51 protein-coding genes (1 of these 51 running past the window's edge) are annotated in these 57671 nt (G+C 44.5%); 46 read left to right on the top strand and 5 right to left on the bottom strand.

From position 1 onward, the window contains the following. The 9 genes from ERX55_RS07495 to ERX55_RS07455 form a co-directional block, all read left to right on the top strand. A protein-coding gene (locus ERX55_RS07495; protein ID WP_133451956.1) for a YhgE/Pip domain-containing protein crosses the window boundary here: on the top strand, positions 1–654 show its final stretch. Its footprint begins 2172 nt before the window's first position; 654 of the gene's 2826 nt are visible here — the last part of the coding sequence; its start codon lies beyond the left edge, outside the window; the stop codon is at positions 652–654. Between the two features lie 65 nt (positions 655–719). Further along, positions 720–1247, top strand: coding sequence for a tyrosine-type recombinase/integrase (locus ERX55_RS07490; RefSeq protein ID WP_133451955.1), 528 nt, complete (start codon positions 720–722; stop codon positions 1245–1247). Positions 1248–1258: 11 nt separating this feature from the next. Next, positions 1259–3604 (top strand): hydrogen gas-evolving membrane-bound hydrogenase subunit E, encoded by a 2346-nt coding sequence (gene mbhE, locus ERX55_RS07485; protein WP_133451954.1) that lies wholly within the window; start codon positions 1259–1261, stop codon positions 3602–3604. After that, positions 3591–4016: an MnhB domain-containing protein gene (locus ERX55_RS07480; RefSeq protein WP_133451953.1), complete on the top strand. Its 426-nt coding sequence runs from the start codon at positions 3591–3593 to the stop codon at positions 4014–4016. Before mbhE ends, ERX55_RS07480 begins: the two co-directional genes overlap by 14 nt. Beyond that, on the top strand, positions 4013–4342 hold the full coding sequence (locus ERX55_RS07475; RefSeq protein ID WP_133451952.1) for a Na(+)/H(+) antiporter subunit C: 330 nt from the start codon (positions 4013–4015) through the stop codon (positions 4340–4342). The genes ERX55_RS07480 and ERX55_RS07475 overlap by 4 nt, the downstream gene beginning before the upstream one ends. Further along, positions 4335–5780 (top strand): proton-conducting transporter transmembrane domain-containing protein, encoded by a 1446-nt coding sequence (locus ERX55_RS07470; protein ID WP_165983744.1) that lies wholly within the window; start codon positions 4335–4337, stop codon positions 5778–5780. Before ERX55_RS07475 ends, ERX55_RS07470 begins: the two co-directional genes overlap by 8 nt. Further along, positions 5780–6265, top strand: a complete 486-nt coding sequence (locus ERX55_RS07465) for a Na+/H+ antiporter subunit E (RefSeq protein ID WP_133451950.1) — start codon at positions 5780–5782, stop codon at positions 6263–6265. Before ERX55_RS07470 ends, ERX55_RS07465 begins: the two co-directional genes overlap by 1 nt. After that, the gene (locus tag ERX55_RS07460) at positions 6262–6546 is read left to right on the top strand and encodes a Na(+)/H(+) antiporter subunit F1 (protein WP_133451949.1); all 285 of its coding nucleotides are present in this window, start codon (positions 6262–6264) and stop codon (positions 6544–6546) included. Before ERX55_RS07465 ends, ERX55_RS07460 begins: the two co-directional genes overlap by 4 nt. Continuing rightward, positions 6524–6868, top strand: a complete 345-nt coding sequence (locus ERX55_RS07455) for a Na+/H+ antiporter subunit G (RefSeq protein WP_133451948.1) — start codon at positions 6524–6526, stop codon at positions 6866–6868. Before ERX55_RS07460 ends, ERX55_RS07455 begins: the two co-directional genes overlap by 23 nt. Positions 6869–6902: 34 nt before the next feature. On the opposite strand, the gene nagA is transcribed toward ERX55_RS07455, so the two are convergent. Continuing rightward, positions 6903–8042, bottom strand: coding sequence for an N-acetylglucosamine-6-phosphate deacetylase (gene nagA / locus ERX55_RS07450; protein WP_133451947.1), 1140 nt, complete (start codon positions 8040–8042; stop codon positions 6903–6905). Positions 8043–8160: 118 nt separating this feature from the next. Here nagA and nagE point away from each other — a divergent pair, with 118 nt between their 5' ends. From nagE to ERX55_RS07410, 8 genes are all read left to right on the top strand, one after another. Beyond that, positions 8161–9609 carry an N-acetylglucosamine-specific PTS transporter subunit IIBC gene (nagE, locus tag ERX55_RS07445; RefSeq protein WP_133451946.1) on the top strand — a complete coding sequence of 483 codons (1449 nt, stop codon included), beginning with the start codon at positions 8161–8163 and terminating at the stop codon, positions 9607–9609. A gap of 438 nt (positions 9610–10047) precedes the next feature. Continuing rightward, positions 10048–10323 carry a 30S ribosomal protein S16 gene (gene rpsP / locus ERX55_RS07440; RefSeq protein WP_133451945.1) on the top strand — a complete coding sequence of 92 codons (276 nt, stop codon included), beginning with the start codon at positions 10048–10050 and terminating at the stop codon, positions 10321–10323. 5 nt (positions 10324–10328) lie between these two features. Beyond that, entirely contained in the window at positions 10329–10556 is a 228-nt protein-coding gene (locus ERX55_RS07435; protein WP_133451944.1) for a KH domain-containing protein, read from the top strand. A 42-nt stretch (positions 10557–10598) separates the two neighbouring features. Then, positions 10599–11099 (top strand): ribosome maturation factor RimM, encoded by a 501-nt coding sequence (gene rimM, locus ERX55_RS07430; RefSeq protein WP_133451943.1) that lies wholly within the window; start codon positions 10599–10601, stop codon positions 11097–11099. After that, entirely contained in the window at positions 11096–11821 is a 726-nt protein-coding gene (gene trmD, locus ERX55_RS07425) for a tRNA (guanosine(37)-N1)-methyltransferase TrmD (protein ID WP_133451942.1), read from the top strand. Before rimM ends, trmD begins: the two co-directional genes overlap by 4 nt. A gap of 137 nt (positions 11822–11958) precedes the next feature. Further along, positions 11959–12306 (top strand): 50S ribosomal protein L19, encoded by a 348-nt coding sequence (rplS, locus tag ERX55_RS07420; RefSeq protein ID WP_133451941.1) that lies wholly within the window; start codon positions 11959–11961, stop codon positions 12304–12306. Between the two features lie 139 nt (positions 12307–12445). After that, complete coding sequence (locus ERX55_RS07415) at positions 12446–14638, top strand: ABC transporter ATP-binding protein (protein WP_133451940.1); 2193 nt, start codon at positions 12446–12448, stop codon at positions 14636–14638. Beyond that, a complete protein-coding gene (locus tag ERX55_RS07410) occupies positions 14635–16452 on the top strand; it encodes an ABC transporter ATP-binding protein (RefSeq protein ID WP_133451939.1) in 1818 nt (605 codons plus the stop codon). The genes ERX55_RS07415 and ERX55_RS07410 overlap by 4 nt, the downstream gene beginning before the upstream one ends. Before the next feature lie 39 nt (positions 16453–16491). Here the strand turns inward: ERX55_RS07410 and ERX55_RS07405 are convergent, their stop codons facing one another. From ERX55_RS07405 to ERX55_RS07390, 4 genes are read right to left on the bottom strand one after another with little or no spacing between them, the layout of a single operon-like run. Continuing rightward, positions 16492–19095 carry a YfhO family protein gene (locus ERX55_RS07405; RefSeq protein WP_133451938.1) on the bottom strand — a complete coding sequence of 868 codons (2604 nt, stop codon included), beginning with the start codon at positions 19093–19095 and terminating at the stop codon, positions 16492–16494. Then, complete coding sequence (locus ERX55_RS07400) at positions 19092–21668, bottom strand: YfhO family protein (RefSeq protein ID WP_243721478.1); 2577 nt, start codon at positions 21666–21668, stop codon at positions 19092–19094. The genes ERX55_RS07405 and ERX55_RS07400 overlap by 4 nt, the downstream gene beginning before the upstream one ends. After that, positions 21658–22041 (bottom strand): GtrA family protein, encoded by a 384-nt coding sequence (locus ERX55_RS07395; protein WP_133451936.1) that lies wholly within the window; start codon positions 22039–22041, stop codon positions 21658–21660. Before ERX55_RS07395 ends, ERX55_RS07400 begins: the two co-directional genes overlap by 11 nt. Next, the gene (locus ERX55_RS07390) at positions 22034–22969 is read right to left on the bottom strand and encodes a glycosyltransferase family 2 protein (RefSeq protein ID WP_133451935.1); all 936 of its coding nucleotides are present in this window, start codon (positions 22967–22969) and stop codon (positions 22034–22036) included. Before ERX55_RS07390 ends, ERX55_RS07395 begins: the two co-directional genes overlap by 8 nt. Before the next feature lie 88 nt (positions 22970–23057). Here ERX55_RS07390 and ylqF point away from each other — a divergent pair, with 88 nt between their 5' ends. From ylqF to ERX55_RS07250, 29 genes are all read left to right on the top strand, one after another. Further along, the gene (ylqF, locus tag ERX55_RS07385) at positions 23058–23933 is read left to right on the top strand and encodes a ribosome biogenesis GTPase YlqF (RefSeq protein ID WP_133451934.1); all 876 of its coding nucleotides are present in this window, start codon (positions 23058–23060) and stop codon (positions 23931–23933) included. Further along, the gene (locus ERX55_RS07380; protein WP_424960685.1) at positions 23914–24675 is read left to right on the top strand and encodes a ribonuclease HII; all 762 of its coding nucleotides are present in this window, start codon (positions 23914–23916) and stop codon (positions 24673–24675) included. The genes ylqF and ERX55_RS07380 overlap by 20 nt, the downstream gene beginning before the upstream one ends. A gap of 81 nt (positions 24676–24756) precedes the next feature. Continuing rightward, positions 24757–25926: an ADP-forming succinate--CoA ligase subunit beta gene (gene sucC, locus ERX55_RS07375; RefSeq protein WP_133451932.1), complete on the top strand. Its 1170-nt coding sequence runs from the start codon at positions 24757–24759 to the stop codon at positions 25924–25926. Between the two features lie 17 nt (positions 25927–25943). Continuing rightward, positions 25944–26852, top strand: a complete 909-nt coding sequence (gene sucD, locus ERX55_RS07370) for a succinate--CoA ligase subunit alpha (RefSeq protein ID WP_133451931.1) — start codon at positions 25944–25946, stop codon at positions 26850–26852. 157 nt (positions 26853–27009) lie between these two features. Next, positions 27010–27855, top strand: coding sequence for a DNA-processing protein DprA (gene dprA, locus ERX55_RS07365; protein WP_133451930.1), 846 nt, complete (start codon positions 27010–27012; stop codon positions 27853–27855). A gap of 76 nt (positions 27856–27931) precedes the next feature. Continuing rightward, entirely contained in the window at positions 27932–30001 is a 2070-nt protein-coding gene (gene topA, locus ERX55_RS07360) for a type I DNA topoisomerase (protein ID WP_133451929.1), read from the top strand. Between the two features lie 85 nt (positions 30002–30086). Continuing rightward, a complete protein-coding gene (trmFO, locus tag ERX55_RS07355; RefSeq protein WP_133451928.1) occupies positions 30087–31391 on the top strand; it encodes an FADH(2)-oxidizing methylenetetrahydrofolate--tRNA-(uracil(54)-C(5))-methyltransferase TrmFO in 1305 nt (434 codons plus the stop codon). A 60-nt stretch (positions 31392–31451) separates the two neighbouring features. Beyond that, positions 31452–32324 (top strand): site-specific tyrosine recombinase/integron integrase, encoded by an 873-nt coding sequence (gene xerA, locus ERX55_RS07350; RefSeq protein ID WP_133451927.1) that lies wholly within the window; start codon positions 31452–31454, stop codon positions 32322–32324. 14 nt (positions 32325–32338) lie between these two features. Further along, positions 32339–32863 (top strand): HslVU peptidase proteolytic subunit, encoded by a 525-nt coding sequence (gene hslV, locus ERX55_RS07345; protein WP_133451926.1) that lies wholly within the window; start codon positions 32339–32341, stop codon positions 32861–32863. A gap of 9 nt (positions 32864–32872) precedes the next feature. Next, positions 32873–34258, top strand: coding sequence for an ATP-dependent protease ATPase subunit HslU (gene hslU / locus ERX55_RS07340; protein ID WP_133451925.1), 1386 nt, complete (start codon positions 32873–32875; stop codon positions 34256–34258). 13 nt (positions 34259–34271) lie between these two features. Further along, positions 34272–35045 carry a GTP-sensing pleiotropic transcriptional regulator CodY gene (gene codY / locus ERX55_RS07335; protein ID WP_133451924.1) on the top strand — a complete coding sequence of 258 codons (774 nt, stop codon included), beginning with the start codon at positions 34272–34274 and terminating at the stop codon, positions 35043–35045. A 153-nt stretch (positions 35046–35198) separates the two neighbouring features. After that, the gene (gene rpsB, locus ERX55_RS07330) at positions 35199–35969 is read left to right on the top strand and encodes a 30S ribosomal protein S2 (RefSeq protein WP_133451923.1); all 771 of its coding nucleotides are present in this window, start codon (positions 35199–35201) and stop codon (positions 35967–35969) included. 126 nt (positions 35970–36095) lie between these two features. Further along, a complete protein-coding gene (gene tsf, locus ERX55_RS07325; protein ID WP_133451922.1) occupies positions 36096–36977 on the top strand; it encodes a translation elongation factor Ts in 882 nt (293 codons plus the stop codon). A gap of 150 nt (positions 36978–37127) precedes the next feature. After that, positions 37128–37847 carry a UMP kinase gene (gene pyrH / locus ERX55_RS07320; RefSeq protein ID WP_133451921.1) on the top strand — a complete coding sequence of 240 codons (720 nt, stop codon included), beginning with the start codon at positions 37128–37130 and terminating at the stop codon, positions 37845–37847. Between the two features lie 17 nt (positions 37848–37864). Continuing rightward, the gene (gene frr / locus ERX55_RS07315) at positions 37865–38422 is read left to right on the top strand and encodes a ribosome recycling factor (protein ID WP_133451920.1); all 558 of its coding nucleotides are present in this window, start codon (positions 37865–37867) and stop codon (positions 38420–38422) included. A 111-nt stretch (positions 38423–38533) separates the two neighbouring features. Then, the gene (locus tag ERX55_RS07310) at positions 38534–39283 is read left to right on the top strand and encodes an isoprenyl transferase (RefSeq protein WP_133451919.1); all 750 of its coding nucleotides are present in this window, start codon (positions 38534–38536) and stop codon (positions 39281–39283) included. Beyond that, positions 39280–40068, top strand: a complete 789-nt coding sequence (locus ERX55_RS07305) for a phosphatidate cytidylyltransferase (RefSeq protein ID WP_133451918.1) — start codon at positions 39280–39282, stop codon at positions 40066–40068. Before ERX55_RS07310 ends, ERX55_RS07305 begins: the two co-directional genes overlap by 4 nt. Positions 40069–40076: 8 nt before the next feature. After that, positions 40077–41207 carry a 1-deoxy-D-xylulose-5-phosphate reductoisomerase gene (dxr, locus tag ERX55_RS11485; RefSeq protein WP_133451917.1) on the top strand — a complete coding sequence of 377 codons (1131 nt, stop codon included), beginning with the start codon at positions 40077–40079 and terminating at the stop codon, positions 41205–41207. Positions 41208–41210: 3 nt separating this feature from the next. Next, on the top strand, positions 41211–42491 hold the full coding sequence (rseP, locus tag ERX55_RS11480) for an RIP metalloprotease RseP (RefSeq protein ID WP_133451916.1): 1281 nt from the start codon (positions 41211–41213) through the stop codon (positions 42489–42491). Positions 42492–42505: 14 nt separating this feature from the next. After that, positions 42506–44209, top strand: a complete 1704-nt coding sequence (locus ERX55_RS07290) for a proline--tRNA ligase (RefSeq protein WP_133451915.1) — start codon at positions 42506–42508, stop codon at positions 44207–44209. Between the two features lie 79 nt (positions 44210–44288). Further along, positions 44289–48590 carry a PolC-type DNA polymerase III gene (locus ERX55_RS07285; RefSeq protein ID WP_133451914.1) on the top strand — a complete coding sequence of 1434 codons (4302 nt, stop codon included), beginning with the start codon at positions 44289–44291 and terminating at the stop codon, positions 48588–48590. A 113-nt stretch (positions 48591–48703) separates the two neighbouring features. Further along, positions 48704–49171 carry a ribosome maturation factor RimP gene (rimP, locus tag ERX55_RS07280; protein WP_133451913.1) on the top strand — a complete coding sequence of 156 codons (468 nt, stop codon included), beginning with the start codon at positions 48704–48706 and terminating at the stop codon, positions 49169–49171. A gap of 15 nt (positions 49172–49186) precedes the next feature. Next, entirely contained in the window at positions 49187–50248 is a 1062-nt protein-coding gene (nusA, locus tag ERX55_RS07275; protein WP_133451912.1) for a transcription termination factor NusA, read from the top strand. A gap of 11 nt (positions 50249–50259) precedes the next feature. Then, positions 50260–50544: an RNase P modulator RnpM gene (rnpM, locus tag ERX55_RS07270; RefSeq protein ID WP_133451911.1), complete on the top strand. Its 285-nt coding sequence runs from the start codon at positions 50260–50262 to the stop codon at positions 50542–50544. Beyond that, positions 50541–50870, top strand: coding sequence for a YlxQ family RNA-binding protein (locus tag ERX55_RS07265; RefSeq protein ID WP_133451910.1), 330 nt, complete (start codon positions 50541–50543; stop codon positions 50868–50870). The genes rnpM and ERX55_RS07265 overlap by 4 nt, the downstream gene beginning before the upstream one ends. Next, the gene (gene infB / locus ERX55_RS07260) at positions 50867–53038 is read left to right on the top strand and encodes a translation initiation factor IF-2 (protein WP_133451909.1); all 2172 of its coding nucleotides are present in this window, start codon (positions 50867–50869) and stop codon (positions 53036–53038) included. The genes ERX55_RS07265 and infB overlap by 4 nt, the downstream gene beginning before the upstream one ends. Positions 53039–53240: 202 nt before the next feature. Beyond that, on the top strand, positions 53241–54254 hold the full coding sequence (locus ERX55_RS07255) for a tyrosine-type recombinase/integrase (RefSeq protein WP_133451908.1): 1014 nt from the start codon (positions 53241–53243) through the stop codon (positions 54252–54254). Between the two features lie 1255 nt (positions 54255–55509). Then, entirely contained in the window at positions 55510–55662 is a 153-nt protein-coding gene (locus ERX55_RS11440) for a hypothetical protein (protein WP_165983742.1), read from the top strand. A 290-nt stretch (positions 55663–55952) separates the two neighbouring features. After that, entirely contained in the window at positions 55953–57401 is a 1449-nt protein-coding gene (locus ERX55_RS07250) for a hypothetical protein (protein WP_133451907.1), read from the top strand. Positions 57402–57671: the final 270 nt, after the last annotated feature.

Genomic DNA, 57671 nt, shown 5'->3' with positions numbered 1-57671 from the left:
CAGCTAGACGAGAAACAGATGTTCCCGATACCGAACTACGGTTCTGCCAGTGCCCCGTTCTATACTGCACTTGCACTCTGGGTGGGCGCACTGTTATCAAGCAATCTGTTAACGACCGAACTGAAGGATCAGTCACTTAAAGGTGTCTATTCGCTGAGGGAGCTCTTTGCAGGCAGGCTGCTCCTATTCTTAAGTATCGGTATCATCCAGTCGATTATTGTTGTCCTCGGTAATTTCTTTATCCTGGATGCCTATGCCAAGCATCCTGTTATGAATCTCTTGTTTGCAGTACTGGTCTCTATAGTCTTTACCTCAATTGTCTACACGATGGTCAGTTTACTCGGTAACGTCGGTAAAGCACTGGCTATCATACTGATGGTGCTCCAGATTTCTGGTGGAGGCGGTACGTTCCCTGTGCAGGTGACGCCGCATTTCTTCCAGATGATCCATCCGTTTCTGCCGTTTACTTATGCAGTAGACCTTCTGAGGGAGGCAGTAGGCGGAATAGTGCCTGAACTGGTTCAAAAGAATATCAGCCGTCTGTTGATATTCTGCCTCGGCATTCTAGGCCTGGGCTACGGCTTTAAGCCGAAATTCGAACCTATCAAAAATCGGATGATTAAAACCTCACAGGAAAGTACCATTGTCGAATAGAGCATCGTGCTGGAATGTTTCTTAAGTATAATATATTATAAATATGTAATGCAAAGGAGGTCGTCATGCATAAAGTAGATCCTATTAAAGACATCAAAATGATTAAAGAGCTTGAAAATTACGTGCGGTATAAAAGTTTGGCCTATTATTTTATCTTTAAAATAGGCATCAATGCGCCTCTTAAAGCAGAGGAGCTGGTTCAGTTGACTGTCTCAGCTGTTAAGTCGCCGGTATTTCTTGAGATAAATGGCTACCAGATTCTCCTCTCTGAAGAACTGATGACTGAACTGGACGACTATATCGCTAATTATCAGCTGACGTCAGAAGACTGTCTGTTCTGTTCAAAGCGGACAGCCAGACCCTATACCCGTCAGCAGCTGCACCGCGTATTAGCTGAGGCAGCGGACACATTGTCTTTGGATTGTCATATCGGCGTACAGTCATTGAAAAAAACATTTGCGTATCACGCTTATCAGCAAGGTATGGAAATAGCTGACTTGCAACATCTGCTGGGTCATCAGTCCAAGAAGATGACCTTCAATTTTATTGATGTACCGCCTCAAGCTGCTGCTTCGATTCAATTAAATTTATAAGGATGTGAACTATGCTCATCTCATTTCTATTGTTCGGACTCATCATGATGGGTCTCATCTTTTTCCAGGATTCTTTCACCCGGCGGTTGCCACTGGGGATGACCGTTCTGCTTTATCCGCTGGCTGGCAGTGCTCTCACTTTATATGCACTGTTATCCCGCCGGAATTTCAGCCAGACTATTCCATGGATTCCCGCTTTTGATATCAGCTTCTCCTTCAGGCTTGATGCCTTAAGTCTCATCTTTTTTGCACTGATTTCATTTATAGGCGTTCTTGTTGTGCTCTATTCTATTTTCTACCTTGCGCCCTCTGAGAACTTACCGAAGTTTTACAGTTACCTGCTGCTCTTTATGATTGCGATGTACGGCGTGGTCCTAGCTGCCAATACAATCGTCCTCTATCTTTTCTGGGAACTGACCAGTATTGCGTCTTTCCTGCTGATCAGTTTCTGGTATCAGAAATCTGCTGCCCTGCAAGGGGCGCTGAAATCATTTCTGATCACTGTATTCGGCGGCATGATGATGCTGCTGGGCTTTATCGCACTCTATGTCATGACAGGAACTAATGATCTGAGTGCTTTGGCAGAACACATGAAAGACGCCGATAAAAATCTTCTCTACTACTTCGCTCTCGCTGCCATATTACTAGGTGCATTGACTAAATCAGCACAATTTCCGTTTCATATCTGGCTGCCGGATGCCATGGAAGCACCGACGCCAGTCAGTGCCTTCCTCCATTCAGCGACAATGGTGAAAGCAGGTATTTATCTGCTGCTGAGAATGCTGCCGGTCTTCAGCGGGGATGCTGTTTTTCAGTGGGTTCTTATAATTGATGGCTTGATTACCATGCTGGTCGGCAGCCTATTCGCAGTGCGGCAGTCCGACTTAAAAGGGCTGCTCGCCTATTCCACCATCAGTCAGCTGGGGATGATTGTGACACTGATCGGGCTCGCTGCCTTTGATCAGCTGAACCCGCTTTATCAGCCCTTTATCGTGACGGCCCTTATCGCGGCACTTCTGCACATCATTACGCACGGGATATTCAAGGCAACGCTCTTTATGGGTGCAGGAATCGTCGATCATGCAGCCCATACGCGTGATATGAATCGGTTAGGCGGCTTAAGAAAAGCCCTGCCCGTTACTTTTATCGTCATGTCTATTGCAGCATTGTCTATGGCAGGGATTCCGTTTCTCAGTGGCTTCTTGACGAAAGAAATGTTCCTGACAGCGTTAGTCGACTTAAAGGAATTTAAGATTAACGGTGTCTATCTGCTTGTCGCAGCAGGCGTGATTGCAAGTATCGGGACATTTGTCTACAGCGTAATCGCCATCGTCCGGACCTTCTTCGGACAGCAGACCGTTGAAATTGACCACGGTGAATCAGGCGGCATTTTAATTTCACCGGTGATTCTGGCAGCACTGGTCATTCTGCTCTTCTTTATACCGAATATGCTGCTTGGCTACTTGATTGAACCTGCACTCTCCGTCATACTCGGCTTCAATCCTGCCGGCTATGTGAAGCCGATTCATGCCTGGCATGGTTTTAATGAGCCGCTAGTGCTTACGATTGTGATTATTCTGAGCGGACTCGCCATTATTCTTTCAGGGGCCTATCGTCAGCTGTTCCCGCAATATAAGGAGATGCCTCTGAACAGATTATATAAAAAGACATTGAAGGGACTGGATGATATCAGTCATCAAGTCATCAAGCGTATAATGACCGATCGGCTGAATCATTATCTGATGTTCTTGTTTGGTGTTGTACTGGTGCTGACGCTGCCAGTCAGCCTGCAAGTGCTGCTTGACGTCTATCCTGCATTTGAACTGACCGCAGTCCATATTTATCCAGCTATTTTGGTGGGGGTGATCAGCGTGGCCTGTCTGACTCTATTAAGAGTGAAGTCGAGAATGACGGCCACCATTTTGACAGGCGTCGTCGGGTACGGGACTTCCATGATCTATGTGCTCATGTTTGCGCCTGACCTTGCCCTGACTCAGTTTGTAATAGAGACCATTACAACAGTCCTGTTTTTAAGCTGTTTCTATCACTTGCCTAATCTCGAAAAAGAAAATAAGAGTCGATTAAATCGAACTGTCAGCTTAACAATTGCGTTCAGTATGTCTCTTCTGATGATGGCGATGATGATCATTTCTCAGTCTACTGAAAGTTTTGACTCTATTTCTGTATATTATGAACAGGCCTATGAACTTGCAGGCGGTAAAAATATCGTGAATGCGATTCTAGGAGATTTCCGTGCTTTTGATACTTTACTTGAAGGTCTTGTGCTGTTAATTACAGGTTTAGGTATCTTTGCACTTATTAGAAGGAAAGGAGAAGTCAGACATGAGAGAAAATGATGTACTGCTGCTGACGATTTCAAAAATCGTAATCGTCATCATATTGACGTTCGGCTTTTATATTTTTTTTAATGGTCATAATGGACCTGGCGGTGGATTTATTGGTGGCCTTGTCTTTACATCCGCCTTTATCCTGATGTTCCTGGCTTTTGACGCTGAGAGAATACGTCAGTTACTTCCTTTTGACTTCAGATACCTGGTTGTTGGCGGAAATATCATTTCGTTGTCCACTTTGTTCCTGCCGCTCTTTCTGGGGGATGAATGGCTGACACAGTATGATGAATATTTCCAGCTGCCGGTAGTCGGTGAAATGCACATTACGACAGTGACAGTTTTCGAATTTGGCATCTTGCTGACAGTGCTGGGTGTAGTGATGACGATACTTCTGACGATTAGTGGTGATCAAACATGAATTTAATGATGATATTAATAACAGGTATCCTGACGTTCACAGGTGTTTATCTGGTTCTTTCCAAGAATTTAATCCGGATTGTTCTGGGTACGAGTATCCTGAGTCATGCCTCGAATATCTTCCTCTTGTCCATGAGTCAGGCAGGTAAAAATGTGCCGATCATCGGTAATGGAGAAGAGTATGTAGATGCTGTTCCGCAGGCGCTCATACTGACCGCTATTGTCATCAGTTTTGCGATTACGGCATTCCTTCTCGTCATTGTCTACCGCACATATCGCTATACCCAGCATAACCATATCGATGCGTTAGGAGGTCATGATGAATAATTTGATTCTACTGCCTCTGTTAATACCGCTATTAGCCGGTCTGGTTACAGTGTTATACAAGCCATATCGGCGTGAAATCGCCATAACAGCAAGTGCTGTTGCTGGTGTCCTTGCTTTAACGCTCTCTTATCATGCAGTTGACGACATGATGGTCATCAATTTTGGCGGCTGGCAGGCACCATATGGTATACAGTTTGCGGGCGATTTTATCAGCTTGGCGCTCTCAGGTATCAGTCTTGTGCTGACCTCGCTGATTCTGCTGTACGGCTTGAACCGGCCGGAGCATGAGAATGCTCAGCTGCCGTTTATCCTTTTCCTGCTGGTAGGTGTCAACGGTTCATTTCTGACGGCGGATATCTTTAATTTATTCGTGCAGTTTGAGGTCATGCTTCTGGCATCGTTCGTCCTGATGGCGATCGGTAATCGGGCGGTGCAGTTCAAAGCGAGCATTCCCTACGTTGTCATCAACATCATCGGCTCATGGCTCTTTCTTGCTGCTATAGCGATGACTTACCGCCTATATGGTACTCTGAATTATGCGCATCTATCAGTACGGGTGCAGGAGCACGGTATGTCGGAGCATGCTATCTTGATTGCACTGCTATATCTGCTGGTATTTGCCCTTAAGTCAGCCCTCATCCTCTTTATGTGGCTGCCAAAATCATATGCAGTGCTCTCTACTGAGAACTCGGCCATATTCAGTGCCTTGCTGACAAAAGTCGGAGTCTATGCCATGATCCGCTTCTTCACTGTTATATTCTCTGTGCATGCTGCTGTGACACACGAAGTATTACTGATCGGCAGCATCTTGACCATGGTCATCGGCTCGATCGGTGTGCTCGCCTATAGAAGTATCAAATATATGATCTGTTATCAGATTATCCTGTCCATCGGCATCATTTTATTTGGACTGTCAACCTATACCGATGCTGGACTGCAAGGTGCGCAGCTCTACCTGATGAACGATATGCTGACCAAAGGGCTGCTGTTCCTGATTACGGGCACTATTATCCGTGATCTTCATATCAGTACATTGCAAGGCCAGCATGGTCTCATTAAAAAGCATCCTCTACTGGGCGCCATCTTCCTGATGGTGACATTGACAATAGGAGGGGTCCCGCCGTTCGGTGGTTTTGCAGGAAAGCTGCTGATTATAGAGGGCGGCCTGCAGGACGAGTCTTATATAGGGACGCTCGTCGTGATTATAGCCAGTCTGATTGCACTATATGCGCTGATCAGAATGTTTCTTAAGGTCTTCTTCGGGGAGGACGGAAAGACGAGGGATTATGACATTCCTCAGCATCAGTACGGGGTGCTGATCACCCTTCTATGCTTATCAATTGGTATTACGCTGTTCGCGCAGCCGCTTATAGAGATGTTGAGTCACTTCGATGTCAGTCATTATAACCAGCTGTTATTGAAAGGAGGGGAGAAATAATGGCGCAGTTTCTGCTCAATATCCTCATTGCTATTTTATGGACGTTATTCGGCGACCAGGATCGCTTTTATTTCTCCACTTTCTTTAAAGGTTATCTTATAGGGCTGATTATCGTCTGGCTAATCCATCGGTTCTTCGGCGGCAAGTTTTATCTCTTTAAGTTCTGGGCTCTTTTCAAGTTGTTTATGGTTTTCAACTATGAGCTGCTGACATCCAGTCTCTCAACGAGTCGTTATATCTTATTTAAATCATCAGAGATAAATCCAGGGATGGTCCAGTATCAGACCAGACTCACGACCGACTGGCAGATCACTGTGCTGACGATGCTGATTATTCTGACCCCGGGCTCTGTTGTGCTTAGGATCTCCGATGATAATAGTACGCTGCTCATTCATGCCTTAAATCAGACGGACAGGGAAAATAAGAAGTTACTGAAATCGATCAAGAACTATGAACGGTTGATTAAGGAGGTCATTTATTCATGAGTGTGATCATCATAAAAGTGGCATTGATTATCTACGGCGCTGCGATGTGTCTGGCATTATTCAGGCTTACCAAAGGCCCGTCATTGCCGGATAGAGTCGTCGCCTTTGATACAATAGGGGTCATTGTGATGTCTTCTGTCGCTATCATCAGTGTGCTGTACAAGACACAAGTCTATTTAGAAGCGGTTCTTATCATCGGTGTACTTGCTTTCATCAGCACCATTGCGACGTCACGATTTATAGAAAGAGGTGTTATCTTTGAACGTAAACGACATAAGTAACCTGATTGCAGCGCTTATCATCCTGCTGGGCAGCATTATGACGTTGATCAGTACCATCGGTATCGTCAAGTTCAAGGATGTTTACACACGAAGTCATGCCGCTACCAAGAGTTCGACTTTAGGTGTCTTGCTGACGCTGTCAGGTGTCTTCATCTATTTCTGGGTGAATGATCATTACTTCAGTGTCAGGATTATTCTAGGCATCGTCTTTCTCTATATCACCAGCCCGGTAGCGGGCCACCTCATCACGCGTGCAGCATATCATTCTGGTGTTGAGATGTATACAGAGGAAAAAGGAAAAAAAGCAGAACGTCTGAACTGAAAAAGACATATAGAGCAGCTGCTCTATATGTCTTTTAATGTTGATGTCCCTTCTTGATTGTCATCTGCACCTGACAATCGTCGTCCAATATAACAAGATCTGCATCTTTACCTGGCGCGATACTGCCTTTATGGTCAGCTATACCCAGCGCCTTAGCCTGATTGAGACTCGTTACAGGCCAGAGCTCTGATAGAGGACGCCCAGTATATTCTTTTAACAGACGGAGTCCCTCATTCATCTTGAGGATGCTGCCGGCCAGTGTGCCGTCACTGAGACGCGCTGTCTGATTTTTGACGATCACATCCTGGCCGCCCAGGTCATAAGTGCCTTCAGACATTCCTTTTGCACGCATTGCATCCGTGATGAGATAAAAACGATCTCTGCCTTTCATGCGATACGCGATTGCTACAGCAGCAGGGTGAGAATGGACGCCGTCGACAATCACCTCAGCAGATAACTGGTCGTTCAGCCAGGCAGCACCGAAAGCACCTGGACTACGATGCTGAAACGGTGATGAAGCATTATAGAGATGGGTGATATGTTTTGCACCGTTATCTGCTGCTTGGTTTATCTGACCATAATCCGCTGTTGTGTGCCCCACTGAAAAAATGATGTCGTCCTTGAAATGTCTGAGGACTTCATCTGCACCTTCGATTTCAGGAGCGAATGTCATGATTTTAATGAGGCCGTCTGCTTTGTCCTGCAAGTCATTGATGGCTTGAATAGTCGGTCTTTGAACATAGGCCGGATTCTGAGCGCCTACTTTATCTGGAGAGATAAAGGGACCTTCAAGATGAATGCCCAGCATCTCTGCATCATGAGGGAGTTGTTGGGCATGATACGTTTTAAGCGTGTCAAGCGCAGTCCTAATGACTTCTGTGGACTGGGTCATCGTCGTCGCCAGATAACTTGTTGTACCTTCTGAAAGCAATGAGCGGGATAAGTGATGGAGTCCCAGTGCATTCGCATCCATGAAATCCTCTCCATATCCTCCGTGAATGTGAATATCAATGAAGCCGGGAAGGATATGTTTGCCTTCTAAATCAATCGTTTCAAGCGGACCTGAATAGGGGCCTTCCTGAACCGCTTTGATATGACTTTCTTCTATTATAATATGCCCATTTACGCTGCCTTTTTCTGTATGAATCGTGCCATTCGTCAGCACATAACTCATGTGATCACTTCCTTCTTAGATTGGTTACATTATAGCATAAATAGGCTATTGCTTTAGTTAATGAAAACGGTTAAAGTAATTAAGTGAAAAGTTTAACAAACGATAAAGGAGAAAAAACATGTTAAGTTTCTTTCAAAAGCTGGGACGCTCACTTATGCTCCCAGTCGCAATACTGCCGGCTGCGGCTATTATTATCGGCATTGCCAATACAATGATTGCCATTCAGGAAAAGCCGAATGCAGTATCTTCATTTATTCAGAATGCAGGTCTCAGCATACTGGGTCTGATGGGTGTTCTCTTTGCTGTAGGTACAGCCCTCGGGATGGCGAAGAAAAATGACGGGGCAGTCGCACTTGCTGCTGTTGTCGGATTTTTCATGGTTTCAACTATCCTTAAGCCTGTAAATGTAGCACTATATCTAGGCGTCGATGTCGCTAAAGTGAATCCAGGTTTCGAAAAACTTGATAATTCAAATGTCTTCGTCGGTATTATAGTCGGATTAATTGCTGCTTATATGTATAACCGATTTTCTGAAACCGAACTTCCTATGGCGCTCTCATTTTTCAGCGGTAAACGGCTTGTACCGATTATGACGGCATTCGCAAGTATGTTCCTCGCATTTATCCTGTTGTTTGTCTGGCCAGTTGTCTTTAGCGGACTCGTTAATTTTGGTGAGATGATCTTAGGTCTAGGACCAGTAGGGGCAGGTCTATATGGATTCTTCAACCGGCTGCTCATACCTGTAGGTCTTCATCATGCATTGAACTCAGTGTTCTGGTTTGATGTTGCCAATGTCAATGATATCGTCAACTTCCAGCAAGGCAAAGGGGTCGAAGGTATGACTGGCCGCTATATGGCGGGCTTCTTTCCGGTTATGATGTTCGGCATGCCGGCTGCTGCACTTGCAATGTATCATACAGCTAAAACTGAACAGAAAAAACGCGTTGCCGGCCTGTTACTTGCAGGTTCAGTCTCTGCGTTCTTTGTGGGTATTACAGAGCCGATTGAATTTGCATTTATGTTTGTTGCACCGGTCCTATTTGTTATTCATGCGATATTGACAGGACTGTCAATGTTTATAGCTGCATCGTTCCAGTGGACAGCAGGGTTTTCGTTCAGTGCGGGCTTAATTGATTTCTTACTGTCATTACTGAATCCGATGTCGAATCAACCATGGATGCTGATGATGCAAGGTATAGTATTCTTTGTTCTTTATTATGTTATTTTCAGAGCGGCTATTCAGTTCTTTGACTTGAAGACTTTAGGTCGTGAAGATGATATGGCTGAGCACATAGATGAGGGCGTTGCTGAAGGAGAAGGTAAGTATTCAGCAATGGCGCGTCATATTATCAAGGGATTAGGTGGAGAAGACAATATTGACACACTGACAAACTGCGCAACTCGCCTCAGATTAGAAGTGAAAGATAATTCAGTCATCAATGTGAATGAGATTAAGCAAGCAGGTGCAGCCGGTGTCATTAAGAGCGGACGCACACAAGCACAGATTATTATCGGCACACATGTTCAGCAAGTGGCCGATGAAGTAGAACGACAATTGGATCGTTAAGATGAATCTATCCAGGTGAGTACTGGGTAGATTTTTTGTTATGAGCGATATTTGGGATTTATCGCTCATAACGAGTAGGAAACGGATATGAATGCCGGGTTATGAGCGATATTTGGGATTTATCGCTCATAACGAGTAGGAAACGGATATGAGTGCCGGGTTATGAGCGATATTTGGGATTTATCGCTCATAACGAGTAGGAAACGGATATGAATGCCGGGTTATGAGCGATATTTGGGATTTATCGCTCATAACGAGTAGGAAACGGATATGAATGCCGGGTTATGAGCGATATTTAGTGTTTATCGCTCATAACCCTAAGAGCCCTTCAAACACTTCAAAAATTTTTTGAAACTGTAAAGAAAAAATACTTTACAGTAATTTTGTTATCTGTTATAGTAAGTACTTGAGAAAAGAACTAAAGGAGAGAATTAAATTATGGCAGTTAAAATTCGTTTAACACGTATGGGTTCTAAAAGAAACCCTTTCTACCGTATCGTTGTAGCTGACGCTCGTGCGCCACGTGACGGTCGTATCATCGAAGCAATCGGAACTTACAATCCAGTTGCTAAACCAGCAGCAGAAATCAAGGTTGACGAAGCGTTAGCTTTAAAATGGTTAGCTGATGGAGCGAAACCAACTGATACAGTACGTAATATCTTGTCTTCACAAGGTATCATGGAGAAATTCCATAACCAAAAAATCGCGAAGTAATTGCGATGGAACAATTATTACAAACGATTATTGAGCCACTCGTTGATTTTCCGGAAGATATTCAGATATCAAAAGAAGACCATCATTCAAGTGTCACTTATCATATAAGCGTCAACAAAGAAGATACTGGCAAAGTCATCGGTAAGCAGGGTCGTCTGATTAAGGCGATCCGTACACTGACGATGGCAGGTCAGCACGAGTCAGGTAAAAAAGTGTTTGTAGAAATTGATTAAGGGGTGCCTGTTGGTGCCCCTTTTTTTATAGGAGGCGATCACATGTCAGTCAATGTAGGTAAGATTGTGAATATGCACGGTATTAAAGGAGAGGTGCGTGTGCTGTCTGCTTCAGACTTTACACAGGAACGCTTCAAGCCGGGCAATGAAATCATCATCAGGCAGAATAATGAGGAGACACCTGTTAAGATTAAAAGTTACCGCACACACAAGAACTTTCATCTGCTGCAGTTCGAAGGCATGGAGAACATTAATGTTGTCGAGAAGTTCAAAGGTGCTGATATCTTTCAGGATATTGACGAGATTGATATCCCGCTGGCAGAAAATGAGTTCTATTATCATGATATCATCGGCTGTACGGTCTTTAATGCAGGTGAGGCGGTCGGCCGGGTGATTGATATCTTTGAAACGGGCGCAAATGATGTCTGGGTCGTCAAAGGTGACAAGGAGTATTTGATCCCTTATATCGAGGACGTCGTTAAAGAAGTGGATGTCGCGAATAAGACCATTGTCATAGAAGCGATGGACGGTCTGTTATCGTGAGAATTGACTATCTGACGCTCTTCCCCGAGATGTTTGAGACGCTCAATCACTCTATTATGAAGCGGTCACAGGATAAGGGCATCGTCACACTTAACCCGGTGAATTTCCGTGCGTTTTCGAATAATAAGCATCAGCAGGTCGATGACTATCCTTACGGCGGGGGTCAGGGAATGGTGCTGAAGCCTGAACCGGTCTTCAGTGCGGTCCAGTCGCTTGAAGTCACTGAGGAGACCCGGATCATTCTGATGTGCCCGCAAGGTGAACGTTTTGACCAGGCGAAAGCTGAAGAACTGGCACATGCTGAGCATCTGATTTTTATCTGCGGTCATTACGAAGGATATGATGAACGTATCCGCACCGAACTTGTGACTGATGAAATTTCACTTGGGGATTTCGTCCTGACAGGCGGTGAGCTGGCAGCTATGACGATGACAGATGCGATTGTGCGACTGATTCCCGATGTGCTCGGCAACGAAGTCTCACATGAAGATGATTCCTTTTCATCCGGCTTGCTGGAACACCCGCAGTATACGCGTCCTGCCGATTATAACGGCTTGCAGGTGCCTGCTGTCCTGCTCAGCGGCAATCATAAGCTGATAGAAGAATGGCGTCATCACGAAAGTCTGAAACGGACATATGAAAGACGGCCTGATCTCCTGGAAAGCTATCCGCTGACAGCAGCAGATATCCAGTATTTAGAGACCTTGGGCTATCAGGAATAAATTATTTTCAAACTGTCAAGATTTTTTCTTGTCAGAAGCGCTCAATTGTGATAATATTCTATGAGTGTGAAAACACATAATCACTATGGTCCGCTGAAATCCTTATTTTAAGAACATAGGAAGAAGGAGAAGGAAAAATGAACAACAAATTAATCGATGCAATTACTAAAGAACAACTCCGTACTGACATCCCGGCTTTCCGTCCTGGTGATACTTTAAAAGTACACGTACGTATCGTTGAGGGAACTCGCGAACGTATCCAGGTCTTTGAAGGTGTGGTAATCAAACGTCGTGGTGGCGGTATCTCTGAGACTTTCACGGTTCGTAAGATTTCTTACGGTGTGGGTGTAGAACGTACTTTCCCGTTACACACGCCAAAAATCGAGAAAATCGAAGTATTACGTCGTGGTAAAGTACGTCGTGCGAAACTTTACTACTTACGTAGCTTACGTGGTAAAGCTGCGCGTATTAAAGAAATTCGCTAATAAAAGCGTGAAGCATCCTGAGTATTCAGGATGCTTTTTTTGTTATCCGACATTTCCGGCAGGATTGTTCATTGACTCAACCAGACGTACACTATATGATTTACCAAGTAACGAAAAAGAAATGAAAAGGAGTGAAAAAATGCTATATATTTTCAGATATTTAAAAGCCTTCATGCTTCCGCTCTTACTGGCCGTCGTCCTTCTATTTGTACAGGCATTCAGTGATCTGAGTCTGCCGAACTATATGTCAGACATTGTTGATAATGGTATACAGCAGCATGGTGTGACGGATGAGGCACCAGAAGCCATCAGTCAGGCCGGCATGAAACTGATGCAGACCTTTATGACAGATAGTCAGAAAGAAAAGGTCAAAGCTTCGTACAAACTCGTCGACGCTGATCAGTACAAAGATACATACAAAAAAGCAGAAGGGCAGTTTTATCTCAGACAGGATGTATCAAGTAGTAAGCTGAAAGATTTAAATAGGACATTCCACAAATCAAGTCTTGGACTGTTCAATGCTCTCAGCGATGCTCCAAAATCCCAGAAACAATCTTCGCAACCGGCCGGGAAGAAGCTGGATGTGACTCAGCTCTACAAGATTCAGCCAGTTCTTGATCAATTGCCTGAAACGAAAAAAGAAGCATATCGCAACCAGCAAGCAGATAATGATATCATGACGAAACAGCTAGGTGTCAGTCTGACGCAGTCTTTTTATCATGAACTGGGTCTTGATCTTACCAAAATACAGACCGCTTACATCATTAAAATGGGTCTTGTAATGCTCGGGGTTGCGCTGATCGGGGGTCTCGCAACGATCCTTGTGAGCTTACTCTCGTCGCGAATTGCGGCCGGTCTTACGCGTGACCTGCGCCGTGACGTCTTCAGAAAAATCGAAAGTTTTTCATTCAAAGAGATTGATAACTTCTCAACGGCTTCGTTGATCACACGTTCTACAAATGATATGACACAGATTCAGCAGTTCTTTATGATAGGCATCCGTATGATCTGTTATGCACCGATCATGGGGGCAGGCGGTGTCATTATGGCGATCAACAAATCAAACGCTATGAGCTGGATTATCGTGATTGCCGTTGTCATTTTGCTGGCCTTTATCGGCATTATCATGGCGCTTGCCATTCCAAAGTTTAAAATCATTCAGCAACTGGTGGATAAGGTCAACCTCGTATCCCGTGAATTTTTAAGTGGTTTAATGGTGGTCCGGGCATTCGGGACAGGAGAGCACGAGAAAAAACGTTTTAATGTTGCCAACAAAGATCTGACAGACACTAACCTGTTTATCGGTAGAGTGATGTCACTTATGTCGCCTGTAATGACACTCATTATGAATGGTGTCTCGCTTGTTATTGTCTGGGTAGGTGCACACCGTATTGCCGATGCTTCTATGCAGGTCGGTGATATGATGGCTTTTATTCAGTATACGACACAGATCATCATGGCTTTTCTGATGTTATCATTTACCTTTATCCTGATTCCGCGTGCTGCTGTCTCAGCTGGTCGTATCAAGGAAATACTGGAGACAGATTTATCAATAGCAGACCACCAGAACACGAAAGAATTTATCAATCACTCTGGTCTGGTTGAATTCAGAAACGTCAGCTTTAAGCATGACGGCGCGAAGGAATATGCGCTGAAAGATATCGATATAGTGGCAAGACCAGGAGAGATGACTGCGGTCATCGGCTCAACAGGCGCTGGAAAATCGACCCTGATTAATCTGCTGCTCAGATTCTATGATACGACGCACGGGGAAGTGCTGTTAGACGGCGTCAATGTCAGGGATGTCAAGCTGCAGAGCCTGCGAGATCGTATTGCACTTGTTCCGCAGAAAGCAGCACTCCTGAAAGGCACTGTTCGTTCTAATCTACGGGTCGGTAAAGAAGACGCCACTGATGAAGAGATGCTTGAAGCGCTTGATATCGCTCAGGCAACGGAATTTATTGCACAGATGGACGGACTTGATACAGAAATCTCACAGAACGGCAGTAACTTATCCGGTGGTCAGAAGCAGCGTCTCGCCATCGCACGTGCCGTACTCCGTGATGCTGAAGTTCTGATCTTTGATGACAGTTTCAGCGCACTGGACGCAAGAACAGAGAAACAGCTCAGACTGGCCCTCTTTAATCAGCAGAAAAGGAAGACGATTATTGTGATCGGCCAGCGTGTCACATCTATCATGGGGGCTGAACAGATTATTGTTCTGGATAAAGGCGAAGTGGTTGGCAGAGGGACACACGATGAACTGCTGAGAACAAACGAGGAATATTTTGAGATTGCATCATCACAATTATCTGAGGAGGAGCTGGCATGAAACAGGACAAACCGACTAATATGAAGCAAGCGCTTATGCGACTCTTCAGCTATATCGCCACCTATCGTCTGATGATTCTGCTGGTGATTGTTTTAGCGATGGTCTCAACAGTCTTTATGATTTTTGGACCGAAGATTCTCGGTAACGGAATTGATGTCCTCTTTAAAGGCGTCATCGCTCAGACAAACGGCACCGGCAGGATTGATTTCGGTGAGATAGAGCGCGTCTTACTTTTACTGACAGTATTTTACCTGGTCAGTGCACTCTTCAATTATCTGCAAGGATATGTCATGTCTGGTGTCACCGCTAAAATAACCTATTCTTTAAGAGAGGATCTCAATAAGAAACTCCATAAGCTGCCGCTGAGATTCTATGATAAAACTTCACAAGGTGATGTCTTGAGTCGTATTACCAATGACATCGATACCATCAGCCAGACGTTAAATCAAAGTCTAGCGCAGATTATTACGTCCATCACGATGCTGGTCGGCATCTCTATTATGATGTTCACCATCAGCTGGCAGCTGACTCTGGTTGCCCTGTTGACACTGCCGCTGTCGATGATTGCAGTTGTCATGATTATGAAGAATTCACAGATTCATTTTAAGAATCAGCAGGAGTCACTCGGACTGGTCAATGGGCATGTTGAGGAAATGCTTGGCAATCATACCGTGATTAAAGCATTCAACCGCGAGACAGAATCAGGCAGCACATTTGAGGCATACAATGATACGCTTTACAAATCAGCCTGGAAAGCGAACTTCCTGTCCAGTCTGATCATGCCGATTACGATGTTTATCGGAAATATCACTTATGTCGTCATCTGTATACTCGGCGGCTACTTTGCGGTCAAAGGGACGATGACTGTCGGCGGTATCCAGGCCTTTATCCAGTATATCCGTCAGTTCAATCAGCCGATCTCTCAGATTGCGAGTATCAGTAATACGCTGCAGCTGACTGCAGCTGCGACAGAACGGGTCTTTGCGATTATCGATGAGCCAGAAGAAGTGAAAGATGATGAGCATGCATTATCAGTCGTTGATAGCCGGACAGATGTAGACAGAGATCATGTCTATATCGAAGGGGCAGTGGACTTTGAAGGCGTGAACTTCGGTTATAACGCAGATAAGACAATCATCAATGATTTTTCAGCACACGTGAAACCGGGGCAGAAAGTCGCCATTGTCGGGCCGACAGGTGCAGGTAAATCAACCATCGTCAAGCTCTTGATGCGTTTTTATGATGTGAACAGCGGTGCGATTAAAATAGATGGCATCAATATCCAGGACTTTAAACGAGATGAGCTGCGTAAACTGTTCGGCATTGTCCTGCAGGATACATGGCTATTCAACGGCACGATTCGTGAAAACATCCGCTACGGGAAACTGGACGCCACAGATTTAGAAGTAGAGCAGGCAGCACGTGACGCGCAGGTCGATCACTTCATCAGGACATGGCCGCATGCGTACGACATGATCTTAAATGAGGAGACGAGCAATGTCTCACAAGGTCAGAAACAATTATTGACCATTGCCCGAGCGATTCTCTCGGACCCTAAGATTCTGATTCTCGACGAGGCAACAAGTAACGTCGACACCCGGACGGAAGTCCTGATCCAGAAAGCGATGGATAAGCTGATGGAAGGACGGACCAGCTTTGTCATCGCGCACCGTCTCTCAACTATCCGGAATGCGGACCTGATTCTCGTCATGAAGAACGGGGACATCATCGAGCAGGGTACACATGATGAACTGCTGAAGCAGGACGGCTTCTATAAAGGCTTATATGACAGCCAGTTTGACGAGGCAGTTTAAAAAATCCCGTTATATCTTTTGAGATATAACGGGATTTTTCTATTCAGCAGGCGGTGCAATGGTGTCGATTTCTTCTTGATTAGTGACGGTACTGCGTTTTCCGCGACTCACTTTTTGTATATACCAGATAGCGGTGGCTAAACCGATAAGGCTGATGAGCTGCATCAGATGGAAGTAGGGCGGTGTGTAAGTGAGTTCTATTTTTCTGGCATTTTTGTCTACTTTGACAGCGGTCATTAAGTAGTTGCCTTCAGAAACTTCAGCTTTCCTGCCGTCCACTTTAGCAGACATCCCGTTTAAATAAGGCGTCGGGATTACAGCGTAACCTGTATCATGCGGACTCAGTGTCGCGACGAGTTTACCACCTGCCTGAGTCAGCTGATGCTTCTGCTGCTGTGTAGCTGATTCCAGTGTCGTATAATCTTCACCGTAGATGCCGTTGATGTGATACGTATAAGTACCCGACATAAGCTTCAGCTGAATCAAATCACTCGCTTTGATCCGCAACGTGATAGTCGGATTGAAACGGCGGTAGTCATCATCGAGCGGTTTCCGGGACTGATAGATCTCATTGATCCAGACGTAATGATAGCGGCTCGGCGTTTTCAGTTCGATACTTAGATCCACATATAAATCTTTATAGCGGTCAGCCAGACGTTTAGGGAGACGATAGGTGATGCCGCCCTGATCCTGACTGACGATGAGCTGTTGACCGTCATATGTCGCATTATTCAGTGACATCGTAGTCTGAGGCAGGAGATTTTCAGCTGGAGTCACTTTTGAGTTGGAGGGACTGTCCAGCACAACACCCTCAAGCATCGCGTGCTCGCGGTCAATCGGTGTTTTCAGCTCTTGTGGATTGAACACTTTATCCGTGACTCTGACCAGCGGCAGTTCATGGGTATTGCGGTAGACAGAGTAGCGTTTCTCCTTGCCCTGTCTCTGATCGGTCAGTTCAAAACCATAGGGCAGTGTCGCGATATTATCGGTCCGGATGGAATGGTTGACATTAAAGAGACTATAGAGATTCGCCCGTTCACCCAGCCGGTAGTAGATGCTGTTGCTGTCTGTGTCCATCGTGATATTCAGTTCCTCATCATAGAACTGATAGATATCTTTGTCAAAGATACTTGAATAAAGCTTGATGCCGTTGAAATGCTGATAAAGCGGTGTGTTATGTGTGGCCGAAGTCTGCCAGTCAATCCGGGCTGCAGGTGATTCTGTTGTGATATTCTTGATGATTGACCGCTGCGTCTCACTGTTATATTTATCCGACTGGACAAATGCCAGGTCATGTTCATAGAAGGGATGGAGTGTATCCATCTGTTCACGGATGTAGTCATAGACAAAATAGAGGTTCATGATGACAACCGTCACAGTGAGGAACTGAAAAGTGATCACTTGTGGTCTGTATACATAAAGCATGATGATAACAGCTACAACCGGAATGAAGATCAGCCAGGTGAGCGATTTGCCACTGCCGATAACCGACAGGCTATAGATGAGTGAGACAGGTAGCAAGGAAATGATGATATCCTTCAAGGTCAGGTTCTTCAGATGATGCAGGTAGACCGCGACCAGACCGGCCGCGGAGAATGCAAGCATATAGACCCAGCGTCTCTGGTCAATTGAAAAGCCGTTGAAGAAACTATCAAATAAGGGGGACAATGAACCCGCCATGAAGAGCCAGGTAATGACGGCGAACAGTCTGAAGGTATAGTTTCTGTATAGCTTGAACGTAAAAAGTGCCATCACCGCAACAAATGGTATAACGATATAGTAGCCGTCATAGAAGAGGTTATAATGGCTGATAAAATCAATGAACGGCTTCAGCTTGATCGGCGGGAGTGTCCGGTCATTCAGCAGATAGCTCGTGACGCCCGTATAGAAGCCGACAGCACTGATCATGAGCGCGATAAGTGACGAGATAACAATCGTGATGAGCTTCGTCCGTCTCGATACGCTATCGCTCGCCTTCCTGTAGAGTGTCCGGTAGATGAAATAAAAGAGCACAAAGATAAACTGATAGTAACTGAAATAAAAATTGGAATGGAGCGTCAGTGCGATGCCTAAAAGATAGAGGCCGATTTTACGCTCGGCAAAGTACCGTTCCATACCGAGTATCGTCAGCGGCAGATAGAACATCACATCGCTGAAGAAACTCCAGGTAAAAGTGAAGAAGAAATAGACGGTCGAATAGCCGTAGAGAAATGCACTGGCCATGCTCGCATATTGATTGATACCGAGATACTTGAAAAGGCGGTAAGTGACATAGAGAATCGCTGTCAGCTTAAAGATGGAGACGATGATCTGATTGACAAACCAGAAGTCAGGGCTGCCGGTGTTCAGCGGCAGAAAGAGATCCAGCAGATAGACGGCTCCGAAATTGAGATAGGCGATCGGTGAAGTCGAATAATAATAGGCAAGGCTGCGAAAGAAATCGCCGCCTATGCCGAAGCCCATATCATAGAAAAAATTAAACTTTGAGAACTGCTCATATAAATAGAGCTGAAAAGGGATCATCTGCGCGATACTGTCGCCTTTACCTGAGAACAGGATGCCCTCAGTGACAAATCTGTAAATGATGACACTATGAGCCAGAAGCGACAGGACAAGACAGGTGATGAACGTTTTGTATTTCATGGTTTACGCTTCCTTTGTACCGGTTTTAGATAAAACAGGGCAGCAATGAGTGACAGCAGCGAAATAAGGACAGTCAGATAGAAATAGGGCGGTATATATTTGAACTCGACCACTCGAGCATCAGCGGGCACTTTGACGACTGCCTGCAGATAATTGCCGCGTTCAACAGGTGCCTTCTTGCCATCGATGCGCGCAGTCAGACCGTCACGGTAAATAATCGGTGTGACGAGGTAGCCTGCACGATGCTCTTTGAGGACAGCCTGCATATGATGACCGTCTTCAGTGAACTTGATTTCATTCGTCCGCTCAGCCTTTTCAAGAGCCTGATAGTCTTCACCGTAGATCCCCTGGATGTTAAAGCGGTAGGTCCCTTGCGTCATCCCGATTAAAATCTTGCCGTTCTTCGGCTTGACCCGGTACAGCAGATCGTCCTGATGAGTCCGGTATTTACTGGACTTGAAGAGACGGTTATTCGCATAGCCGTTGACATTGATCTGGATATTGCTTTCAGCAGAAGTCAGTTCGGCATGAAGTTCCACATAGAAATCCTTATACTTTTTCAGTGCGTCCTTCGGCAGTGTGATGATCACACCCCCGCTCGGCGGATTGACGCTCAATGTTTGATTGTACGTCTGCCATGTAGCACCTGATGCCTGAATGGTACTTGAGCTGAGCAGATTTTCAGCTGGTGATATTGAAGCGGTGGATTCTCCGTTGAGCACCACACCTTTTAACATCGCATGCTCACGGTCGATCGGTGTCTTTAGGGTATCAGCGTCAAATATAGTGTCTGTTACTTTAGCGACAGGCAGCGGCAGGGTGTTCTCATAAATATTATACTTGCCTTTTGTCTCGATCAGCTTGAAATTCTCAGGAACATCAGTCTGGTAATCTTTTCTGACGAGATAGCGCACATTAAAGAGCGACTCCAGATTGCTGCGTGACTGGAAAGTGGAGTAGCGGCTGATAGATTCTTCCTTCAGATTGATCTTCAGCTGATGATAATAGAAGTCTATCAGTGAACCGTCAAAGATGCTGGAATATAGACTGACCCCCGGGAAACGCTGATAGAGCGGGGTATTATCCTGTTCAAGCACTCGCCAGTCGATACGTTCGCCTGGCTTCAGTCTGGCCTTTAAGTCATTGATGATCTCCTGCTGCAGTCCTGAGTTGTAGACGCTCGATTCAATGTAGGACATCTTCGCCCTGCTGTCGATGCCCGGATTATAGTTGTCATACACGTTATGTTCTTTCACGACATGCCAGTTGAAGAGCATCAGGGCAGCGATCTGTGCGATATAAAGCACTTGCTGGGCACGTTTATTTTTAACCAGCAGGATGCATAGGCCGATTAACGCGATGACCGGCAAATACCAGAGCCATTCCACTTTCTTGTCGATATAGATGTAGCTCAGACCCACAATGATGAAGCCGGGCAGCAGTGAATAGAGATAATTCTGGACCGAAATATGACGGAACCGGGCGATATACATGGCGATCAGCCCGCTGGAGAAGAAGGTCAGTAAATAGTGCCACCGCTTCTGCGGTGCTGAGAAACCGTTGAAGACAGAATCGATAAAGGGCATGAAACTCAAGTAAATCAGGGCGATGGTCATCAGTGCAAAGAAACGATAGAAATAAGAGCGGTAGAACTTAAAAGTGAAGAGTGCCTGCAAGGTAATGTAGAGAACGATGACCAGATAGTTATCATAGAAGATATTAGCGTGCTGATCGAATGTATTGAAGAGTGTCATCGGGTCGGTATACGGTGCGCGGTCATTCTGCAGAAAGCCTTTGACGCCGTAGAAAAAGCTGAACATCGAGATGCCCGTTCCCAGTAAAGTCATCATCAGGAAGGCTTTCCACTGGTCGAGTCGCGCGGCACGGTCTCTTTCAGAGCGGAAAATCATGCGGATGATAAAGTAGATCACCCCGAAAAGCATCTGATAATAGGCGAAATAGAAATTATTGATAAGAGACAAGGCGACAGCAGTGATAAACCAGATCTTCTTCTTGTCCTGAATATACTTCTCTATGCCGAGCAGAAGCAGCGGCAGGAAAATAAAGACATCTGAAAAGAATGACCAGTAAAGCGTAAAGCGGAAATAAATCGCTGACGTCAGAAAGAGAAAAGCACCGAGCAGCGCACTTATACGGTCCACCTTCAGATAGGTGAAATAAAGATAGGTGAAATACATGGCCACAGCAGACTTGAAGATGGAAATATAGAATGCATTGACCGCCCAGAACTGGATGCTCTCCGTCTTAAAATGAAAGACCAGGTTCAGCCACCAGATGGCGACCATATTCACATAAAAGACAATCGAAGTCGAATAATAGTAGGCCAGATCAGTATAATAATCGCCACCGAGACCAAAATCCATATCATAGAAAAACTGACCATGCGACCATTTATCATAGAGAAACAGCTGGAAAGGCAGCATCTGCTCCAGCCCGTCGTTAGGCCCCGTGAAGATCGTACCGTCCTTCAAGAACCGGTAGATATAGAAACTGTGTCCGAAAACTGCGAGCAGCAGAAAAAGAAAAGGGAATAGATACTTTTTATTTTTCATGATTATTCTCGACGAAAATATATTTTGCGATCACATAAGTGACAGGTACTGTGATGATGAGCGCCGGGAACGGTGCGAGTCGTTCATCGAGTCCCATCTTGACGAAAAGCATGAGCAGCAACGTCTGTAATCCCATATTGATGACCTGCGTCAGCGGGAACTTCAGGAAGGTCGACCATTTCGGTCTGACATGATAGACGATATAACAGTTCAAGTAGTAGGAACAAATAAACGACCAGAGGAACGCGGTGATGTGACTGACCATATAAGGTGCGATGTGGAGCAGCAGTAAGTACATCACATAATAATTGACGGTATTGATGACACCGACAGCTACAAAACGAATGAATGCAGAGCTGAATAGTCTAGTCATGTTTCAGCTCCTCAGCGTTCGTGCGCTCAACAATAAAATGAGGCCGTCTTTTGCTCTCTGAATAAATACGGCCGATATATTCACCGATGACACCCAGACTGAACAGCTGGACACCCCCTAGAAAGAGGATGGCTGAAATGATGGTGAAGTAGCCCGGTTCATCTATGCCGGTGAAAATAATCTGGATCAGCGTAGTCAGAATATAGAGCAGACAGATGATCAAGGTCACTGTGCCGAAATAAAAGCATACTCTGAGCGGTTTATTGTTATAGCTGAGCACGCCGTCAATCGCATAATCCAGAAGGGACACGAAATTGAAAGAGGACTGACCTGCTTCCCGTCTGACATTCTTAAAAGGAATGGTTTTCTTGCTGAAGCCGACCCACTCAAATATGCCTTTTGAGAAGCGGTTGTACTCATCAAGTGACAGAATAGAGTCAATCACGACCCGGGAGATCAGTCTGAAGTCTCCTTCACCGTCCACGAGATCAACATCAACATTGAAGTTGATCAGTTTATAGAACAGCTGACTCGGAATCTTTCGCAGGATATGTTCACCGTCCCGGTCACGCCGTGCGACCACCTGATCGTATCCTTCCTGGTAGGCGGCGACAAACTGCGGAATCAGTTCCGGTGGATGCTGGAGGTCAGCATCCAGTATGATGGCAGCATCTCCGGTCGAACATTTTAAACCGGCAAGCATCGCAGACTCCTTGCCGAAGTTGCGTGAGAATGAGACATATTTGATATGAGCGTCCTGCTGACTGAGGGCTTCAATCATTTCAATCGAACGGTCGCTTGAACCGTCGTTGATCATAATCAGCTCATAATTATATTCATTTGCTGTCATGGTTTGTGTGATAGAATGATGAAGTCGACTGATATTTTTTTCTTCATTATAGATAGGGACGATTAATGATAATTTCATGATGACTCCTTTGTTAATGCTGATTATTAATATCAGACTATATCATAACATGAATTAACTTAAAGACTCATGAAAGAAGGTAATGACATTGACAATACAATGGTTTCCCGGCCATATGGCCAAAGCACGACGTGAAGTAACGGAACAGCTGAAGATGGTGGACTGTGTCTTTGAACTGCTGGATGCCCGCATTCCGTACGCTTCCAGCAACCCGATGATCAGTGAGATCATCAAAGATAAACCGCGTGTAGTCCTGCTGAATAAAATGGATATGGCAGATCCGAGAGAAACAGCGAAATGGATGAAACATTTTGAAGCACAGGGGGTCTATCCTGTCGCCCTCGATGCGAAGAACGGCAAGAACTTGAATATGGTCATTAAGGCGGCAGAAGCGGTGACGAAGGAGAAGTTTGACAGACTGGCGGCTAAAGGACTACGTCCACGTGCCATCCGTGCCATGATTGTCGGTATTCCGAATGTAGGGAAATCCACGCTCATCAACCGTCTCGCCAAAAAATCACTGGCAAAGACCGGCAATATGCCTGGGGTCACCAAGAAACAGCAGTGGATCAAGGTCGGTAAAACACTCGAACTGCTGGACACACCGGGTATTCTGTGGCCGAAATTCGAAGACCAGATTGTCGGTAAAAAACTCAGTCTGACAGGCGCCATCAAAGATAGTATCGTCCATCTCGATGAAGTGGCGATCTATGGCCTCGAATATATGCAGTCCCACGACCTCGCAACCCTCAATCACCATTATCATATTACTATAGAAGAAAATGATCCGTATCTGGAAATCTTCGATCAGATCGGTAGAAGCCGTGGCATGAAGAACAAGGGGAACGAAATTGACTACGAGTCTGTCATCGAGCTTGTGGTCCGCGATATTCGTAATGCGAAGGTCGGACGTTACACTTTTGACCGAGTAGAGGACTTAGGACATTCAGATGAAGCTGAGTGAACTGAAGACAGCACTTCAGAGCTACCATACAGCTGCAGAGATACACAATGATTTCGGCCAGGATACGCGTGCCGGCGCCAGAAAGCTGGTGGCCCAGAGGCTGAAACAGCTGGAGCAGGCAGAGCAGGTCAGAAAAAATTATAGGCAGGCGATGGAGTTTGAAAACCGCTATCCAGGTGAAATCATCTGCGGTATAGATGAAGTGGGCCGTGGACCGCTGGCCGGTCCTGTTGTGGCATGTGCAGTGATACTGGAAGAGAATCATTTCTATCCGGGGATGACCGATTCGAAGAAACTGTCTGCAAAGAAAAGGCGAAGTATTGAGGCCCTTCTTCTCAGCCAGGTGCGCGACTATGCGATAGGGATAGCGACGGTTGAAGAGATTGACGCCATCAATATATACGAGGCCTCTAAGCTTGCGATGCGGCGAGCTGTTGAAAGCCTCAAGGTTAAACCGACTGTCCTGCTGATAGATGCCATGACGCTGAACACCGGCTTGATTGAAGAAGCGATTATTAAAGGGGATATGCGCAGTGTCTCGATCAGTGCGGCCAGTATACTGGCGAAAGAGTATCGTGACCGGCTGATGGCAGAATACGACAAACTATACCCGGGCTATGATTTCAGTCAGAATGCAGGTTACGGAACAGCGAGGCATTTAGCGGGTATTCAGGAGCGCGGCATTACACCGATCCACCGGCGGACATTCGAACCGATCAAGTCGATTATCAGCACCGACTGACAATTATCGTTTACAATAACGCTTACATTTCCTATAATTGTACCGTAAGCTGAATTTAACCCGTATTTAGGAGGATGGAAGATGAATATCCATGAGTATCAAGGGAAAGAAATTTTTCGCTCAATGGGTGTAGCTGTACCGAACGGTTCAGTTGCTTATACACCTGACGAAGCAGTTGAAGTAGCAAAAGGATTAAAAGAGGGCGTTTACGTCGTTAAAGCTCAAATCCACGCAGGGGGCCGCGGTAAAGCGGGTGGCGTTAAAATTGCGAAAAGCTTGGATGAAGTGAAAGATTATGCTGAAGAACTGTTAGGGAAAGTACTGGTCACTCACCAGACAGGTCCTGAAGGTAAAGAAGTTAAACGTTTACTGATTGAAGAAGGATGCGATATCCGGAAAGAATATTATCTCGGTTTCGTCTTAGACCGCGCGACTGACTCTGTTGTATTGATGGGTTCAGAAGAAGGCGGCACGGAAATCGAAGAAGTAGCTGAGTCAAATCCTGAGAAAATCTTCAAGGAAGTCATCGATCCTGTTACCGGTTTAATGCCGTTTCAGGCACGTCGTTTAGCTTTTAACATTAATATCCCTAAAGAATCTGTCAATAAAGCAGTGAAGATCATGATGGGACTCTATGATGTCTTCATTCAGAAAGATGCGTCAATCATCGAAATCAATCCGCTCGTCACAACAGGTTCCGGTGATGTGCTTGCGCTCGATGCTAAGATCAACTTCGACTCTAACGCTCTGTTCCGCCATAAAGATATCGTTGAACTCCGCGACCTGGAAGAAGAGGATCCAAAAGAGATCGAAGCGTCTAAATATGATCTGGCCTATATCGCACTGGATGGCAACATCGGCTGTATGGTCAATGGTGCGGGACTTGCGATGGCAACGATGGACACCATCAACCATTTCGGCGGCAATCCGGCGAACTTCCTTGATGTAGGGGGCGGCGCAACGAAGGAGAAGGTAACAGAAGCATTCAAGATCATCTTAGGTGATGACAAAGTAGAAGGTATTTTTGTCAATATCTTCGGTGGTATCATGAAATGTGATGTTATCGCTGAAGGTGTCGTTGCGGCAGCTAAAGAACTTGAACTGACGATTCCTCTTGTCGTGCGCTTAGAAGGGACCAATGTTGACCAGGGCAAAGAAATTCTGGAGAACTCTGGTCTTGCGATCACACCTGCCGGCACAATGGCAGAAGGGGCACAGAAAATCGTTGAATTAGTTAAACAAGCTAAATAGGAAGCGGGGAGAAATTCGTGGGAGTATTTATTGATAAAAATACGAAAGTATTAGTACAAGGGATTACAGGAGCAACAGCTCTTTTCCATACTAAACAAATGATTGAATATGGGACACAGATTGTAGCCGGCGTCACACCTGGTAAAGGCGGCATGGAAGTTGAAGGCGTACCGGTCTTCAATACAGTAGAAGAAGCGGTGAAAGCAACAGGCGCTACAGTTTCTGTTATCTATGTGCCGGCACCATTTGCAGCCGATGCGATTGTAGAATGTGTCGATGCAGAACTTGAGCTGGCTATCTGTATCACTGAACATATTCCGGTTCTTGACATGGTCAAAGTCAAGCGTTATATGAAGGGCAAGAAAACACGTCTCGTCGGTCCGAACTGTCCAGGTGTGATCACAGCTGATGAATGTAAGATCGGTATTATGCCGGGCTACATCCACAAAAAAGGGCATGTCGGCGTCGTATCACGTTCTGGGACTCTTACTTACGAAGCAGTTCATCAGCTGACACAGCTCGGTATCGGTCAGACAACAGCTGTCGGTATCGGCGGCGACCCTGTTAACGGTACCAACTTCATCGATGTTCTGGAAGCGTTCAACAATGACCCAGAAACATATGCAGTGGTCATGATCGGTGAGATCGGTGGAACGGCTGAGGAAGAAGCAGCTGAATGGGTCAAAGCGAACATGACGAAGCCGGTTGTCGGCTTCATCGGTGGTCAGACAGCACCTCCAGGTAAACGTATGGGTCACGCCGGCGCGATCATTTCAGGCGGTAAAGGGACAGCGGCTGAAAAAATCAAAGCGATGAACGCAGCAGGCATTAAAACAGCGGCTACACCGTCAGATATCGGTTCTACTTTAGTGGAACGGATTAAAGAAGAAGACGGCCTGTACGAGAAATGTCTGACTGTTAAATAATGCATTGAGAGGCAGACTGAAGTCTGCCTTTTTCTGTTATTTCGATCTGCAATCGCTGCTTTTTTCTCGTGAAATTTTACATAATCCATATAGAACATACATGTCTCTGACACTGAATCTTTAAGAAGAAGTCCTAAGATGAAGATGAGGTGAAGAGATGAATGATCTGATACTGAAATTAATCTATGCCGGTTTTACCACGAAGCAGCTCCACCAGTATTATCGCCAGTTCGGTTGTTTTGACTTCATTTCTGAGAAATACGAGATGCTGCTGAGAGAAGGGAAGGATGAACGCCTGTCAAGCAAGCTGCGTGCTCTGCGGACGCTTGATAGCGGGCAGATCAGACAGAAGCTGAGTCGTGATCGTATTCAGACTGTGTTCTATAATGAGCCTGATTATCCCGCTCTACTGAAAGAGATCTACGACTTTCCTTTTGTTCTTTTTTACAGAGGCGATATTAAACTTGCCCAGCAGCAGGCCCTTGCTATTGTCGGCGGGCGTGAACGGACAGATTATACCAAGCAGGTCCTTAAGCGTATGATGCCGGAACTAAAGCCCCTGACCATTGTCAGCGGCCTGGCAAAGGGCACTGACGCTGACGCCCATCTTTCAGCTCTGGAACATGGCGGCCGGACAATCGGTGTCCTCGGATTCGGTCATCTGCATCATTATCCGAGCGAAACTGCCCTGCTCAGACGGCATATGGAAGAGCATCAGCTGGTCGTCAGTGAGTATCCGCCTTTTGCGGGACCGAAGACCTGGCAGTTTCCGGAACGCAACCGGCTGATCAGCGGGCTTGCTGACGGGGTATTGGTCATTGAAAGTAAAAAACGCTCAGGTAGTCTCATCACACTTGATCAGGCGCTGGATCAGAACCGGAATGTCTACTGTATACCGGGACCGGTCACAAGTCCGTATTCAGAAGGCAGCAATCTGAGAATCTGTGAAGGGGCCAAGATGTGTCTTGAAGCACGTGATATACTTGAAGATTTTATCGTCTGAAAATTTAATAATTGACAGTACTATCCTTGACCGTTATCATTTACACTTGAAAACGAGTTAAGAAGGGGAGATACAATTGGCAGAGAATCTTGTCATTGTTGAATCGCCTGCAAAAGCAAAAACCATTGAAAAGTATTTAGGAAAAAAATTTAAAGTCATTGCTTCTATGGGCCACGTCAGAGATTTACCACGTAGTCAGATGGGCATTGATGTTGATAACAATTTTGAACCTCGATATATCACAATCCGCGGTAAAGGTCCTGTCGTGCAGGACTTGAAGAAACATGCGAAAAAAGCGAAACATGTCTATCTCGCAAGTGACCCGGACCGTGAAGGTGAAGCGATTGCCTGGCATTTGGCACATATACTGGATATCGATCAGAAGGCAAAATCACGTGTGGTCTTCAACGAGATAACGAAGGACGCCGTGAAGGAGAGTTTTAAATCTCCGCGAGAAATCAAACATGAACTAGTGGATGCACAGCAGGCACGTCGGGCACTCGATCGTCTTGTCGGCTATAACATCTCACCTGTATTATGGAAGAAAGTCAAAAAAGGTCTGTCGGCGGGGCGCGTGCAGTCTGTAGCGCTCAAGATGATTATAGACCGTGAGGAAGAGATCAATGCGTTCAAGCCTGAAGAATACTGGACCATTGATGGCACATTCAAACATAAAGGTATCACGTTCAAAGCGAAATTCCTGCATGAGAATGGCAAGCCGAAGAAACTGAAGACCAGTCAAGACGTCAAAGCGATTGTCAGTCAGCTCTCAGGCGACCAGTTTGATGTCACAGACGTAGCTAAGAAAGAAAAATTACGTTATCCGGCTCATCCATTTACAACATCCTCTCTTCAGCAGGAAGCGGCAAGAAAACTGAACTTTAAAGCGCGTAAGACAATGATGCTTGCTCAACAGCTGTATGAAGGGATCGATCTTAAGAAACAAGGGACAGTCGGTTTGATCACTTATATGAGAACAGACTCCACACGTATTTCTGAGACAGCAAAAAGTGAAGCAGCCGGTTACATTAAAGAGCAGTATGGTGACAACTATCTGTCACAGCGTAAAGCAGGAAAACAGAAGGAAGGTGCACAGGATGCGCATGAAGCGATCCGCCCGACTTCTGCCCTGCGGACGCCGAATGCGATGAAAGATTATTTATCACGTGATCAGCTCCGGCTGTATAAACTGATCTGGGAACGTTTTATGGCGAGCCAGATGGCACCTGCTGTCATCGATACGGTAGCCGTTGATTTAACACAAGGTGCTATCAAGTTCCGTGCCAATGGCCAGACGATTAAATTCAAAGGATTTATGAGCGTCTATATTGAAGGTCAGGACGATGTGGAAGAAGAAGGAGAGAACCGTCTGCCGGAACTCGTGGTCGGTGACAGTGTGCAGGCGACAGCTATCGCTGAGAACCAGCACTTTACTCAGCCGCCGCCGCGCTATACTGAAGCGCGTCTTGTCAAGACACTGGAAGAGAAAGGTATCGGCCGCCCATCGACCTATGCGCCGACACTTGATACAATCCAGAAACGTAACTATGTGAAAGTGGACCAGAAGAAGTTCTATCCGACTGAACTCGGGATCATTGTCAATGACAGTGTCAAAGAATACTTCCCGGAGATTGTTGAAGTTGATTTCACCGCTAACATGGAATCCCTGCTGGACCGCGTTGCGAACGGTGAAGTGGAATGGAAGAAAGTCATTTCTACTTTCTATGACAATTTTAAGATAGATTTAGAACGCGCAGAAGCAGAGATGGAGAAGATTGAGATCAAGGATGAGCCTGCAGGTGAAGACTGTGAGAAATGTGGCTCTCCGATGGTGATCAAGATGGGACGCTACGGCAAATTCATGGCCTGCTCTAATTTCCCGGACTGCCGCAATACGAAAGCCATCGTCAAGACAATCGGCGTTCCTTGCCCGCAATGTGAGAGTGGTGAGGTTGTCGAACGTAAATCCAAGAAGAACCGGATTTTCTACGGCTGTACCAACTATCCTGAATGTGAGTATATCTCATGGGATAAGCCGGTTCCGAGAAAATGCCCGAAATGTGAAGCGCAGCTTATTGAACGCAAAAAAGGCAAGAACATTCAGGTGGTCTGTACGAACTGTGAATATGAAGAAAAACCGCAATAATCCGACGATGTGCATCAGCACATCGTTCTTTTAGTTTATTTAATTATCAGAATATATTACAATCATTAAGGATTAAGGAGGAGTAATAATGACAACAGTAAATGTAATCGGGGCTGGACTTGCCGGCTCAGAAGCGGCTTATCAGCTTGCAGAACGTGATGTGAAAGTCAATCTATATGAAATGCGGCCGGTGAAACAGACACCTGCTCACCATACCGATAAATTTGCCGAGCTCGTCTGCTCAAATTCATTGAGAGGAAACGCACTGACAAATGGTGTCGGTGTCCTGAAGGAAGAGATGCGCAGACTGAACTCGCTTATCATGAAAGCAGCAGACGCAGCCAGTGTTCCTGCAGGGGGCGCTTTAGCTGTAGACCGTCATGAGTTCAGCGGCTATATCACAGAGACACTGAAAAATCATCCGAACATCACCGTATATAATGAGGAAATCCATTCGATTCCTGAAGGACCTACTATCGTGGCCACGGGTCCTCTGACGACTGAAACGCTCTCTAAAAGCATTCAGGCGCTGACGGGTCAGGATCATCTCTATTTTTATGATGCAGCAGCGCCGATTATCGAGAAAGATTCTATTGACATGAATAAAGTCTATCTGAAATCCCGTTATGATAAAGGAGAAGCCGCTTACCTCAACTGTCCGATGACAGAAGAGGAGTTCGACCGCTTCTATCAGGCTATTCTTGATGCAGAAGTCGTACCGCTTAAGGAATTTGAGAAAGAGATTTATTTCGAAGGCTGCATGCCGTTTGAAGAAATGGCGAAACGCGGACGTAAAACATTATTGTTCGGACCGATGAAGCCGGTCGGCCTGGAAGACCCGAAAACAGGCAAGCGTCCTTTTGCAGTCGTACAGCTCCGTCAAGATGATGCAGCTGGCACTTTATACAATATTGTCGGTTTCCAGACGCATCTTAAATGGGGGGCGCAAAAAGAGATTCTGCAGTTGATCCCAGGTCTTGAGAATGTGGAGATTGTCCGCTACGGTGTGATGCACCGTAACACCTTCATCAATTCACCGACTAATCTTGAGCCGACTTATCAGTTCAAAGGAAAAGACGATTTATTCCTGGCAGGTCAGATGACGGGTGTAGAAGGCTACGTCGAGAGTGCTGCAAGCGGCCTGATTGCCGGCATCAACGCTGCGAAGATAGCGGCGGGTCTAAAGCCTGTTGTCTTCCCGCAGTCGACGATGATCGGTGCCATGGCCCATTACATCACCCATACGAACGCCAAGAACTTCCAGCCGATGAATGCGAACTTCGGTCTCTTGCCAAGTCTTGACAAGCGTATCAAAGATAAGAAAGAACGCTACGAGACACTGGCGCATAAAGCACTTGACAGCCTCGATCAATTTAAAGTCACATTATAAAGCTATAAATTGATTATAATTTCTGAATTGTGATACAATTCGGATAAATGAGGTGCTATAATGGACAAGGCTATCGAAGATTTCAGCCGTTATCTGCTTTATGAAAAAGGATTCTCGCCTCATACGCAGACGGCATATATACAGGACGTGCTGCAGTTTGAACAGTATCTTAAAGCACAGCATCTGCAAATAGATACCTTTCAGTATCGTGATGCAAGAGGGTACCTGGTACATTTATATAATCAGCAGCTGACCCGTTCAACTGTTTCCAGGAAGATTTCCAGTCTGAAGACGTTTTATCGCTTTCTCAGACTGGACCAGGAAGAGATGAATCCTTTTGACAGTCTGATTCATCCGAAACAGGATAAATACCTGCCTCAGTTTTTCTACGAAGAGGAGATGGCGCGCTTGTTTGCTGAAGTCGATCAAGGCAAGCCGTTTCATAAAAGAGACCGCCTGATTCTTGAGCTGCTGTATGCGACCGGACTGCGAGTATCTGAACTGGTCAGCCTGAAGCTGACGGATATTGATGAAGAGATGATGGTGCTGAAAGTACTGGGTAAAGGGAATAAAGAGCGCATTGTACCTTTCGGTCAGTTTGCGCTTGAAAGTCTGAGGGATTACCTGCCACTTAGACGTCAATACGCCAAGGACCATGACGGACTGCTGATCAATCAGCAAGGCGGCATACTGACAGTTCGCGGGGTCCGCTATATTCTGACTGACATCATCAAGCGCACCGGCCAGGTGTCACATATCCATCCGCATATGCTGCGCCATACGTTTGCGACGCATCTGCTGAATGAAGGCGCCGACCTCAGAACAGTGCAGGATTTACTCGGTCATGTCAATTTATCAACGACAGGCCGCTATACCCATGTCACGAAAGAACATCTGAGACAAACCTATTTGAGTGCACATCCCCGTGCCTAAAGGAGAGAAACGAATTGACTACGATATTTGCAATCAGACACGATGGCCACACTGCGATGGCAGGTGATGGTCAGGTCACACTCGGTGAACAGGTCATCATGAAAGCAACCGCTAAAAAGGTCCGCCGATTATATGACGATAAAGTTGTGGCGGGCTTCGCCGGCAGTGTGGCAGATGCTTTCACTTTATTTGAGAAATTTGAAGCTAAACTTTATGAATATAACGGCAACTTATCACGTGCTGCTGTCGAACTGGCAAAAGAATGGCGTGGTGACAAGATGCTGCGCCAGCTTGAGGCCATGCTTATCGTGATGGACGAGAAGGAGCTGCTCCTTGTCAGCGGGACCGGTGAAGTCATTCAGCCTGATGATGATATCATTGCTATCGGTTCAGGCGGCAATTATGCACTGAGTGCCGGCCGCGCACTGAAAAAACATGCGCCGCATCTGTCTGCCAGTGCCATCGCACAGGCCAGTCTTGAGACGGCGGCCGATATTTGTGTATTTACCAATCATAATATTATTCTTGAGGAACTTTAGGGGGAGACCATGAATCAAAAACTGAAATTGACACCTAAGGAAATCGTGGCTGAACTGAATGCGCATATAGTTGGCCAGGAAGAGGCGAAGCGGAAAGTAGCCATCAGCCTGCGGAACCGTTATCGTCGCTCTCAGCTGGACGATCAGCTGCAGCAGGAAATCATTCCGAAAAACATACTGATGATAGGACCGACCGGTGTCGGTAAAACTGAGATTGCTCGGCGTATTGCCCGCCTGGTCGGTGCACCTTTCGTCAAAGTTGAGGCGACGAAGTACACCGAAGTGGGATACGTCGGCCGTGACGTTGAAAGCATGATCAGAGATTTAGTGGAAAACGGCATTCGTCTCGTCAAAGAGGAGAAAAAGAAAGAAGTGCTCGCTGAAGCATCTAAGCAGGCTGATGAACGGCTGGTTCAGTTACTGGTACCCGCTATCAAGAAGAAGAAACAGAATGGTTCGAATCCTTTTGAAGCGCTGTTCGGTGGTCATATGCCGATGATGGATCTGCCTGAAGAAGAAGAGGTGACACCTGAAGTTTCTACGAAGCGCCAGGATATCAGACGGCGTCTGTTAGCCGGGGAACTTGAAGATGAAGTCATCAAGATCAAGGTCGAACAGGAACAGAATCTGCCTTTCGGTATGGACATGCCCGGTAATCCGATGCAGGACATGCTCAGTCAGATGATGCCGAAGAAGAAAGTGGAACGCACACTTACCGTTGCGAAGGCACGCCCTATTCTGATTGATGAAGAAGCGGGCAAGCTGATCGACCAGGAGTCAGTCAATCAGGAAGCTGTACAGCTGACAGAACAGCTCGGTATCGTCTTTATTGATGAGATTGACAAGATCGCCGGCAGTTCTGAAAGAGGTCAGGATATTTCACGTCAAGGTGTGCAGCGGGACATCCTGCCGATTGTAGAGGGCAGTGTCGTGCAGACGAAATATGGTGCGGTCAATACAGAGCATATCCTCTTCATCGGTGCGGGTGCTTTCCATGTGTCAAAACCAAGCGACCTGATTCCGGAATTGCAGGGCCGTTTCCCGATCAGAGTCGAACTGAACAAATTATCAGTGGAAGACTTTGAAAAGATTCTTAGAGAACCTAAACTGTCGCTTCTACGTCAGTACGAAAGTCTTCTTGCCACTGAAGATGTAACGATATCGTTTACGGATGAGGCGATTACACGTCTTGCGGAGATTGCATTTGAAGTGAACCAGGAGACTGATAACATAGGTGCGAGAAGATTGCACACCATCATGGAAAAAATGCTTGAGGACTTATCATTCGAAGCACCGGACATGCCGAATGCCCATGTTGAAATAACAAAGCAGTATGTTGATTCGAAACTGGGTTCGATTGCCAAAAATAAAAATCTCAGCGAATTTATACTCTAAAGGAGAGCATAAAATGTCTTTATTAAAGAAAACACGTGATATCAATAAATTATTACAGGAACATGAAGGATTAGCAGTCGATTTCAAGGAAATGGCTGACCATCTGGGCAGCGTGATGCAGTCGAATGTGTTTATCATCTCGCGTCGGGGCAGAATCCTTGGCTTCGGTGTCAATGAGCTGCTGAAAAATGAGCGTATCATCAGAATGCTTGAGGAACGTCAGATTCCAAAAGAATATACCGACTATCTACTCAAAGTGGATGAGACGGAATCCAATATCCCGCTCACGAATAAACTGACGGTCTTCCCGCCGGAAAATGAAGAACTCTTCAAGGAGAGCATGACGACCATCATTCCGATTAAAGGGGGCGGCACTCGGCTGGGTACCCTTGTCCTCGGTCGCGTAGACAAGGACTTTGTCGAGAATGATCTCGTCTTAGGGGAATATGCAGCGACGGTGGTCGGCATGGAAATTCTGCGTGAGAAACATACAGAAATCGAACAAAAGGCACGTGACAAAGCGGCTATCACAATGGCCATCAATTCGCTTTCCTATTCAGAAAAAGAAGCGATTGAGCATATCTTTGAAGAACTGAATGCGAACGAAGGTCTATTAGTCGCATCAAAAGTCGCGGATAGAGTCGGGATCACCCGTTCCGTAATCGTCAATGCCCTGCGTAAACTTGAAAGTGCCGGTGTCATCGAATCCCGTTCACTCGGGATGAAAGGCACGTTCATCAAAATCAAGAAAGAGCAGTTTCTGAAAGAACTCGAAAACAGCCAGTAATATGGTTGTTTTTTTCTGTGCAATATGCTATATTAATAGACGGCTTTTGAAAAAGCTAATTCACACACTAGAGCTAAGTATTTCAGTGGTGCAGCATCAAGCTGTTCTGAAATTGCCTTTAGTGGCGGAATAAACCAATAGGAGGAAAATAAAATGGCAGTTATCTCAATGAAACAATTGTTAGAAGCTGGTGTACATTTCGGACACCAAACTCGTCGCTGGAACCCAAAAATGAAGAAATACATCTTCACAGAAAGAAACGGTATCTACATCATCGACCTTCAAAAAACAGTGAAGAAAGTTGAAGAAGCATACAACTTCATGAAATCTGTTGCTGAAGAAGGCGGTACTGTATTATTCGTAGGTACTAAAAAACAAGCACAGGAAGCGATCAAAGAAGAAGCTGAGCGTGCAGGTCAGTTCTACATCAACCAACGTTGGTTAGGTGGGACTTTAACAAACTACAAAACGATCAACAAACGTGTAAAACGTATTGCTGAAATCGAAAAAATGGAAGAAGACGGTACATTCGATGTTCTTCCTAAAAAAGAAGTTGTAGAACTTAAAAAAGAATACGATCGTCTGATCAAATTCTTAGGCGGTATCCGCGACATGAAATCAATGCCATCAGCGATCTTCGTTGTAGACCCTCGTAAAGAGCGTAACGCAATTGCTGAAGCGAAAAAATTACACATTCCAATCGTCGGTATCGTTGATACAAACTGTGACCCAGACGAAATCGATTACGTTATCCCTGCAAACGACGATGCGATCCGTGCCGTTAAACTTTTAACAGGTAAAATGGCAGATGCGATCCTTGAAGCGAAACAAGGCGTATCAGATGAGGAAGTTGCAGCTGAGCAGAACATCGACTTAACTGAAGCAGAAGCGCCGGCAACATCTGAAGAAACGACTGAAGCATAATAAACAAAGGTGATAAGTTTACTTATCACCTTTTTTAAAGAAATCATGTAAATATTTCGCCTTTTGGCTGACAATTTAGTATGATTAATCAGTGAAGAACATTACTTTTATCTGGAGGAATTATTCATGGCAATTACAGCACAATTAGTAAAACAACTTCGTGAAAGAACCGGCGCAGGTATGATGGACTGCAAAAAAGCATTGACTGAAACAAACGGTGACATTGATGCAGCAGTAGACTACTTACGTGAAAAAGGGATTGCTAAAGCAGCTAAAAAAGCGGATCGTATCGCAGCTGAAGGGACAACTTATGTCGCTTCTAAAGGTAACGACGCAGTTCTTTTAGAATTGAACTCTGAGACTGACTTCGTTGCACGTAATGAAGGTTTCCAAACATTAGTAAAAGAAATGGCAGATCACATCTTAACGGCTAAACCAGCAGACGTTGAAGCGTTAATGGCTTCAGAAATGTCAGATGGTAACACAGTTGAAAATAAAATGAATGAAGCAATCTCTACAATCGGTGAGAAATTAACGCTTCGTCGTTTCGTCTTAGCGACTAAAACAGATGCGGATACTTTCGGTGAGTACTTACACATGGGCGGCCGTATCGGCGTGCTTGCTGTAGTGGAAAACTCAACTGATGCTGAAGCAGCAAAAGACGTGGCAATGCATATCGCAGCCCTTAACCCTAAATTCGTTTCTCGTGAGCAGGTTTCACCAGAAGAACTTGAGCATGAAAAAGAAATCTTAAAGCAGCAGGCTTTAAACGAAGGTAAACCAGAAAATATCGTCGAGAAAATGGTTGAAGGTCGTCTTCGTAAATACCTTGAGGAAATCTGTGCAGTAGATCAGCCGTTCGTTAAGAACCCAGACCAGACTGTTGCTGAGTTCCTTAAATCAAAAGGTGGCTCTTTAAAATCATTCGTTCGTTATGAAGTGGGTGAAGGTATCGAGAAACGTCAAGATAACTTCGCTGATGAAGTAATGGGTCAAATCAATAAATAATAGAAGATAGACACGATGATTCATTAAGATGATTCGTGTCTTTTTCTAAGCATTAACAGATCAGTCATTAACTGATATAATACATATAGTTTGTGCGCTTCTTTCAAGAAAGAAGAGATAAAAATAAACGAGCGAAAGGGCGGAGTAACAATGGATACATCTAAATATAAACGAGTCGTACTGAAATTAAGTGGTGAAGCATTAGCAGGAGAGACGGGATTCGGTATCAACCCTGTCATCATCAAAAATATTGCGAAGCAAGTCGCTGAAGTGGCATCGATGGATTGTGAAGTCGCTGTTATTGTCGGTGGCGGTAACATCTGGCGAGGCAAGACGGGTAGTGACCTCGGTATGGACCGCGGGACTGCCGACTACATGGGGATGCTGGCGACAGTGATGAATTCGCTCGCGCTGCAGGATAGTCTGGAGCAGCTTGACTGTGACACGCGTGTCCTCACTTCAATCGCTATGCAGCAAGTAGCGGAACCGTATATCAGACGTCGCGCCATCCGCCACCTGGAAAAAGGACGTGTCGTTATTTTTGCGGCTGGCATCGGTAATCCTTACTTCTCAACTGATACTACTGCCGCTCTTCGCGCAGCAGAAATGGAAGCTGATGTCATTCTGATGGGTAAAAACAACGTGGACGGTGTCTACTCAGCAGATCCAAAACTGGATCCGACAGCGAAAAAATACGATAAGCTGACCTATATCCAGATGCTGCAGGAAGGTCTGCAGGTCATGGATTCTACAGCTAGCTCGTTCTGTATGGACAACGACATCCCGCTCGTGGTATTCTCAATTATGGAGGATGGCAATATTAAACGTGCCATCATGGGAGAAGAAATCGGTACAACGATTACTAAATAAGTGAGGAGTTATTTCTTATGACGAAAGAGATCATCAACGAAACAAAAGACAAAATGCAGAAGAGCATTGACAGCCTGACACGTGAGTTTGCAGGGATCCGTGCAGGCCATGCCAGCGCGAACTTACTTGACCGTGTGTCTGTCAACTACTACGGTGCAGACACTCCTGTCCAGCAGCTTGCAGGTATTTCAGTGCCTGAAGCAAGAATGCTTGTTGTGACACCTTATGATAAATCTTCTATTGATGACATCCTGAAGGCAATCAATATGGCTAACCTGGGTGTCAATCCGACGTCAGACGGTACGGTTATCCGTATTACGGTGCCGGCACTGACAGAAGAACGTCGTAAAGAGTTTGTGAAAGAAGCGAAGAAAGAAGCTGAAAACGCAAAAGTGGCTATCCGCAATATTCGCCGCGATGCCAACGATGACCTGAAAAAAGCTGAAAAATCTGGTGAACTGACTGAAGATGATCTTCGCAGCTACACTGAAGATGTTCAGGACTTGACGAATGACCACATCAAAAAAATTGATGATTTAACAGCAGCTAAAGAAAAGGACATTATGGCTGTTTAATCACGAGTTGCCGATGTTTCACTTATTGTGAGACATCGGCTCTTTTTTTGTGGTTAAATAGAGGAGTAGATATGTTAGAATGAAGTTTAGTATCAAAGTTGGAGGACCGCTATGTTTAATATATTTAAGAAGATCGCTTCTCAAACCATCGAACATGACGTTGTGCCGGAACATATCGCCATCATAATGGATGGAAACGGCAGATGGGCTAAAAATAGGAATATGCCTCGTGTCAAAGGTCATTATGAAGGGATGCAGACGGTCAAAAAAATTACGACGCATGCCAGTCAGATCGGGGTCAAATACTTGACGCTTTACGCGTTTTCGACTGAAAACTGGTCAAGACCGAAAGAAGAGGTCAATTACCTGATGAAATTACCGGTTGATTTTCTGGGCTCATTTCTGCCGGATCTGATGAAAAATAATGTCAAGGTCGAATCGATCGGCTTTACTGAGCAGCTGCCGGACCATACTAAAGAGGCACTCTATAAAGTGCAGAGAGAGACCGAGAACAACACAGGAATGAAGCTGATCTTCGCACTGAATTACGGCGGGCGAAAAGAAATAGTCGCCGCTGTCCAGCTCCTGGCAGCCGCCTATAAAAATAATGAGATCCAGCTGGACGATATTGATGAGGAGCGCGTCGGGCAGGCTCTCTTTACACATGATTATCCCGATCCGGAACTATTGATTCGGACATCTGGTGAAGAACGTCTCAGTAATTTTATGCTCTGGCAGACGTCATACAGTGAATTTGTCTTTGATGATAAACTGTGGCCGGACTATGCGCCTGCGGACCTCGATCGCGCGATTCATACATACTGCAAGAGACAGCGGAGATTCGGAGGGCTGAACGGATGAAGACAAGAACTATCACGGCCATCATCGCTATGGCTATCTTCCTGCCGATTGTTATCTACGGCGGCATACCTGTTCTGCTCCTTGCCTACTTGCTTGCTATCGTCGCGCTGAAGGAAGTGCTGAATATGCAGCACATTAAGCTCTATTCCTTGCCTGGTCTGATCAGTACAGCTGCACTCTGTCTAATCATGTCGCCCACGCGCAGTCGCATTGTAGAAAGTGACTATCAGGTCCCTTTTCTGATCATCATCAGCCTTATTCTACTCAGCTATACCGTGGTCTCTAAGAACCGATTCTCATTCGTCGATGCCGCATTCTGTATGCTGGCAGTCGCTTATGTCGGTATCGGGTTTATGTATTTCTACGAGACAAGGCATCAGGGGCTTCATTATCTCCTTTTTGCGTTGCTTGTGGTATGGTTAACAGATACCGGCGCATATATATTCGGTCGTCTGTTCGGCAGGCGTAAACTATGGCCGGAGATCAGCCCGAATAAGACGATAGAGGGCTTTATCGGCGGAATAGCGAGCAGCACGATTGTCGCTGTCATTTTTGCACTGAACTATGACATGCCGCTCGGACTCATACCGCTCATCCTCGTGACATGGTTGTTCAGTATTGCAGGCCAGTTAGGCGATTTGGTGGAGTCAGCATTGAAGCGTAACTTCGGCGTAAAGGACTCAGGGACACTGCTGCCTGGTCACGGCGGCATACTCGACCGTTTTGACAGCTTTATTTTTGTCCTGCCATTGATCAATATCTTTTTAATCAACTTTCAGAGTTAGGTGATGACATGAAAAAAATAGGAATTTTAGGTGCAAGTGGTTCGGTCGGCATGCAGGGACTGGATATCATCCGTCAGCATCCGGAAGAATACAAACTGGTTAGTTTTGCGGTAGGTCGCAGTATAGACCTCGCGAAGGAAATTATTGAGGAGTTCAGCCCGGCTATCGTCTCCGTCCAGAATGAAGCAGATAAGCGGGAACTGCAGGATTACGATATTGAAGTCGTGCATGGTGAGGCAGGTCTGATCGCAGTTGCCGGCTATCCTGACAATGATATGCTGCTGAACGCTATATTAGGGAGTGTGGGACTGCGACCCACACTGCATGCGATAGAGCAGGGCATTGATATTGCGCTCGCCAATAAAGAGACACTGGTGGTTGCAGGTGAGCTCGTGATGCAGCAGGCCAAGAAATACGGGGTCAATATTCTGCCGGTTGATTCTGAGCATTCAGCCATCTTCCAGTGCTTAAACGGTGAGAACCCGGACAATATTGAGAAAATCATCATTACGGCAAGCGGGGGTTCTTTCAGAGACAAGACCCGCAGCGAACTGGAGAATGTCACGCTCGAGGATGCGCTGAATCACCCGAACTGGTCGATGGGCCAGAAGATTACCATCGATTCAGCAACGATGATGAATAAAGGACTGGAAGTCATTGAAGCGAAATGGCTCTTTGACTTACCGATCGAGAAAATCGAGACCATCCTGCATCAAGAGAGTGTCATCCATTCGATGGTGGAATTTAATGATACAAGTGTCATCGCTCAGCTCGGGACACCGGACATGCGTATGCCGATACTGTACGCATTCAGCTATCCGGACAGACTGCCGCGTCAAGGCGAGCGCCTGGATCTGGCGAAGCTCGGGACGCTGAACTTCAAAGAGATGGACTTCGATCGCTTCAGATGCCTGAAGTTTGCCTATGAAGCCATCAAGATAGGCGGTACGATGCCTGTTGTCATGAATGCGGTCAACGAAGTCGCCGTCCAGATGTTCCTGAACGGAGAAATCAGCTTCCTCGATATTGAGCGGCTGATTGAGCGGGAGATGCAGCAGCATGAAGTCATCCAGCATCCCGACCTGGAAACAATATTGAAAGTCGATGCAGATTATAAATCGCGTCACTATGAGGTGTAAGATATGATAGGGATTATCGCATTTATATTTGTCTTCGGACTACTCGTGACCGTCCATGAGTTCGGACATTTATACTTCGCTAAAAGAGCGGGTATCATGTGTCCGGAGTTTGCGATTGGCATGGGACCTAAACTGTTTTCTTATAAACGGAACGAGACACTCTATACGATCAGAATGCTGCCGGTCGGCGGATACGTCCTGATGGCAGGAAGCGGCATGGAACCGAATCCGCTGACAGCGGGTCAGACGGTCAGCATTAAACGGAATGCTGCCGGTGAAGTGACCCATGTCATACTGGATGACCAGCATCAGTTCAGACAGATTGAACAGCTGGAAGTAGAGGACAGCGATTTTGAAGACGACCTGTTTATTGAAGGTATTGACAGTTATACGAATGAACGCGTGCATTATACACTAGCCGATGAAGCCTATTTCGTGCGCGAAGGCGATCTTGTGCAGATTGCACCGCGCCATCGCCAGTTCAAAAATAAGAAACCGTGGCCGAAATTTCTGACACTGTTTGCAGGACCACTCTTCAACTTCTTGCTGGCACTGGTCATCTTCATTGGTCTGACTTTTGTTTCAGGAACGCCGACTGATAAGGCCATCATCGGTACTATTATAAAAGACAGTCCGGCTGATGAGGCAGGGCTTGTCATGAAGGACAAGGTCCTGGAAATCGACGGCCATAAAATCGAGAAATTCGAAGACATGAGTCAGTATTTAAAAGACGGTAAAACACATCAATTTCTGATTGAACGTGAAGGTGAGAAGCTGACTAGAGCAGTCACACCTAAGCAGATGGAATTTCAGGATAAGACTAAGACGCTTAAGAAGTATGCCATCGGTGTTAACCCGATGATGACACATGATAATGTCCTTGCACCATTTAAATATGGTTTCCTCAAAACAATTGAGATGATGTCTCTGATCTTCATGCTGGTCGGTCAGCTCTTCTCGAGCATTTTTACCGGACATTTCAGCTTTGATATGCTGAACGGACCGGTCGGCATCTACAAGAACACAGAAAAAGTGGCATCGCTCGGCATCATCTCGCTCTTATCATGGGCAGGGATGTTGTCAGTCAATCTGGGTATCATGAATCTGCTGCCGATTCCGGCGCTTGATGGCGGGCGCATTCTTTTTGTGATCTATGAGGCGATTTTCAGAAAGCCTGTCAACAAAAAGGCAGAGGTCGTCATTATCGCAGCAGGTGCTGTCTTCTTATTCTTTGTCATGATTATGGTGACATGGAATGATATACAACGATATTTCTTTAATTAATAGGGGGCTAAGTTATGAAACAATCTAAAATGTTTATTCCGACATTACGGGAAGTGCCGAATGATGCGGAATCCAAGAGTCATCAGCTGTTACTGAAAGCAGGGATGATCAAGCAGATCGCAAGCGGTGTCTACAGCTACTTGCCGATCGCGAAACGGGTGCTGAATAATATTGAGGCGATTGTACGCGAGGAAATGGAGGCCATTGACGGCGTAGAGATTCTGATGCCGGCCCTGCAGCCGTCTGAGCTGTGGCAGGAAAGTGGTCGCTGGCCGAGTTACGGGGCTGAACTGATGCGCATGACTGACCGACATGGCCGTGAATTTGCACTCGGTCCGACACACGAAGAAATCATCACGTCTTTAGTCAGAGATGAGCTGAAATCATATAAGAAGCTGCCGGTGACATTGTTCCAGATCCAAAATAAATTCCGCGATGAAAAACGCCCTCGTTTCGGTCTGCTGCGCGGACGTGAGTTCATCATGAAGGATGCCTACAGCTTCCATGCGACAGAGGAATCATTGGATGCGACTTATCAGGATATGTATCAGGCCTACAGCAATATCTATAACCGCGTCGGTCTCAAGTTCCGTCCGGTCATTGCTGATAGCGGTGCAATCGGCGGCAGCCATACACATGAATTTATGGCGCTCGCTGAAATCGGTGAAGATACCATCGCTTATACGGACGGCAGTGACTACGCAGCGAACATTGAGAAGGCTGAAGTGCTCTATACGCCGAACGTCCAGCATACGGCGGAAGCGGCGCTTGAAAAAATTCATACACCAGGCGTCAAGACCGCGCAGCAGCTGGCAGACTTACTCGGTAAACGTCTGGATGAGATCGTCAAGTCGATGATTGTCAAGGTGGACGACCGATTTGTCATGTTCCTGATTCGGGGCCATCACGAATTGAACGACGTCAAAGTCAAATCCTTCTTCGGCACTGAAGTGGTAGAGATGGCGACTGAAGCAGAGATTGAAGGTATCATGAATGCAAAACCAGGCTCACTCGGTCCGGTCGGTGTCGATAAGATTGATATTTACGCCGATCATTCTGTGCAGGATATCAATAACCTTGCCGTCGGTGCCAATGAGACGGACTATCACTATATCAATGCGAACCTGGGTCGCGACTTCCAGATCAAGGCATTCGGTGATTTCCGTTTTATCCTGGAAGGGGAACAGGCGGCAGACGGCAGTGGTCCGGTCAAGTTCGCTGAAGGCATCGAAGTCGGTCAGGTCTTCAAGCTCGGCACCAAGTACTCTGAAGCCATGAAAGCGACATTCCTCGATGAACAAGGGAAAGCGCAGCCGATGATTATGGGCTGTTATGGTATTGGCGTCTCCCGTACGCTGAGTGCTGTCATCGAGCAGCATCATGATGACAACGGTATTATCTGGCCGAAAGCCATTACACCATTTGACATCCATATCATTTCTGTCAATCCGAAACAGGATGCACAGCGCACTCTGGCAGACCAGCTTTACACGGACTTCTCAAAGAACTATCAGGTTCTATATGACGACCGTCAGGAACGTGCCGGTGTTAAATTCAACGATGCAGACCTGATCGGTGTACCGCTTCGTATCGTCGTCGGCAAACAGGCGGCAGACGGTATTGTAGAAGTGAAACTGCGTGGGACGGGTGAATCATTTGAAGTCCCTGTCAATGAACTGACAGCTAAAATTGAAACATTATACCAGGACTTAGCTTAAAAATTTGCTATAATAGAACTAACTTAAGTAATGCGCTTTTTGGCGTATTACTTTTTCATTTTATAAAGGTGGTCTTGGCGTGAATAAAGAAGAAAAATTTAAGGTTCTGCTGTCGCAGCTGAAGATGACAGATGCCTTTCCAGCTGAACTGGAGGGATGCACGCTTGAACGTCTTGATATCTCTCAAAAAGAGCGCCAGTGGTTCTTTCATATCAAGAGTCCGGTGATATTCCCGGCAGACGTCTATATGCATTTTCAGAATGAGATGAAGCAAGCATTCGGTCATATTGCCACTGTTGACTTTCAGATTACAGCTGCTGACCAGTCGGACAAGCTGGACAAAGTGCAGGATTATCTGCATCACTGCGTCGAACAGACGGCACTGAGTCCCAATCTTAAAAGACAGCTTAAGCAGAAGAAATATACATTTTCAGGTGATGTCATCAGGTTTATCGTCAATAATGAAGTCGAACAGCAGCATCTTGAGAAATCCTGTAATGGTTCACTGCTGAAAGCCTTCAAGAAAGCGGGCTTTCATTTCGATAAAATCATCTTTGAGATAGATGACAGGGATCAGCAGCGTGAACTGGAATCACTGGAAGCGACGATACAGGCTGAAGATACAACCAGTGCTATCCAGACACGTGAACGGGTAGCAGAGATGCAGAAGCAACGTGAAGAGGAAAGTGACGAGGTAACAGAAGCGTCCATCGGCAAAGATATCCATATTGAATCCATCCGCCCGATCTCATCGATTATCGAGGAAGAGTATAAAGTGGCGATCGAAGGAGTCATCTTTGACGCTGAGATCAAGGAGCTGAAGAGCGGCCGCTATATTCTGCAGCTGAAGATCACGGATTACACGGATTCTCTGACGCTGAAGATGTTCAGCCGTAACCGCCAGACGAAAAATGACCTCGAGCATTTCAAAGCGCTGACGCCCGGGAAATGGGTTCGCGCGCAAGGTAAGATCGAAGAGGATACCTTTATCCGTGACCTGGTGATGATGATCAATGACATCCATGAAATCAAACGTTCTCCGCGCAAGGATAAATCTGAGGAGAAACGGGTGGAATTTCACCTCCATTCCAGTATGAGTCAGATGGATGGCATCACCCATATCGGCAAATACGTGGCCCAGGCTGCACAGTGGGGCCACAAGGCGATTGCAGTGACGGACCATAACGTGGTGCAGGCTTATCCGGATGCGCATGCTGCAGCCGAGAAAAATGGCATCAAAATGATCTATGGCCTGGAAGGCATGCTCGTCGATGAAGGCGTACCGATTACCTATCATCCGGCAGACAGGGACCTCAGTTCGAGCAGCTATGTCGTCTTTGACGTCGAGACGACGGGACTCAGCTCGCAGTACGATAAGATTATCGAACTCGCCGCAGTCAAAGTGCAGGACGGTGAGATCATCGATAAATTCGAAAGTTTCAGTAACCCCGGGGAACTGCTGAATGAAACCATTAAACAGCTGACAGGTATCACCGATGATATGCTCGCGGATGCACCGCCGATTGAAGAAGTGCTGCCCCGCTTTAAGGAGTGGGTGGGAGATGCGATTTATGTGGCCCATAATGCCAGCTTTGATATGGGATTCATTGACACAGGATATGAACGTCTCGGCCTGGGGGCCGGTGAGAATGGTGTGATTGACACGCTGGAACTGTCGCGGACCATCAACACAGAGCTCGGCAAGCACGGTCTGAATTTTCTCGCGAAGAAATACGGCGTCGAACTGACTCAGCATCATAGAGCCATCTATGACGCTGAGACGACCGCCCATATCTTCGTCAAAATGCTGAAGCAGATGGCTGAGCGCGGGGTGACGAATCACAGTGAAATTGACCAGAAACTGTCCAATCAGGACGCATATAAACGTGCACGGCCTGTCCACGTCACGCTGCTGGTCCAGAATCAGAAAGGCCTGAAAAATCTCTTCAAGATTGTGTCTGAGTCGCTGGTTCATTACTATTACCGGACACCGCGCATTACGCGCAGCTTGCTGGAGGAGAACCGCGAAGGCATTCTGGTCGGCAGTGCCTGCGACAACGGTGAGATCTTTACGGCGGTCATGAACAAGGACCAGTCAGAGGTTGAGAAAGTGGCTCAGTTCTATGACTATATCGAAGTTCAGCCGAAAGCGCTGTACCAGCACCTTCTAGCGCGTGACCTGATCCGTGACAATGAGACACTGGAGGAGATCTATCACCGCATTATTCAAGTCGCTGATAAATTAGGTAAACCGGTCATCGCGACGGGCAATGTCCATTATCTTCATCCCCATGACAAGATCGCACGTGAGATTCTCGTTGCGAGTATGCCGGGGAACCCGCTGAATAAGAGCGGTTTTCCGGATGCCCATTTCAGAACGACTGATGAAATGATGGATGACTTCATGTTCCTCGGTGAAGAGAAAGCATATGAGATTGTCATCAAGAATACGAATGAGCTTGCTGAACGTATTGAGCGGGTAGTGCCAATCCGTGATGAACTGTACACACCTTCTATTGAAGGGGCGAATGAAGAAATCCGCGAGATGTCCTATGCGAATGCGCGTAAACTATATGGTGACGATCTGCCTGAAATCGTGGTGGCACGACTTGAGAAGGAACTTGCCAGTATTATCGGCAACGGCTTCGCGGTCATCTATCTGATATCCCAGAAACTCGTTAAGAAGTCTCTCGATGACGGTTACCTGGTCGGCTCGCGGGGGTCGGTCGGCTCAAGTTTTGTCGCAACCATGACTGAAATCACGGAAGTCAATCCGCTGCCTCCGCATTATATCTGTCCGAAGTGTAAAGAAAGCCACTTCTTTGATGATGGTTCTGTATCGAGCGGTTATGACTTGCCCGATAAGAAATGTGAGAAATGTGATGTCCCTTTTATCAAGGAAGGACAGGATATCCCCTTCGAGACCTTCCTCGGCTTCAAGGGTGATAAAGTGCCTGATATCGACCTGAACTTCAGCGGAGAATATCAGCCTCAGGCCCATAATTACACGAAAGTATTATTCGGTGAGGATAAGGTTTTCCGCGCAGGTACAATCGGTACGGTTGCCGAGAAAACCGCATTCGGCTATGTCAAAGGCTATCTAAATGACAACAGCATGCACAAACGGGGCGCAGAAATTGACCGCCTGGTTCAGGCATGCACAGGTGTCAAGCGGACAACAGGACAGCACCCGGGCGGCATCATCGTCGTCCCTGAGAATATGGATATCTATGATTTCACGCCGATCCAGTTTCCGGCTGACGACCAGAACTCATCCTGGAAGACGACGCACTTCGACTTCCACTCCATTCATGATAATCTGCTGAAGCTTGATATACTGGGGCACGATGATCCGACGATGATCCGGATGCTGCAGGACCTGTCCGGCATAGATCCGAAGACCATTCCGATGGATGACAAAGAGACGATGAAGATCTTCTCCGGGCCGCAGAGTCTCGGCGTCACTGAGGAGGATATCATGTGCAAGACAGGTACATTCGGGGTACCGGAATTCGGGACCGGATTCGTACGCCAGATGCTGGAAGACACGAAGCCAAGCACGTTCTCCGAGCTCATTCAGATTTCAGGCCTGTCACACGGTACTGATGTCTGGCTCGGCAATGCACAGGAACTGATTCGTACAGGCACCTGTGACCTGTCTGGTGTCATTGGTTGTCGGGATGATATCATGGTCTACTTGATGTATGCCGGTCTGGAACCGTCACTTGCCTTCAAGATCATGGAATCGGTGCGTAAAGGTAAAGGACTGACCGAGGATTTTGAAGCGGCAATGAGGGAGAACAATGTGCCGGAATGGTATCTGGAGTCCTGCAAGAAAATCAAGTACATGTTCCCGAAAGCCCATGCCAGTGCCTACGTCATGATGGCGCTGCGCATCGCTTATTTCAAAGTGCATCATCCGCTGTATTACTACGCCGCCTATTTCACTGTCCGTGCCTCTGACTTTGATCTGCTCACGATGACAAAAGATAAGAACACGATCAAAGCGACAGTGAAGGATTACTACGCGCGCCACCACGACCTCTCGAAAAAAGAAAAGGATGTCCTCACCGTGCTGGAACTCTCCAATGAAATGGCGCAGCGAGGTTTTCGTATGCAGCCTGTCTCACTGGAGAAAAGTCAGGCATTCGATTTCATTATCGAGGGCGATACACTGATTCCGCCTTTCAATGCAGTACCCGGACTCGGTGATAACGTCGCTAACAGAATCGTTATGGCACGAGAAGAGGGGCCCTTCCTGTCCAAGGAAGAACTGAACAAAAAAGCAGGTGTCTCCCAGAAGATCATTGATTATCTGACGATGCTCGGCTCTCTTGATGATATGCCGGATAAAGCACAGCTCAGTATCTTTGACTTATAGAATTGAAGCATCTGACGACATGTGTTATAATAAGGATGCTTAACAAAATACTCTATTGACGAAAAGAGTGGGATATCCCGCTCTTTTCTTCTTGTCAGATTAAGGAGGCATATATGAGCAAAATAACAGAACGTGTTGAAGAGATTGTGACGCCCATCATTCAGGATTTAGGTTTTGAGCTTGTTGACGTTGAATACGTGAAAGAAGGCCCGGACTATTATCTCCGCATCGCCATTGATAAAGAAGGCGGCATTGATATTTCAGACTGTGCACTTGCCAGTGAGAAGATCAGTGAAGTGATGGATAAAGAAGACCCGATCACTGACGCCTATTTCATGGATGTATCATCACCAGGTGCTGAGCGTCCGCTGAAAAAAGAAGCGGATTACACAGCGGCAGTCGGTCATCCGGTCTATGTCAAGCTGTACGAGGAAATCGGCGGCGATAAGGAGTGGCTCGGTGAACTGGTGAAGTTTGATGCTGAAACGGTGACGATGTCTGTCAGAATTAAAACACGTACAAAGGAAATTGAACTGCCACGCAAAAAAATCGCAAAAATCAGACGTGCAGTCATTCTTTAAATAACGGAGGACAAAATGAAAAACAACGAATTATTAAACGCTATTGATTTTCTTGAAAAAGAAAAAAGTATCCCGCGTGAAGTACTGATCGAAACAATTGAAGCGGCACTTATCACGGCCTATAAAAAGAACTATAACTCTGCAAGCAATGTCCGTGTCGAGCTGAATATGGATAACGGCAGCTATGCGGTCTACTCCCGTAAAGATGTTGTGGAGGAAGTGGAAAATCCACGTGAACAGGTTTCACTTGAAAGAGCCCTTGAAACGAATCCGGCTTACGAGGTCGGTGATATTTTTGAAGAGAATGTCACACCTTCAGACTTCGGTCGCGTCAGTGCACAGGCAGCTAAACAGGCAGTGATGCAGCGCCTGCGCGATGCGGAGCGTGGCATCCTTTACAATGAATTCATCGACAAGGAAGATGACATTATGACAGGGATCATCGACCGTGTCGATCATCGTTATGTCTATGTCACGCTGGGTAAGACAGAAGCTGTGTTATCAGAAGCAGAACGTAGCCCGAATGATGTCTATCGTCCGACTGAACGCATCAAGGTCTATGTCAATAAAGTGGAACAGACGACGAAAGGACCGCAGATTTTCGTCTCAAGAAGTCATCCGGGCCTGTTGAAACGCCTCTTTGAACAAGAAGTACCGGAGATCTTTGATGGCACTGTCGTCGTGAAATCGGTGGCACGTGAAGCAGGCGACCGCTCCAAGATCAGTGTCCATTCTGAAAATCCTGATATCGATGCAGTCGGCGCTTGCGTCGGTGCCAAAGGGGCACGTGTCGGCGCTGTAGTGGATGAACTGGGCGGCGAGAAAATTGATATCGTTGAATGGAGTGCGGATCCGAAGACATTTGTCAAAAATGCACTCAGTCCGTCACAAGTCGTGGACGTACTGGTCAATGAAGAAAATCAGTCGACGACGGTTATCGTGCCGGATTATCAGCTGTCACTTGCAATCGGTAAGCGGGGTCAGAATGCACGGTTAGCAGCTAAACTGACAGGCTGGAAGATCGATATCAAGAGTGAGACAGATGCTAAAGAAGCGGGTATCTACCCAGTCGAATAAGGGGGAAGATGATGAAACAGAAGAAAATTCCCATGCGTAAATGCATTTTAAGCCAGGAGATGAAACCGAAGCGTGAGATGCTGCGGGTGGTCCGCTCTAAAGAGGGCGCTATCGCGGTAGATCCGACCGGTAAGGCGAATGGTCGCGGTGCATACGTATCTATGGACCTGTCAATAATCGAAGAAGCGCGCAAAAAGAAAAGGCTCGAACAATTCTTTGAGGCAGATACAGAAAGTCTGAATCCGATATACGATGAACTGATTCGTCTCGTCTATCGCTCAATGATACCGAAATGAGCCTGAAGGACAGAATACTGAACCTGCTCGGACTTGCCATGCGTGCGCGCAAACTCGTGACAGGGGAGGAACTGGTTATAAATGAAGTGAGAAGGGGTAAAGTCAGATTAGTGATTTTATCAGAAGACGCTTCACTCAACACAAAAAAAAATATCATGAATAAATGTCAGTCATACCAGGTGAAATGTCTGCAGTTCGGCTCGCGACATGAACTCGGATGGGCGATCGGTAAGGATGAACGTGTCATCATCGGTGTCCTTGACTCAGGTTTTGCGAAAAAGCTGAAAGATATGATTCATGAAAGTGATGAAGGAGAGAACCTATGAGTAAACAAAGAATATATGAATATGCCAAAGAAGTAGGTAAAAGAAGTAAGGATATTATCGACGAACTTCAGAAAATGGGTGTAGAAGTCACGACGCATATGAAGACGCTGGAAGATAAAGAAATCAGTGATTTAGATAAAATCTTCAAAAAAGATGCGCCGAAAGCGGAGCCTAAAAAAGAGCAGCCAAAAAAAGCGGAAACAACTCAAAGTAAACCGCAAACTCAGAATAAACCTGCTCAAAACAACCAGAACCGTAATCATAAACCGGGTCAGAACAAACAGGGTCAAAATCGTCCAGGACAGAATAGTAAACCGAATAACCGTCCAGGTCAAAAAAACAATAAAGGCAAAAAAGGAAAAAATCAAAAACCTCAGACGCCTCCACCGGCTCCAGTCGTGAAAGAAACGCCTTCTAAAATCACTTATACTGAAGGCATCACGGTCGGTGAACTTGCTGAAAAATTAAACAAGGATGCTTCAGAGATCGTGAAAAACTTATTCATGGTTGGAATCATGGCGAACATCAACCAACCACTGACTGAAGAAGCAATTGAACTGATCTGTGACGAATATGGTGTTGAAGCAGAACTTGAAGTCATCATTGACGCTACAGATCTTGAGACTTACTTTGAAGATGTTGATGCAGATGATGCAGATAAAGAAGAACGACCACCTGTTGTGACAATTATGGGACACGTTGACCATGGTAAAACGACTCTTCTTGACTCTATCCGTAATACACGTGTCACTGCTGGAGAAGCAGGCGGTATCACGCAACATATCGGTGCATACCAGATTGTCAATGAAGGCAAAAAAATCACCTTCCTGGATACACCAGGTCACGCGGCCTTCACTACAATGCGTGCGCGTGGTGCTCAAGTTACAGATATCACTATTTTAGTCGTAGCAGCAGATGATGGTGTAATGCCTCAGACGATTGAAGCAATCAACCACGCGAAGGCAGCTGAAGTACCTATTATCGTAGCTGTTAATAAAGTGGATAAACCGACAGCAAATCCAGACCGGGTGATGCAGGAGCTCGGTGAACATGGTCTTTATCCAGAAGACTGGGGCGGTGACACAATCTTCGTTCAACTGTCGGCTTTAACAGGCGACGGTATCGATGATTTACTTGAAATGATTCAGCTTGTAACTGAAGTTGAGGAACTGAAAGCTAATCCAAAACGTACTGCTTTAGGGACTGTTATTGAAGCAGAACTTGATAAATCTCGTGGACCAGCTGCATCTCTGTTAGTTCAGGATGGTACACTTGAAATTGGTGATTCTATCGTCGTTGGTAACACGTATGGTCGTGTGCGTGCGATGGTCAATGACTTAGGTAAACGAATCAAAACTGCTGGCCCATCAACTCCGATTGAAATCACAGGTCTACAGGACGTACCGCTTGCGGGTGACCGTTTTGTCGTCTTTAAAGATGAGAAAAAAGCACGTCGTATCGGTGAAGCCCGTCAACAGCAGAACATCATGGCTCAACGTCAGGAAAGCCAGAAGGTTTCACTTGATAATCTCTTTGAACAGATGAAGCAAGGTGAAATGAAAGACTTAAATGTGATCATTAAAGGTGATGTACAAGGTTCTGTTGAAGCACTTGCCGCATCACTTATGAAAATTGATGTAGAAGGTGTAAATGTTCGTATCATCCATACAGCAGTAGGGGCGATTAATGAGTCAGACGTTACATTAGCATCTGCTTCAAACGGTATCATCATCGGTTTCAATGTTCGTCCGGATGTCAATGCGAAACGTGCAGCTGAAGCTGAGAAAGTAGATATGCGTCTCCACCGCATCATCTATAAAGTAATCGAAGAAATCGAATTCGCGATGAAAGGTATGCTGGATCCTGAATTTGAAGAGAAAGTGATTGGTCAGGCGGAAGTACGTCAGACAATCAACATCTCTAAAGTAGGTACTGTAGCCGGTTCATACGTGACAGACGGTAAAATCACGCGTGATGCAAGCGTACGTATCATCCGTGATGGCATTGTGGTATACGAAGGCGCTGTCGATGCACTGCGTCGTTTCAAAGACGATGTCAAAGAAGTGACAGCGGGCTACGAATGTGGTATCACAATCGAGAACTTCAACGACATCAAAGAAGGCGACATCTTTGAGGCATTTGTCATGGAAGAGATTAAGAGAGTATAGAACCGCTTCATTAAGCCATTCTTGACTTGTGTAAGAAGCGGAAACTTAACCAACTAATATTTTCCAATTAATCATTTTAGCTACTTTTAACATTGCAGGAATCACAAGTCATTAAGTAATGAAAGAAAGCTAGAATGGTAAACTTCAAAAGCTGATATATTAACCCTCAATGTTTATTAAATTAAATGTTGGGGGTTTTATTATGTCTAGAATTAAAACAAAAAGGAATAAGGAAGTTCATTTAAACAATGATTTTGAGAAGTTTAAGGAGATTGTAGTCAATGAGAAGCAACTATTAAATTTGAGTAGGAATACTTTAAAGAACTATAACAAAGTATTTAACGCATTAAATGATTACTTTAATGATAAGGTCAGTCCCTTTGATTTAACAGATCGGCATGCTAAAGAATTTGTTATGTATCTTCAAAATGATAAAGTTCATTATCGTGATAAATTAAGAAATACTGGGGAAGTAAGAGGGTTAAAACCATCAACTATTAATACTTATATAAAGTTATGCAAAACATTTTATCAAACGTTATATGAATTGAATTATATTGAAAACAATCCTTTTAGAAATATTCGATGTGTTAAGCGTCAGAATGAAAGAATAAAAGTTATTGCTAAAGAAGATTTAACCAAACTTTTAAATAGTTTTGATACTCAATACTTTACCGATTATAGAATGTATGTAGCTATAAATGTTTTACTTGATACTTTTGGTAGAATAGGAGAAGTATTAAATATTAAAATAAGTGATATCGATTTTGAAAATAGAACAATATTCTTTCCGATTACAAAGAATAATGATTTTAGATATGTCCCTTTTAGCAAACAAACAAAACAATTAATTGCTAATTTTATTGATGAATGTAGAGAAATGAATTCAGAATATTTATTTGTAGATGTCAATGGAAATAGATGGCAAGAAGAAGCATTTAGAAATTCATTAAAGAAATATTGTAGAGAATTTAATATAACTACTCATATAACACCGCATATGTTTCGTCATACCGCTTCTATGTTGTTTCTTGAAAGTGGTGGCAATATTAGAGTGCTTCAAAAGATATTAGGACATCGAAAACTTGCAACAACAGAAATATATGCCCATGTATCAGATGATCTTATTAGATTGCAAAAAGAAAATTACAGCACAATAGAACAGCTGAATGACAGCAAGAAGTATCAACGGCCAAGAAGCAAACGATATAGATAAAAACAATAGCTATTCACGTTTAATTGTGAGTAGCTTCTTTATTATTTACATTATGAAATAAAGTATTAATTATGATTCTGACAAATAGAATTTTCATTTCTTTGAAATACGCTGATTTAATTCTATCAAAAATAGATGGTTTTATCGATTTAATGATTAACTATCAGATTAATTTAATTGTTCAAGATCATTGTATTCTATCAATGAAATTTAGTTTAGAATTGATTGTTAAAAACCATATATAAAAGTTAGATTTTATTATTTATTGCTTATAGATTAAACAATTAAGAGAATTACAGCTGTTATAATTCAATCTAAAATATTTGAATTTTCTGATATTTTGACGAATATTGAGTACTAGATATTCTAATGTTTTCTAATCATAATAAAACGTTGATTGATTAGTTCAATAATCAATTTTTTATAGTATTTATCTGATCTGCTAGACTAATTCAACTATTTAAATATCTTAGAATCAATTTTAAGACCATTCAGAGCCGTTTATAGAAACTTTATCACATTATATATAGAAAGAAATACTTATAAGACAATACTGCTTCTATGATAACTTATATGTAGTCTAGAAAAGTTAGGATAAGCTTATCTGTTTTGTCTGACGGAGGGGGGTTAGATAAAGATTAAGTACAAACAGTTAATTTTATATTGCTGACGTCTGATGAGTGCATACGTAAAGCATCTTCATTAAGAATACATCTCATAAAAAATTTTTTTATGGTTAGAAAACTCTAAACATACTAGCAAAAAATTGCGGATTTCACCACTAATAAAATATCAAGTCAATAAAAAATGTTGAGATTTTTCTTAAAACATTATATACTTTTGTTACAGCTAAAGAAGAACATATGTTCGTTAGACTGTAAGGCTCACGCCATCTACATATTAGCATTAGTTATCTCACGCACTAATGCACCCTTTAAGTTCTCAGCACCTTGACAATTGAATAGCTTCAAATCATTTCCGATAACTTAGCATACTATTATAGACGTGCTGATAATCTTAAAAGTGATTCATATTGTTTAGTAATGCTATTAGGCGATTATAGCAACATTTAGCCAATCAGTAGTATTTAATTCTCATACTATTAAATGTTTGTTGTACATTGTCTGACAGCTTTATAGATATACATATTTTTTAATAAAACTGTATAGGACATCCTATATTATTCTTATGAAAGGTATTAAGTTAAGTGAAAAAATCAGATGATGAGTTTAATTAGGTGGTAAGACAGAAGTTTATGAAATGGCATAAAGATAACTTTAAGCCTAATTTCTATCTTATTGCTAAAAGAGTTGGAATTAGTGAAAATTACTTTTTAGATTGGAAAGCTGAAAGGAGAATTGTATCAGATGAAATATTAAATAGAATCATAGAGATAATAGAAAAGTAGTTACACAAGTTTTTGAGGATTTTATACATATTAGAATTATAATTCATAATAATACATATTGAAATCTATCCATAGTATAACAAAGTATCGTTGAAGAAAACCGCTTCAACTCTTAAAGGTCAACAAGTTGACCCTTAGAAAGAATGCAAGTTTAAGTTGAGAATTATATAGTATGCCTGCTTACTAAGAATAGAGTATAGTATTTTTATTCTTAGTAAATAGGCGTACTATAATTACATTTTGAATCTACTATTAACAATAAAATTAATTATTATGAGGAGATTTACAAATTGAACAATAATGATTTAGTACATATCCAGTTGCAATCTAATAAAAAGGGTCATAGTGGTCGTAAAATACCCCTTAGCAGACAGCAAATAATTGAGAATGAGCATAATCAATTAGAACCACATGAATATTTTTTTCTTCTCGATCCAGAGTTAGCTGAAAAATATAATGGTAAAATTCCAAGTGGTAGCACACCTAAAACATTATTAAAGACAGCTAAACAATTTTACAAAGAAGTTACAAAGATTCAAAATGAAAATGACAAACGGAAAAATTATTATCTCTTAGGCTCTCTTCATAATTCAGATGGTAGCCCAGTAACTAGAGAAGATAATCGCCTGCCAGATGAAATAACATTCATATTTAGAGCCTTGTTATTAATAGGTCTGAAACATAGAACACTTGATAGAAAACCAAGAGCATATAATAGTTGGTTATCTTATTTTGGATTTATCAATTATCAATTATTAAAAGACCAGATTTTATATTATGATGATAAAAAAATTAAGATAAAGCAAGATGATAATAAAGAGATATTTGTTAATGAAATAAACTATATTCTTAATAAACTATTTAATTACAAAGTGACTAAACGGGATATTGCTTATAATCAAGAAGTTGAAACAGTTTTAACAAGTTCTGAATTGGTAAATAATTTTAATATATATATTAGTAGGATTCTAGATTTATTAAATTATCAGTTAAAGCAATCTCTTTTTAGACTTGAAAAGGATAAGATGATTGAGGTTAATGCTGTTAAAATAGGAATTGAAGTAAAGCCGTTTACTGTTAAGAATAAAGCTGGAATTGAAGTTACAAAATATAGAGAAGTTGGACATGTTGAATTATCTAATGATGAATGGCATGCACTTGCTGAATTGCAAATCAGACTTAAAGATGAATTAAATCTTCATGACTATAACAATTATCAGCTTTTTAAGAATAAGAGATACCGTAAACATTTAAAAAAAGTATTACAAAAAGAAGGTTTAAAGACTGATGCAACTCATAGATACTTTGATAAGGTTTATACAGCTTACAGTATAATCAGAATGTTTACCAATAAGGAATTGGAAAATTATTTAGATAACAATATTAAACTTAAAGAGTATTACTTGTTAGAACTTCATGAATTAATTTACAAGTTTAGAATTGAGCAAGATAGAAGCTTAGATAATAAATTGAGTAATTATAAAAAAAATAATATTAAACGCTTAGAAAATGAGTATCAAGAAATGATTAATGCACCTAAAGGAGAAGAACGTAGAATAGGTAAACCAATTGATATGAAAGCTTTTTATACTAATCAATATGAAGCCAAGATTTTTAATTCTAAATTGTATTCTGATTATATTTTTAAAATGAAAGATATTTTATTAACCGATAGACACAAAGATGAATTAGAACAAAAACTTATTCACGACCCTCAACATGTTAAGAAGCTTAAATAATAAATATCTATTCTTTTAAAATTTAGAAGTTGTTAATCAACAACAAAATATAATGCACATGCACGTTACTAATCAGCTAGATATGAAAGATCAGTCTATTAGTGCCTTTGATTTAATTGAGTATCTAAAGCATTACAATATAGTGTCAATAACGCCTTAAAAATCCTCAAAAACAACGGAATAAAATTCCTCATTTATTGCTAAAGTTGAACCGGGATAATACCCGCCTGTTTCTTCTCTTTCATTCTGAAAGATTCCCCCTTGATGTTG

The sequence above is a fragment of the Macrococcus bovicus genome (assembly GCF_004359575.1).
Taxonomy (GTDB): domain Bacteria; phylum Bacillota; class Bacilli; order Staphylococcales; family Staphylococcaceae; genus Macrococcus; species Macrococcus bovicus.
The sequence above is the reverse complement of the archived record's forward strand: the minus strand, read 5'-3'. Positions and strand labels throughout refer to the sequence as shown.

Excerpts from the sequence above, each read along its gene's own strand:
- ERX55_RS07410 (WP_133451939.1), top strand. The coding sequence starts at position 14,635 with ATGAAACAGGACAAACCGACTAATATGAAGCAAGCGCTTATGCGACTC.
- ERX55_RS07395 (WP_133451936.1), bottom strand. The coding sequence starts at position 22,041 with ATGACTAGACTATTCAGCTCTGCATTCATTCGTTTTGTAGCTGTCGGT.
- ERX55_RS07290 (WP_133451915.1), top strand. The coding sequence starts at position 42,506 with ATGAAACAATCTAAAATGTTTATTCCGACATTACGGGAAGTGCCGAAT.
- dprA (WP_133451930.1), top strand. The coding sequence starts at position 27,010 with ATGAATGATCTGATACTGAAATTAATCTATGCCGGTTTTACCACGAAG.
- dxr (WP_133451917.1), top strand. The coding sequence starts at position 40,077 with ATGAAAAAAATAGGAATTTTAGGTGCAAGTGGTTCGGTCGGCATGCAG.
- ERX55_RS07470 (WP_165983744.1), top strand. The coding sequence starts at position 4,335 with ATGAATAATTTGATTCTACTGCCTCTGTTAATACCGCTATTAGCCGGT.
- rpsP (WP_133451945.1), top strand. The coding sequence starts at position 10,048 with ATGGCAGTTAAAATTCGTTTAACACGTATGGGTTCTAAAAGAAACCCT.
- frr (WP_133451920.1), top strand. The coding sequence starts at position 37,865 with ATGACGAAAGAGATCATCAACGAAACAAAAGACAAAATGCAGAAGAGC.
- pyrH (WP_133451921.1), top strand. The coding sequence starts at position 37,128 with ATGGATACATCTAAATATAAACGAGTCGTACTGAAATTAAGTGGTGAA.
- ERX55_RS11440 (WP_165983742.1), top strand. The coding sequence starts at position 55,510 with ATGAAATGGCATAAAGATAACTTTAAGCCTAATTTCTATCTTATTGCT.
- ERX55_RS07435 (WP_133451944.1), top strand. The coding sequence starts at position 10,329 with ATGGAACAATTATTACAAACGATTATTGAGCCACTCGTTGATTTTCCG.
- ERX55_RS07480 (WP_133451953.1), top strand. The coding sequence starts at position 3,591 with ATGAGAGAAAATGATGTACTGCTGCTGACGATTTCAAAAATCGTAATC.
- rpsB (WP_133451923.1), top strand. The coding sequence starts at position 35,199 with ATGGCAGTTATCTCAATGAAACAATTGTTAGAAGCTGGTGTACATTTC.
- ERX55_RS07305 (WP_133451918.1), top strand. The coding sequence starts at position 39,280 with ATGAAGACAAGAACTATCACGGCCATCATCGCTATGGCTATCTTCCTG.
- rnpM (WP_133451911.1), top strand. The coding sequence starts at position 50,260 with ATGAAACAGAAGAAAATTCCCATGCGTAAATGCATTTTAAGCCAGGAG.
- ERX55_RS07310 (WP_133451919.1), top strand. The coding sequence starts at position 38,534 with ATGTTTAATATATTTAAGAAGATCGCTTCTCAAACCATCGAACATGAC.
- rplS (WP_133451941.1), top strand. The coding sequence starts at position 11,959 with ATGAACAACAAATTAATCGATGCAATTACTAAAGAACAACTCCGTACT.
- ERX55_RS07255 (WP_133451908.1), top strand. The coding sequence starts at position 53,241 with ATGTCTAGAATTAAAACAAAAAGGAATAAGGAAGTTCATTTAAACAAT.
- infB (WP_133451909.1), top strand. The coding sequence starts at position 50,867 with ATGAGTAAACAAAGAATATATGAATATGCCAAAGAAGTAGGTAAAAGA.
- mbhE (WP_133451954.1), top strand. The coding sequence starts at position 1,259 with ATGCTCATCTCATTTCTATTGTTCGGACTCATCATGATGGGTCTCATC.
- ERX55_RS07475 (WP_133451952.1), top strand. The coding sequence starts at position 4,013 with ATGAATTTAATGATGATATTAATAACAGGTATCCTGACGTTCACAGGT.
- rimP (WP_133451913.1), top strand. The coding sequence starts at position 48,704 with ATGAGCAAAATAACAGAACGTGTTGAAGAGATTGTGACGCCCATCATT.
- ERX55_RS07415 (WP_133451940.1), top strand. The coding sequence starts at position 12,446 with ATGCTATATATTTTCAGATATTTAAAAGCCTTCATGCTTCCGCTCTTA.
- hslU (WP_133451925.1), top strand. The coding sequence starts at position 32,873 with ATGAATCAAAAACTGAAATTGACACCTAAGGAAATCGTGGCTGAACTG.
- nagA (WP_133451947.1), bottom strand. The coding sequence starts at position 8,042 with ATGAGTTATGTGCTGACGAATGGCACGATTCATACAGAAAAAGGCAGC.
- ERX55_RS07460 (WP_133451949.1), top strand. The coding sequence starts at position 6,262 with ATGAGTGTGATCATCATAAAAGTGGCATTGATTATCTACGGCGCTGCG.
- nusA (WP_133451912.1), top strand. The coding sequence starts at position 49,187 with ATGAAAAACAACGAATTATTAAACGCTATTGATTTTCTTGAAAAAGAA.
- ERX55_RS07390 (WP_133451935.1), bottom strand. The coding sequence starts at position 22,969 with ATGAAATTATCATTAATCGTCCCTATCTATAATGAAGAAAAAAATATC.
- ERX55_RS07465 (WP_133451950.1), top strand. The coding sequence starts at position 5,780 with ATGGCGCAGTTTCTGCTCAATATCCTCATTGCTATTTTATGGACGTTA.
- nagE (WP_133451946.1), top strand. The coding sequence starts at position 8,161 with ATGTTAAGTTTCTTTCAAAAGCTGGGACGCTCACTTATGCTCCCAGTC.
- codY (WP_133451924.1), top strand. The coding sequence starts at position 34,272 with ATGTCTTTATTAAAGAAAACACGTGATATCAATAAATTATTACAGGAA.
- sucC (WP_133451932.1), top strand. The coding sequence starts at position 24,757 with ATGAATATCCATGAGTATCAAGGGAAAGAAATTTTTCGCTCAATGGGT.
- tsf (WP_133451922.1), top strand. The coding sequence starts at position 36,096 with ATGGCAATTACAGCACAATTAGTAAAACAACTTCGTGAAAGAACCGGC.
- ERX55_RS07265 (WP_133451910.1), top strand. The coding sequence starts at position 50,541 with ATGAGCCTGAAGGACAGAATACTGAACCTGCTCGGACTTGCCATGCGT.
- rimM (WP_133451943.1), top strand. The coding sequence starts at position 10,599 with ATGTCAGTCAATGTAGGTAAGATTGTGAATATGCACGGTATTAAAGGA.
- ERX55_RS07405 (WP_133451938.1), bottom strand. The coding sequence starts at position 19,095 with ATGAAATACAAAACGTTCATCACCTGTCTTGTCCTGTCGCTTCTGGCT.
- ERX55_RS07490 (WP_133451955.1), top strand. The coding sequence starts at position 720 with ATGCATAAAGTAGATCCTATTAAAGACATCAAAATGATTAAAGAGCTT.
- ERX55_RS07400 (WP_243721478.1), bottom strand. The coding sequence starts at position 21,668 with ATGAAAAATAAAAAGTATCTATTCCCTTTTCTTTTTCTGCTGCTCGCA.
- rseP (WP_133451916.1), top strand. The coding sequence starts at position 41,211 with ATGATAGGGATTATCGCATTTATATTTGTCTTCGGACTACTCGTGACC.
- xerA (WP_133451927.1), top strand. The coding sequence starts at position 31,452 with ATGGACAAGGCTATCGAAGATTTCAGCCGTTATCTGCTTTATGAAAAA.